Genomic DNA, 57297 nt, shown 5'->3' on the forward strand with positions numbered 1-57297 from the left:
CATCCGTCTTAACTGGATCATCTGTCCAATGTCCGATCAGAAAAATGGCAGCGATACCCGCGAACGCATCCTTGACGTGGCCGAACGTCTGTTCATGGAGAACGGCTATGAGGCGACGTCGATGCGGACCATCACGAGTGCAGCAGAGGTCAATCTGGCGGCGGTGAATTACCACTTCGGGTCGAAAGAGGCTTTACTGCGCGAGGTCTTCCGGCGTCGCCTTGCCTGGCTCAACCACGAGCGTTTGCAGGCACTGGACAAGCTTGAAGAGCAGGCGGCCGGGGCGCCGCTCAAGCCGTCGCAAATCCTAGAAGCCTTTTTCGGCACCCTGTTGCGCATGGGTGAGAATCCGGCCCTGGGTGGGATGGTCTTTCTGCGCCTGCTTGGCCGCACCTTGACCGAGCCCGCCGAGTTCATCCGGACCTTTTTCGCCGGCGAGTATGCCGAGGTAATCGATCGTTACAAACTGGCGCTGTTCAGTGCCTTGCCCGACGTACCGAAGGCGGAGATTGTCTGGCGCCTGCATTTCATGCTTGGCGCCATGTCCTACGCCATTGCCGGCACCGATGTGCTGCAGGTCGTCACCGGTTGCGAGGTGGGCGATCTGGCTGGCGAGGAGGTAACCGATGAGACGGACGACACGGTGCTGGCGAGACGGCTGGCGCAGCGGCTGATGCCTTTCCTGCTCGGCGGTCTGCGGGCACCGCTGCCGCAGTTCGATGACGTCCAGAGAACAAAAAAAGAGCCGTTGCCGAAGACGGCCCGAGATACTCGGGAGAAGACCCCCGACCAAGACCCTAGACCCTAGACCCTAGACCAGCAATAGGAGAAGCAGCAATGATCACAACGATCGTATTGATAGTCATCGGTGTCATACTGATGAGTCTCGCCTTGTTGTTCGGCGTTCGTCCCTTGCGACGAGCGCTGGTCAGCCGGCCAGTTTTCCGTACCTATAAGCGGATTCTGCCGCAGATGTCCGAAACCGAGCGCGTCGCGCTCGAAGCAGGGACTGTGTGGTGGGATGGCGAGCTGTTCCGCGGTAATCCCGACTGGAACAAGCTGCTCGCCTATCCGGTGCCGAAACTGACCGCCGAAGAGCAGTCCTTCATGGACAACGAGGTCGAGCAGGCCTGTGCCTTGGTTGATGACTGGCAGGTGACGAGCGAGTTGAATGACCTGCCGGCGGAGGCATGGCAGTACATCAAGGACAAAGGCTTCCTCGGCATGATCATTCCGAAGAAGTATGGTGGTCTGCAGTTCTCGGCCTATGCGCACTCGCAGATTGTCACCAAACTGTCGACGCGCTGCTCGGCATTGTCGGTGTCGGTGATGGTGCCAAACTCACTCGGCCCGGCCGAGCTGCTGTTGCACTACGGCACCGAAGCACAGAAAAACCATTATCTGCCCCGGCTGGCGAAGGGGATCGAGATTCCAGCCTTCGCGCTGACCAGCCCGTGGGCGGGTTCCGACGCCGGGTCGATCCCGGACGTCGGCATCGTCTGCAAGGGCATTTGGCAAGGCAAGGAAGTGCTGGGGATGCGGGTGACCTGGGACAAGCGTTACATCACGCTCGGCCCGGTCTGCACCATCCTGGGCCTGGCTTTCCACTTGTACGACCCGGATGGCCTGCTCGGCGGCAAAAAGCACGTCGGAATCACCTGTGCGTTGGTACCGCGCGATACCCCCGGTGCCGAGATCGGCCGCCGCCATTTTCCGTTGAACGCCATGTTCATGAATGGCCCGACGCGTGGCAAGGATGTCTTTATGCCGCTCGATTACGTGATTGGTGGGCCGGCAATGGTTGGCCAGGGTTGGCGCATGCTGATGGAGTGTCTGGCGGCGGGCCGCTCGATCTCGCTGCCGTCGTCGAACACCGGTATGGCTCAGCTGACGGCGCGCAGCGTCGGTGCCTATGCGCGTGTGCGCAGCCAGTTCAAGATGTCGATCGGGCGTTTCGAGGGTGTCGAGGAACCGCTGACCCGGATCGGTGCCTACACTTACATGATGGACGCCGTGCGCAAGATGACGGCGGGTGCCATTGACCTCGGCGAAAAGCCGTCGGTGGTCTCGGCGATCGCCAAATACCATGTGACCGAGCGTGCCCGCCAGGTGGTCAATGACGGCATGGACATAGTTGGCGGCAAGGGTATCTGTCTTGGCCCCTCGAACTTTATTGGCCGGGCCTATCAGCAGATCCCGATTGGCATCACCGTGGAAGGGGCCAACATCCTGACGCGCAGCATGATTCTCTTTGGCCAGGGTGCCATTCGCTGTCACCCCTATGTGCTGAAGGAGATGAAAGCGGCGTTCAATCCGGATGGCGAGCAGGGGCTGCGCGACTTCGACCAGGCCTTGTTCGGGCACCTCGTATTCACCATCAGGCACGCCTTCGGTGCGCTGGGCAAGGGCCTGACCGGATCGCATTTCGTCTCAGTGCCGGCCAATGTCGCCCCGGAAACCCGACGCTACTACCAGCAGCTGACACGTTTCTCGTCCGCTTTCGCTTTCCTTGCCGATATTTCCATGCTGGTTCTCGGCGGTGAACTGAAGCGTCGCGAGAAACTCTCGGCGCGACTGGGCGACATTCTGTCGATGCTTTACCTTTGCTCGGCCACGCTCAAGCGCTACGAGTCGGAAGGTCGCCAGCAGGCCGATGCGCCGTTGATGCACTGGGCAATGTGGGACGCAATGTACAAGGCGCAGATGGCTTTCGACGGGGCCATTGCCAATTTCCCGGTACGCTGGATTGGGCGCATGCTCTACCGGCTCGTTTTTCCGCTCGGTCATCCCTACGACGTGCCTTCGGACCGGATTGGTCACCAGGTGGCAAAACTGCTGATCGAGCCGTCGGCAGCCCGCGACCGCCTGACTGCCGAAGCCTATCTGCCCAAGGTCGAGAGCGAAGCGGTCGGCGCCCTGGAACTGGCGCTTGCGGCAACCATCGAAGCCGAACCGATCGAAGCCAAGATTCGCGCCGCCGAAAAGAGCGGTGTACTGGCGGACAATCCCGACGCCAATGTCCGCGATCTGGCACACGCGGCCTTTGCTGCCGGTATCGTGACCCCGGCAGAGTATGCGGTGCTCAAGCGGCGCAACGAACTGCGCGACATCGTCATTCGGGTCGACGATTTCCCGCATGACCTTGGCCGCACGCGGCAGCAGCCCATGCTGCACAAAGCCGCAGCGTAGCTGGCCATTTCCCGCAAACCGGAGGCACGGAGCGACTGGACCGTGCCTCTTCTTGTACCGGGTGCCAGCATGAGAAAAGGAGATCAAGTGGGATTTCAGCCGGTTTACGTCGTGGATGGCGCCCGCACGCCATTCCTCAAGGGACGCAACGCGCCAGGGCCATTTCCGGCGAGTGATCTGGCGGTGCAGGCCGGGCGAGCGCTGCTCATTCGCCAGCCGTTCGCGCCGACCCAGCTAGACGAAGTGATTCTCGGCTGCGCCAGCCCCTCGGCCGACGAGGTAAATATTGCTCGGGTCGTGGCTCTTCGTCTCGGTTGCGGCCACCGGATGCCGGCATGGACGGTGATGCGAAACTGTGCCAGCGGGATGCAGGCGATCGATTCGGCAATCGCCAACATCCAGAACGGACGCTCGCAGCTGGTGCTCGCCGGCGGCGTCGATGCCCTGTCGCATGCCCCACTGCTCTACAACGAAGCGATGGTGCGCTGGTTTGGACAGATGATGCAGGCCAGGACAATGGCGCAGAAGCTGGCCATGTTCGCCCGTCTACGCCCGTCACAGCTGCTGTCGCCGGTGATCGGCATCCTCAAGGGGCTGACTGACCCCGTGATTGGCCTGCTGATGGGGCAGACCGCCGAGAACCTCGCCTGGCGCTTCGGCATCTCACGTCAGCAGATGGACGAATACAGTGTGCGCAGCCACCAGCGCGCGGTGGCAGCCCGCACCGCCGGGCGTCTCGGCGAGATCGTTCCCGTGGTCGATGCCAGGGGCAAGGTCCATGCAGAGGACGACGGCGTCCGTGCCGATTCGAGCCTGGCCGGTCTTGGCAAGCTCAAGCCCTTCTTCGACCGCAAGTACGGCCGGGTGACCCCGGGCAACAGCTCGCAGATCACCGACGGCGCGGCGTGGCTGATCCTGGCCTCCGAGGCCGCGGTCGACCAGTGGCAACTGGAGCCGCTCGGCCGGATCATCGACAGCCAGTGGGCCGGCCTTGACCCAGCGCAGATGGGACTCGGACCGGTGCATGCGGCGACGCCGATCCTGCAGCGGCATCGGCTCAGCCTCGACGACATCGACCTGTGGGAAATCAACGAAGCCTTCGCCGCGCAGGTGCTTGGCTGTCTCGCCGCCTGGGAATCGGACGAGTACTGCCGAGAGCAGCTCGGCTTGCCGGGGGCGCTGGGTGCACTGTCCCACGATCGTCTCAACGTGGACGGCAGCGCGATTGCGGTTGGCCACCCGGTCGGAGCGTCCGGAGCACGCATCGTCCTGCACCTGCTGCAGGCGCTGCGTGCGGCCAAGGCAACGCGCGGCATCGCCGCAATCTGCATTGGCGGTGGTCAGGGCGGCGCCATGCTCGTTGAAACGATGAGCCGAGAACCGGCAAGACGGGGAAATCAATGAACATCAATGGCAACAACGGTGGCCAACAGCACTGGCAGCTCGAGGTCGATGCCCAGGGTGTGGCCTGGGCGACGCTGAACAAGGCTGGCGAGTCGACCAACTCCCTTTCCTCTTTAGTAATGGACGAACTCTCACAGCTGCTCGATCAACTCGACCGCAGCCCGCCGAAGGGGTTGATCTTCCGCTCCGGGAAAGCGGCGGGCTTCATCGCTGGCGCTGATATCCAGGAGTTCACCCGGCTCGATACGCCGCAGAAAGGGATTGAACTCGTGTCGCGCGGCTGGCAGCTGTTCAATCGTCTGGCCGGGGTTTCGTATCCGACGCTGGCGCTGGTGCGTGGTCACTGCCTTGGTGGCGGGCTCGAGCTGGCGCTCGCCTGCCGTTACCTGCTGGCCGTTGACGAGCCGTCAACCCGGATGGGCCTGCCGGAGGTCATGCTGGGCATCGTCCCCGGCTGGGGTGGCATGTTGCGCTTGCCCGAGCGCATCGGTCCGCAGGCCGCGCTGGACATGATGCTGACCGGCAAGACGATCGATGCCAGCAAGGCCAGACGCCTCGGCCTCGCCGACGACTGCGTGCCGCCGCGGGTGATGGACAGCGCCGCGGCATTGCTGGTGCTTGCCAATCAGCCGCGCCGGCGTCTCCCCTTGCTGCAGCGCCTGCTCAACGGTCACCTCAAGGCTCTGGTGGCCAGCGGCGCCAGGAAGCAGGTCGCCCGGCGCGCGCGTCGCGAGCACTATCCGGCGCCCTACGCGATCATCGACATCTGGGCTCGCCACCAGGGCAATGCGCTGGCCGCTCCCGAACTGATCGACAGCATCGTCCGGTCGCCGACCGCGCGCAATCTGGTCCGCGTGTTTTTTCTGCAGGAGCGCCTCAAGAGTTTCGGCAAGGCGAGTACCTTCGAAGCCAAACGCGTGCATGTCGTTGGCGCCGGCGTCATGGGCGGCGACATCGCCGCCTGGTGTGCACTGCGCGGGCTGACCGTCACCCTGCAGGATCAGGGGATGGAGCGAATCGCGCCCGCCCTCCAGAGAGCGTACGCCGCCTGGCGTCGGCGGGTCAGGGATGATCGCGAACTACGCAACATCATGGATCGCCTGATTCCCGATCCCGAAGGGCACGGTGCACGCCAGGCCGACGTGGTGATCGAGGCCATCTTCGAGGACACCGGGGCCAAGCAGGCCCTGCTCCAGGAGCTTGAAGCGCGCATCCGGCCGGACGCAGTGCTGGCGACCAATACCTCGAGCCTGCGCATCGAGGACTTGCGGACCGTGCTGACGAGGCCGGAACGGCTGATCGGAATCCATTTCTTTAACCCGGTGGCTAAGATGCCGCTGGTCGAAGTCGTTGCCGCCGAAGGTGCCGACCCCGAAGTGCTTCAGCGCGGCACCGCTTTTGTCAGGCAGATCGACCGCCTGCCGTTGCCAGTCAAGAGCGCGCCCGGCTTCCTGGTTAACGCCGTTCTTGGGCCCTATATGCTCGAAGCGATGCGTGCGGTCGACGAGGGCCTGGAGCCGGAGACCGTGGACGAAGCGATGCTTGCCTTCGGAATGCCGATGGGCCCGATCGAACTGGTCGACATGGTCGGGCTTGACGTCGCGATGGCCGCCGGCAGGAGCCTCGCCGGGGCCGGTGCCGAGCCACCCAAGTGCCTGCTTGAGCGTTTCAAGGCGGGTCACCTCGGCAAGAAGACCGGCCGGGGCTTTTACGAGTACCGCAGTGGCCGGCCGGCCAAGGACGCAGCGGGGTCGGTGCCGGCGGGTCTGGCCGCGCGCCTGGTCAAGCCGCTGCTCGATCGCACGCAGCAGCTGGTCACTGACGGGATCGTTGCCGACGCCGACCTGGCCGACGCCGGAGTCATTTTCGGTACCGGCTTCGCGCCGTTTACCGGCGGACCGCTCAATTTCCTGCGGAGTCAGCATGGTTGACATCGTCAGCACTTTGCCGAGCAGACAACCGACCCTGCGCGTCATGCCGATGCCCTCCGAAGTCAACCCGCAGGGTGACGTCTTCGGCGGCTGGATCATGGCGCAGGCGGACGTGGCCGGAGCGATTCCCGCGATGCACCGGGCACGTGGCCGGGTGACCACCGTGGCCGTGAATTCCTTCCTCTTCAAGCAGCCGGTGTCGGTCGGCGACGTCGTCAGTTTTTTTGCCGAAGTGGTCAGCATCGGCCGCACTTCGATCACCGTCAGGGTTGAGGTCTATGCCGAACGTCACCCGGCGCAGCCGATCGTCGTCAAGGTCACCGAAGCGGTACTCACTTATGTCGCAATCAACCAACACGGTGAGAAGCGGGAACTGCCAGACGCTCGTTAAGCCGGCATCACCTGCGGTGCGAACCGTGCCCCGCCTGCCATGGCAAGGGCTGTGTGAAGTCGGCGTGCAGCGTTTGCCACGACATCCTGTGCGAGGCGCGCCAGTTCAACGTTGAGGAATTCCGCATCATCGCGTCGGCCACCGTGGTGGACATGCTGCTCGACGCAGAGGGCCAGCACCTTGCCGACGTATCGGAGTCCATCGGCAACCCGATCTCGCTGCAGGCCAACCCGGTAGGGTCGCCGGAGCAGCACGACATTGTCCTGATGTGAGGTTTGCCGAGGCGCTGGCATTGAAAGAATTGGGTGCAAATGGGTCTCAGATTGGGTCGCTGCACTCAAAAGCGATTTTCCCTCACGAGTCCCTTGATGCATTAACATATTGGTGTCAAAGCACCAATGTGAGGCTGGCATGAGCCGCCTGACCATCACCCTGTCCGAAGCCCGCTACCGCGCGCTCAAAGAAGCATCCGTGCAGCGGGACAAGACCATCGGGCAACTGATCGACGAGAGCCTGGACTTCTACGGTATCAAGTCGCGTGCGGACGCGCGCGACCTTGTGCGGCGCGCGCGAGAACACAGCACGCTTACCGAAGACCAGGCGGTGGCGGTGGCCGAGGAGCAAGTTCGGGCCGTGCGCCGCAAGTCGTGAGCCGCCAGGCAGTCATCGTCGACACGAACGTCGTCGTGGCCGGCCTGCTGACGGCGCACGCAGCGTGGCCCGTCGCCCGCATCCTCGACGGCATGCTCGCCGCTGCGTTTCCCTTTGTCGTGTCCGAGGCCCTGCTGGCCGAGTACCGCATGGTGCTTCTGCGGCCGGATCTGCGCCAGCTGCATGGGCTGGCGGTTGCCGAAGTGGAAACCATCTTGACCGACATGGCTCAGCACGCGATCGAGCTGGCCCCCGTCGCCGCCCCGCCTGCTCCCGATCCTGGTGATCAATTGCTGTGGGATCTGCTCACCGCGAGGGCTGACTTAGCTCTTGTTACGGGCGACAAGCTGCTGCGCAAGGATCCGGGCATGCACCGGCGGGTGATTTCGCCGCGCGAGTTGGTGGCTGTCGTGTGGCCAACCCTGAGGCAGAACCTACCATGATCGTCGACGCTCAGCGCTCGCCGGCAGCGCGCAACGTCGTGCGGGTCTTCTTCATGCGCTTCAGGCAGCCGGTGTCGGTCGGCGACGTCGTCAGTTTTTTTGCCGAAGTGGTCAGCATCGGCCGCACTTTGATCACCGTCAGGGTCGAGGTCTATGCCGAACGTCACCCGGCGCAGCCGATCGTCGCCAATGTCACCGAAGCAGTGCTCATCGATGTTGCAGTAAACCAACATGGGGACAAGAGAGAGCTGCCACGTGCCGAATAAGTGAGGATTTTTCTGGACAATCGTCTTAGCATGAAGCTTCAGATTGCTATTGGCGCGTGGCGAAAAAACCACGCCCAGATCACATCCAGAGGGGAGTTCAACATGTCGCACAAGATATCGATGAAGATGATTCCGGCACTTTTGCTGGCGGCCTTGTCAGGTACAGCGGGTGCCTCCGGTTTTCAGCTGCTTGAGCAGGGCAGCGGCCTGGGCAATGCCTACGCCGGTTCCGCGGCGAAGGCAAACGATGCCAGTACGATTTTCTGGAACCCGGCGGGAATGACTCAATTGCAGGCGCGTGAAGTCTCCGGTGGTTTGACGGCGGTGAGGCCCAGCTTCAAGTTCGACAACAACGGTTCACAGGTTGGTGGTTTCAATACGGCCGGTGATGGCGGTGACGCCGGTAGCTGGGCTTTTGTTCCGAATGCCTATATCTCGTGGGCTCTCAACAAGGATCTCTACGTTGGCTTGGGAATTGGCGCACCTTTTGGCAACGCAACCAAGTACGACAAGCCGTGGATCGGCAGTGCGCAGTCCGACGAGTTCGACATCAAGACGATGAATATCAACCCGTCGATGGCCTATCGGGTCAACGATATGGTTTCGCTCGGCGCCGGCGTGAGCTGGCAGAAGATCGAGGCAGACTATTATCGCCAAGTGGGAATATTGGGTAACCTGCCTCGTGTGGAGTCGCATATGAGCATCAGTGACGACGCCTGGGGCTGGAACCTTGGCGCGTTATTCACGCTCTCGCCGACGACCAAGGTGGGGGTATCCTATCGCTCGACCATCCAGTATCACACTGACGGCAAGGTCAAGCTGAGCGGTGATGGCACCGCGGCGGGCAATGCAACCGCAAATGCCCTGCGCGCTGCCGGTGGCCAGAGCGACGTGAAAGCGGATCTCGAGGTGCCGGATACCTTCATCGTCAGCGTGACGCAGAAGCTCAGCGATCGCTGGGAGATGCTGGGAGACATTTCGTGGACCGGTTGGAGTTCGATCAAGAACGTCGACATCATCCGCACTTCTGGGCCGCTCACTGGCGGGACGGCACAGGTCCTGGAGGCAGATTTTCAGGATACCTACCGCGTGGCCCTGGGGGCGAACTACGCTTATTCGGACGCACTCAAGTTCATGTTCGGCTTGGCCTACGATCAGACGCCAGTCAAGAAGGCGTCCACCCGTCTGACTTCCTTGCCTGATAACGATCGGACCTGGTTTACCTTCGGTGCCCAATGGAAGCCGGCCAGGGAACAGACACTTGAGCTCGGTGCCGCTTACCTGTACATCCCCAAGACCAAGATCAACCAGGACGAGACCAGCTTGAATCCGCTCACGAATCGTGGGTGGGTAATTGGCGACTACAACTCCAGCGTCTGGATTCTCGGCGCCCAGTACTCGCTGGCTTTCTAGTCGCGCCAGGCAGATCGGCAAAAAGGCCCCGGATTCCGGGGCTTTTTTTTGGCCAGCACCGGTGAAGTCTCCCTGTCCTTCCCGCCCTGTCGGAGTTGACGTCGTGGGCAGATCGCGTATAATTCAAACGTTCGTTTGAGCGGCTTTGTGCAGAGCCGCTGTGGGGTGTTCCCGGCGAGCGTAGACGACCCAGACAAGGAGGACAGCTTGAGCAACTTCATCGTACGCAAGGCCGCAGTACTCGGAGCGGGCGTGATGGGCGCGCAGATTGCCGCGCACCTCGCGAATGCCGAAGTGCCGGTGGTGCTTTTCGACCTGCCGGCCAAGGAAGGCGATCCCAACGGGATCGTCAGGAAAGCCATTGACGCGCTCAAGAAGCTGGAGCCGTCGCCGCTGGCCACGAAAGACCGCGTCGCCTACATCGACGCCGCCAATTACTCGCAACACCTCGATCAGCTCAAGGATTGCGACCTGATCATCGAAGCCATCGCCGAGAAGACCGAGTGGAAAGACGATCTCTATCGCAAGATCGCTCCCTTCATCTCGCCCGATGCGATCGTCGCTTCGAACACCTCAGGCCTGTCGATCAACCGCCTGTCGGAGGGTCTGCCGGAAACACTGCGTTCGCGCTTCTGCGGCATCCATTTCTTCAACCCGCCGCGCTACATGCACCTGGTTGAACTGATTGCGACCCGGACCACCGACCCGGCGCTGCTCGACAACCTCGAGTCCTGGCTGGTCTCGCGTCTTGGCAAAGGCGTCGTTCGGGCGCTGGATACGCCCAACTTCGTTGCCAATCGCGTCGGTGTTTTCTCGATTCTCGCAGTGATGCATCACACCCAGCGTCTCGGTCTTGGCTTCGACGTCGTCGATTCGCTCACCGGTCCGATCATCGGTCGCCCGAAGAGCGCCACCTACCGCACCGCCGATGTCGTCGGGCTCGATACGCTGGCGCACGTCATCAAGACCATGCAGGACACGCTGCCCGGCGACCCCTGGCACGGCTACTACGGCGTGCCAGCATGGCTGGCGGCGCTGATCGGCAAGGGCGCGCTGGGGCAGAAGACGCGCGGCGGCATCTTCCGCAAGGACGGCCGGGCAATCAAGGTCCTCGACCTCGCGCTTCAGGACTACCGTGACAGCGCTGGCGACATCGACCCGACGGTGCTGGCGATCCTCAAGAACCGTAATCCCGCCGAGAAGTTCGGCCAGTTGCGGGCCAGCGAGCATCCGCAGGCGCAATTCCTGTGGGCGATCTTCCGCGACATTTTCCACTACGCCGCCTTCCACCTCGCCGACATCGCCGACAACGCGCGCGACCTCGACTTCGCCATGCGCTGGGGTTTCGGCTGGGCGCAGGGTCCATTCGAAAGCTGGCAGGCCGCCGGCTGGCAGGCGATTGCCGAAGCGGTCAAGGCCGACATCGACGCCGGCCTGGCAATGAGCCCGGTACCGCTGCCGGCGTGGGTTTTCGGCCAGGTCGCCCAGCAAGGTGTGCATACCGCACAAGGCTCGTATTCGGCGAGCGCCGACGCCTACCGGCCGCGCTCGACGCTGCCCGTCTATCAGCGGCAGATCTTCCCCGAGCGGGTGCTGGGCGAGAAGACGGTTGCCGGTGAAACGGTCTGGGAAAACGAGGGGGTGCGCCTGTGGACGCTGCCGCAGGTCGACGCCGGCATCGCCATCGTCAGCATCAAGTCGCGCAATCATACGCTTGGCCGCGACGTCATCATCGGTTTGCAGGAAGCCGTGGCGCGTGCCGAGGCCGATTATCAGGGCTTGGTGCTGTGGCATGAGGCGCCGTTTGCCTTTGGCGCCAACCTCAAGGAGGTCGCCGAAGCAATCGCCGCCGGCGAGTTCGAACTGCTTGCAACGTACGTCGCCGAGTTCCAGAACGCGTCGATGTGCCTCAAGTATGCCAAGGTCCCGGTGATCGCTGCCGTGCAGGGCATGGCGCTGGGTGGTGGTTGCGAGTTCGTCATGCACGCCGCCAAGCGGGTGATCGCCCTCGAAAGCTACATCGGCCTGGTCGAAGCCGGCGTCGGCCTGATCCCGGCGGGTGGCGGCTGCAAGGAGTTTGCCATCCGCGCCGCGCAGCATGCGGCCAGGACCGGCGGCAACGACCCCTTCGAGTTCCTCCAGCCGGTATTCATGACCATCGCCATGGCGACGGTGTCGAAGAGCGGCGCGCAGGCCAAGGAACTCGGTTTTGCCGTCGAGTCGGACAAGATCGTCTTCAACGCCAACGAACTGCTCTACGTCGCGCTGCGCGAGGCGCGCGGCCTCGCCGAGGCGGGCTACCATCCGCGCCTGCCGCCACGGGGCATCAAGGTTGCCGGGCGCACAGGCATCGCCAACTGCGTGATGATGCTGGCCAACATGAAGGAAGGCGGCATGATTTCGGCGCACGACTATACGGTGGCGAAGGCGGCAGCGACGGCGCTCTGTGGTGGCGATATCGAGACCGGATCACTGGTCGATGAGCAGTGGCTGCTGACCGTCGAGCGCAAGCTATTCGTCGAGCTGCTGCAGAACCCGAAAACCCAGCAGCGTATCCAGCACATGCTGGAAACCGGCAAGCCGCTGCGTAATTGAGCGAGCAAGGAGAACAGAACATGAGCAAACAGATTCAGGAAGCCTACATCGTCGCCGCGACGCGTCTGCCGGTGGGCCGGCGCAAGGGCCTGTTGGGTCACGTCCGGCCGGACGACATGCTGGCGCATGCCATTCGATCGGTCATGGCGCAGGCGCCGGGGCTTGACCCGGCACTGGTCGAGGACGTGATCGTCGGCTGTGCGATGCCGGAAGCGGAGCAGGGGATGAACGTCGCCCGTATCGGCCTGCTGCTCGCCGGCATGCCGGACACCGTCCCCGGCGTCACCATCAATCGCTTCTGCGCTTCCGGAGTGCAGACCGTGGCCATGGCGGCCGATCGCATTCGTCTGGGTGAAGCCGACGTGATGATCGCCGGTGGCACTGAAACGATGTCCTTGATGAACCAGATGATGGGCAACAAGATTGCGATGAACCCGGCAATTTTCGAGCTGGAAGAGAACTACGCAATTGGCTTCGGCATGGGCATCACGGCCGAAAAGGTTGCCGCGCAGTGGAAGGTTTCGCGCGAAGAGCAGGATGCCTTTGCCGTTGCCTCACACCAGAAGGCCTGTGCAGCGATCGCAGCCGGCCACTTCAAGGCCGAGATTTCGCCTTACCCGGTCACGGCGCGGCTGCCGAATCTGCGTACCGGCGAAGTGACCGTCAAGGAGTATCTGGCCGAGAACGATGAAGGACCGCGCTCCGACAGCAGTCTCGAGGGGCTCGCCAGGTTGCGGCCGGTGTTTGCCGCGCGCGGCACGGTAACGGCTGGCAACAGCTCGCAGATGTCGGATGGCGCAGCCGCCGTGCTGGTCGTTTCGGAAAAGATCCTCAAGCAGTTCAATCTCAAGCCGCTGGCGCGCTTTGCCGGTTACTCGGTTGCCGGTGTGCCGCCCGAGATCATGGGCATCGGCCCGATCAAGGCGATTCCCCAGGTGCTCAAGCAGGCCGGAATCGGTTTGGCCGAGGTGGACTGGATCGAACTCAACGAGGCTTTTGCCGCGCAGGCACTGGCGGTGATCCGTGAGCTGGATCTCGATCCGGCCAAGGTGAACCCGCTCGGGGGCGCCATCGCCCTCGGCCATCCGCTGGGCGCGACCGGTACCATTCGGACGGCGACGGTGGTGCATGGCCTGCAGCGCACCCGGCAGCGTTACGGTCTGGTGACCATGTGCATCGGTACCGGCATGGGCGCAGCGGGGTTGTTCGAATCGATCCAGTAGATCGCTGGTGAGGCGTTGTCGAGGCCTCGCCGGGTTTCCCGGCGAGGCATCTTGCGTTTTGTCGAACGAAGTTCAGAGCAACTGCGCGACATGGTCCTTGAGGCAGGCGAAGTGTCTGGCATAATGTCTGCCGGACACCGTCACGAAGGCGCGCAATGGATCTCGAGCTACTGGGCAGTCTGGGTTGGCGCGAAGGCTTGATGGCGGTCATCGCGCTGTTGTTGCTTTATATCATCGTCCTTTTTTTCCGCCTGCGTCGCCTGCAGCACGGTGCCCCAGCCCTGTTACCGATGGCTGCGCAATCGGCGGTGGCGGCCTATGCAGCGATCCAGGAGCCCGATTCCGCCAAGTTGGCAGCGGTAGAGCCCGTCGGCCCGGTCGATGCCGCCGGGGCGAGTGGACCACAAGCCTTGGTCGCCGCGTCGGAGTCGCCGGAGACAGCCGATTCCGGCAAGCCGGAATTCCCCTGGAACGAGCCTCCACCCGAGATTCCCGGGCAGGCGATGATCGATGCCCTGCAGCGCGAGGTTTACCAGCTGCGCTGCGAGGTGGACGAGCTGCGCGCCGAAGTGCTGGCTGCCCGCGAGGATTTCCGGCGCCAGTCTGGACAATCGACGGCGTCGGCGCAGAGCGCTTCGCCGCTGTACAACGATGCCATGCAGATGGCGATTCAGGGCCATGACGCGACCACCATTGCACATCGCTGTGGGATAGCACGGGCTGAGGCCGACCTGGTGGTGGCGCTGGCGCGCAACCGCCACGAGGGGCTCTAGAGGCGGAACAGGCCGATGGTGATTCGACAGCAAGACAGTACCCCGGCGACGGGCCCCGCGCCAGCTGCCGCCGTGCTTGGCACGGCCCTGGCAGTGGCGGACCAGCAAGCGGCTCTCAGGCGCCAGCTGCACTGGCGGATGGGTGCTGCCGGCTTGCTGACCCTGCTGTTGCTGGCTGCGTGGCCGGTACTTGATTACCTGAGTCCGCCCGATGATCCAATGGCCAGTGGTCCGCAGTTTACCGAACCGGTACCGGTCAAGAAAGCACAGCCAGCCTTGAAAATCGCCGAACCGCTGGTCGAGGCGCCCGTCGTCGTGCCGGTGTTCGCCGGGCCGCAGGCCAGTGGTGCCGCGATCGAGCAATTGCTGCCACCGGTTGAAGCGTCGTCACCTGCCACCAACCCCAGCCAGGCAGCAGCCGGCAGCGAGGCGGCCCCGGCGGTCGCGCCACTGGCCGTTGTCCCGCCGCGCCCGCTGTCCGGCCATGCCCTGCAGTCCAGCCCGCTGCCCGATCAGCAGCGGGCCGCAGAACTCCAGGCCAGGCTGGCACAGGAAGGCCTCCCCTCAAGCATCGAGACGCGCCTGCAGGTCGGCCCGTTCAGGAGCCGTGCTGAAGCCGAGTCGGCTCGGCGCAAACTGCAGACCCTCGGGATCGCGGCGGATCCGGTGTTGCTCAAGGGCGGCAGGCCGTAGGCGCTCAGCGTTCTGCCGCCGGCAGTTGGCGGCGCAGCCGCCGGACAAAAACCGTCATTTCCCGGGCTGCCTGAAGGTCGCCCCGGGCTTCGGCGACGACAATTCCCTGTTCATACGCGGCGAGCGCCTCGCCCGGCTGTCCCGCCTCGCTCAGCGCCTTTCCGAGCAGCTTCCACGCGGCGGAGTAGGCGGGGTCATGTGCCAGCGCTGCACGCAGGTGGATCGCTGCTTGTTCAGGGTGGTCGGCCTTGAGATACTCGTTGCCGAGTGAATAACGCAGCAAGGCACCATCACGCGGCCCGCCGAGCAGTTTTTCGAGATTGGCGATGAGCGTCGTCGTCATATGGGTTTCCCGGTTCAGTATCCCCGGTTTAAACTCCCCGGTTTCAACCGCACACATTGTAGAGGACAGCACCATGGCCAGAACGATCATTTCAACGCCGCATGCGCCGGCCGCAATCGGTACCTACTCGCAGGCGGTCAAGGTTGGCGATACGGTCTATCTGTCGGGCCAGATCGGCCTCGACCCGGTCAGCATGAAGCTGGTTGAAGGGATCGACGCACAGATCGTGCGGGTCTTCGACAACCTGAAGGCGGTGGCGGAGGCGGCCGGCGGTTCGCTGGCCGATGTCGTCAAACTCAACGTCTACCTCACGGATCTGGTCAACTTCACGACCGTGAACGAAGTGATGGCCTGTTATTTCGCCGAGCCCTTTCCGGCCCGCGCTGCCGTCGGGGTGGCTTCGTTGCCGCGCGGGGCACTGGTTGAAGCCGACGCGGTGATGGTGCTTGGCGGCTGATGCCGGCAGGCGCGACGATCGATGCCCCGCCAGCCATCAGGAACCGGCTGCGAAAGCTCGGTCTGGAGCGGCAACAGGATCTGGTCCTGCATCTTCCCTTGCGCTACGAGGACGAGACGCGGATCACCGGCATTGCGGAGGCACCCTTTGACGTTCCGGTACAGGTCGAAGGTGAACTCCTCGACATCTCGGTCAGGCGGGCGCCGCGTCGCCAACTGGTAGCCCGGGTCAGCGATGCGAGCGGTGAGCGCAGCATTCTTGACCTGCGCTTCCTGAGCTTCTACGGCAGCCAGCAGCGGGCGCTGGAAGTGGCGCGCGACCAGGGGCGCCGGCTGCGCATTTTTGGCGAGATCCGCCACGGTCTGCACGGCCGCGAAATGGTGCATCCCCGCTACCGTATCCTGGCCGAAGCCGAAGCGCTGCCGCAATCGCTGACGCCGGTTTATCCGACCACCGCCGGGCTGACACAGAGCGCTTTGCGCAAGCTGATCGGAGGCGCGCTGCGTGATGCCGATCTCGCGGAGGTGCTCGATGCCGCCTGGTGTGAACGCCATTTGCTGCCACCGTTGGCGACCGCGGTCACGCTGCTGCATGCACCCCCGCCCGAATTGCCGGCGGCCGCGCTGCAGACCCGCAGCCATCCCGCCTGGCGGCGAATCAAGTTCGACGAGTTGCTGGCGCAGCAGCTTTCTCTGCGCCGCGCCTACCTGGATCGCCGGACCAGGGGCGCGCCGGTGTTGCTGGCCACCGGCGAACTCGCCAGCCGTCTCAAGGCATCGCTTCCTTTCGCCCTGACCGGCGCGCAGCAGCGCGTCACCGCTGAGATCGCCGCCGACCTCGAGCATCCCTACCCGATGCAGCGTCTGCTGCAGGGCGACGTCGGCTGCGGCAAGACGATCGTCGCTGCGCTGGCGGCTTGTCAGACGATCGAGGCGGGCCATCAGACGGCGTTCATGGCACCGACCGAAATCCTGGCCGAGCAGCACTTCCTGAAGCTGAGCGCCTGGCTTGAACCGCTCGGCATCGAGGTGGTGTGCGTGGCCGGGAGTCTGGGCAGGAAGCTCAAGCGGGCGAAACAGTTGCAGGCCGCAACGACGGCGCAACTGGTGGTCGGTACGCACGCGCTGATCCAGGAAGGCATCGACTTCGCCCGTCTCGGGCTGGCCATCGTCGACGAACAGCATCGCTTCGGCGTCGTGCAGCGGCTGGAACTGCGGCGCAAGGGTGCCAATCCGCACCAGTTGATGATGTCGGCGACGCCGATTCCGCGCACGCTGGCGATGAGCTACTACGCCGACCTTGATGTTTCGGTGATCGACGAAATGCCGGCGGGCCGATCGCCGGTGAGGACCCGGCTGTTTTCCGACAGCCGGCGGCAGGAAGTGGTGGCGGCAGTGCGTACCGTGGTCGCCGAGGGGCGACAGGCCTACTGGGTCTGTCCCCTGATCGAGGAGTCAGTCAAGCTCGACCTGCAGGCGGCACTCGATACCCACGCCGCGCTCAGCGCCGAACTCCCGGATCTACGTATCGGTCTGGTACACGGCCGCCTGCGGGGCAATGACAAGGCCACGGTGATGGCCGCCTTTGCTGCCGGCGAGATTGACGTACTGGTGGCGACAACCGTCATCGAAGTCGGTGTCGACGTCCCGAATGCCAGTCTGATGGTGATCGAACACGCCGAGCGTTTCGGCCTTTCGCAGATTCACCAGCTGCGCGGACGCGTAGGACGGGGCAGCCACCACTCGGTTTGCGTGCTGCTCTACCAGCCGCCACTGTCGGCGATGGCGCGTGCGCGACTGAAGATCATCTTCGAGCAGACGGATGGTTTCGAGATCGCACGCCAGGACCTGCACCTGCGTGGTCCCGGCGAGTTCGTCGGCAGCCGTCAGTCGGGGGTCCCGCTGCTGCGCTACGCAGACCTGGAAGCCGATGCCGATCTGGTCGAACTGGCGCAGGCCTTGGCGGTGCAATTGCTGCGTGACGATCCCGGGCGCGCCGAGCGCCACCTGTTGCGCTGGCTCGGGAATCGCGAGGAACTGCTGAAAGCCTGATCGGCGAGATTTCGCTTGACTTCAATGTCGACATGCCTAAACTCGTCGATATGTTTTCTTGGTGTTCACTGGTTCATCGTTGGCGAGGGAGACCATGAGGGGCGATTACGGTCGGACGATGCCGCAGGAGTGGCGGTCGATGTCCCGGGTTTTTTCAGCGCTTGGCGACGAGCATCGGCAACGCATCCTTTTGCTCTTTGAGCCGCACGAGCGTCTGAATGTCAGCCAGATTGCCGATGTCTCGACCCTGGCGCGCTCGACGGTGTCGCATCATCTCAAGACCCTGCGCGATGCCGAGGTGCTGCTGTCGGAAAAGCTCGGCAAGGAGGTCTATTTCTGGGTCAACAAGCCGTTTCTCGAGGAGTCCTTGCGCAATGTCCTGTCCTATCTCAAGGAATCCGCCTGATGGCACCCCTGGCGTTGCGCATTTGCTGATGAGCCCGCGTCGGCGCTGCTTCCTGCATGCGGGTCTGCCGACTGGTGGTGTCGCGCGGACGGGTCTGGACGCGCGCCGATTGCGTCGAGCAATTCAGGCGCACCGCTGTGCCCCGGCGATCTTCGCGACCCGCGCCTTCTTTGAAAGGAAGACTGCATGAGTTCCCAGTTTGGTCTGCTCAAGGCCCGTCGCTTTGCCCCGTTCTTCGCGACCCAGTTCCTGGGTGCGTTCAACGACAACCTGTTCAAGAATGCCCTGATCGTGCTGCTCACCTTTCAGGCGGCGAGCTGGACCGCGTTGGCGCCCGAGGTGTTGACCAATCTGGCAGCGGGAATCTTCATCCTGCCGTTCTTTCTTTTCTCCGCCACCGCCGGGCAACTGGCCGACAAGTACGACAAGGCGAAGCTGGCGCGGCTGGTCAAGCTGCTCGAAATCGTCATCATGGGTGTCGCCTTGCTCGGCTTCTCGATGCACAGCCTGGCGGTTCTGCTCACGGCGCTGTTTCTGCTGGGCCTGCATTCGACGCTGTTCGGGCCGGTCAAGTACGCCATCCTGCCGCAACATCTGCGTGAGAAGGAACTGGTTGGCGGCAACGCGCTGGTCGAGGCCGGCACCTTCGTCGCCATCCTGATCGGTACGCTGGCCGGTGGCCTGCTCGCCGGCACGGCCGGACACCCGACCTGGGTTGCTTATGCCGGCCTGGTGATCGCGGTGTTCGGCTATCTCTTCAGTCGTGGCATCCCGGCGGCGCCGGCGCCGGCGCCGGAACTGGTCGTCAGCCTTAATCCGCTGTCCGAAACCTGGCGCAACATCGGTTTTGCACGCCAGAACCGGACGGTCTTTCTGTCGATCCTCGGCATTTCCTGGTTCTGGCTCTACGGCGCCCTGTTCCTGGCGCAGTTCCCGGCCTACGCAAAAAACGTTCTCGGGGGCAGTGAGGGCTCGGTGACGCTGTTGTTGGCCGTGTTCACGATCGGTATCGGTCTCGGATCACTCCTCTGTGAGCGCCTGTCGGCCGGGCACGTCGAAATCGGCCTGGTGCCCTTTGGTTCGATCGGTCTGACGCTGTTCGGCATCGATCTCGCCTTTGCTTCTCCGGCGCTGCTCCCCGCGGGGGCGCCGCTGCCGCTGACCAGCCTGCTCGCCCTGCACGAGACCTGGCGCGTACTCTTCGATCTGTTCGCGCTCGGCCTGTTTGGCGGTTTTTTCATCGTGCCGCTGTACGCCCTGATCCAGTTGCGCAGCGCACCCGAACAGCGGGCGCGAATCATCGCCGCCAACAATATCCTCAACTCGCTGTTCATGGTCGTCGGCTCGCTGGCGGCGGCCGGACTGCTCGCCGATGGTCTCACGATTCCGGCGCTGTTTGGTGTCGCCGCGGTGTGCAATGCGGCGGTGGCGGTCTACATCTACAGTCTGGTGCCGGAGTTCCTGCTGCGCTTCATTGCCTGGCTGCTGATCCACTCGGTCTATCGTTTGCGGCAGAACGGCCTGGAGAACATTCCGGAAGAGGGGGCAGCGGTACTGGTCTGCAATCACGTCAGCTTTGTCGATCCGCTGGTGATTGCCGCCGCCAGCCGGCGGCCGATCCGTTTTGTCATGGATTACCGCATCTATCGCACGCCGCTGATCAGCTTCGTCTTCCGCCACATGCACGCGATTCCGATCGCGCCGGCCAGGGATGATGCGGCAATGATGGAGGCCGCCTTCGAGGAGGTGGCCAAGGCGCTCGAGGCGGGCGAACTGGTGGCGATCTTTCCCGAAGGGCGGATCACCGACACCGGCGAGATCTATCCCTTCCGGCCGGGCGTGCAGCGGATCGTCAAGCGCACGCCGGTGCCGGTGATTCCGATGGCGTTGCAGGGCCTGTGGGGCAGTTTCTTCAGCCGCAAGGACGGGCCGGCGATGAGCAAGCCGCTGCGGCGCGGCCTGTTCTCGGCGATTGCGCTGACGGTCGGCTTGCCGGTGGTGCCGGCGGCAGCCACTCCCGAGCATTTGCAGGCGATCGTCGCCGGCATGCGCGGCGACTGGAAGTGAGCGGCGCCGAGGTGGGCAGCGCCCGCGCGGTCGGCGGGTGCTGCCACGGCCCGGTTGCTCCTGAGAGTCGGCAAGGTGGCCCGGCGCACTGCACCGCGATCAGTGCGCGTCCGGCGGCAGTGACCCGGAAAAGAAACCGCCGCAAGGGTAAAAGAGCTCTACAGTGCGTCCCGGATGCGGCGGATCGCCTCGGCCAGAGAAGACGGTGACTGGCCGATCAATTCGATCAACGATTCGAGGTTCTCGATCACCGATCCGCGTTCGCGCGGACTCGCGCCGCGCTTGATCGCATTGACATAGCGCTCGATGATCGCTTCCTCCAGGGCGGCACACTCCGGGGACATCGCATGGGCAGCAACGCCGCCTTCTCCGGCCTGTGAAGCTGTCGCGCAGCGTGCGATCAGCAGCACCAGATCCAGATCTGCCCGCCCGGCCGCCTTCCAGAAGTCCGGGTCCTTCTCGCTCTCGCGCTCCAGCGCTTCGGTCACGCGCGCGGCTTCGGCTTCGAGGTCGGTCTGCCATTCGCCGGCTGGCAGCGGATCCAGAAGCAGGGCCAGCAATCGTGCGCTTGCCCAGTTGGTGAAGGCGTAGAAGTCATCCCGATTGCCCAGATCGAACGCGCGGCGGTAGTAAGCAGCCATCTTCGCGACCACTTTCTGGCGACGGTCGCGTTGGGTCTCGACAAGTGCCAGCCGCTTGAACGCGCTCCCCAGGAGGTTCAGCCGCTCCCCGGTCTCGCCGCGCTGACAAACGATCTCCAGCTCGGCGATCGCGCGCTCGATCCGGTTGACCCTTTCCAGGCGCCTTTCCTCGCAGTCGGCGGGAGCACTGTTGCGCAAGGCAAGCCATTCCTCGGCCGCCAACCGCACCTTGAAATTGGCGCTCTGCTCCAGCGCTCGCAGAGGGCAGTCGGCCTTCCCTGCCGCAATCGCCTTGTCGAGCCATTCGATCGCCGGCGTCCATTGTCTGGCCTCGCCCCAGGCGAAGCCGAGCGCGGCGGCGACGTCAGCGCGTGCCAGCCAGGCATCGCGCCTGGACTGCGGGATGCGCTGCAGCAAGCGGGCGATCTGGTCTCCCGTCTGAGACTCGGCTTCCGGTTGGCTTTGCCCAGCCTTGAAATCGCTCGCCAGATTGTCGAGGTCGGCGACCAGTTCGCTTGGCGCGTGGTACGGACGTGCGGACACCGAGCGGGCCGGACTGTCTTTGCGTAGGCGGTAGTTGGGATCCCCATAACACTGATAGGCACCCCAGGTGTTCACGCCGGGGTGGCGTTGCCAAGCCTCTTCGCGTGCCGCGCGAACTGCTTCACCAAAGAACTCACCCTGGAGCATGCGGCCGTAGAAAGTCTCGGCGAAGGTCAGGGCGGCCGCGTCGTCCACCGCCCAACCGGCGGCGATTACTGCACGCACGCCCATGCGGATGAACTGCACGCCGAGGTTTGCCGCCAGGGCGCCTCGGTCGAGATCCCCATCGCTGCCAGTCTTGCCCAGATGGCAGCAGTTGATGAACACCAGTTCGGGCACCCAGCGCATCTGCTCTACATCGCCCGGCGTCAGGAAAGCTTCCTTGCCGATCACCATCCCCGAAACCAGCCGGTCTCGCGCCGGCGGGGGTTGGCCGCACGCCTTGCAGGTCTGTTCGGAGGGCTCTTTCAGCGCAAACTCGTGTGCCCCATGCCCGGCCAGATGGAGGATGCGCCACGCATCCCGGTGCAGGGACTCCAGGATGGCAGCGGCATTCTCGTCGATGCAGTCACGGGACTCGTAGCCACCGGCACTGAAAAGCTCATGGACTCTCTGTGCTTCGCGTCGGGCGCCCGGCAGGTCGCTGAACTTGTCTTCCCATTGCCGGATGTCCGGGTTGCCGACCACGAGGGCCTTTGGCCCGATCGCATACGCTGGCCGCGCCCGGAAGTCGCGTGTCTTGAGCTGCCGTAGCAGACCGGCGCCCACCGCCGGTGGGCGGCCGCTGTCGCTCCAGCGGTTTTCCAGCAGCTCCCAGGGATAACGCGCTGACGTCTCGTCTACCAGCAGGACGAGGTCGGTCTGGCGTGGCGCGGTTTCCTTCAGCCGCAGCGGCAACAGCATCTCGAACAGCGTTCGGGCGGCTTCCGGGTTGGCGCTCGCCGATTGCGAAGCCCGGCGGATGAAGGACTCGGCGAGCGCCAGTTGGCCGCTCGCCAGGGTCTCCTCGGCCCGCGCCCGGTCGGTCGCGAAGATGAAACGCAGCACGTCGCGCCGATCCTTTTCCTCGACGATCTCGAGCCGATGCCACCACTGGGGGGCCTCATCGAAGCGCACTCGTCGCTTCGCCCCCTGACCCCGCTCGATGGTCTGGCCCGGCCAGCGCACCGCGCTGGCCAGTTGCCCATCGCGCAGCACGGCCTGCAGATCCTCGCAGGCGGCAATCGCCACATCCTCGTAGATCTCGAGGAACTCGATCTTGTCGATCGTCACCTGCTCGTCCATCTGCGTGTCGACCAGCCGCTGGTTGGCCGCAATCGCACCGCGCAGGATTGACTCGAGCGCGTCGCGCACGGTCATGCCACCGGCGCCAGTGCCCACCAGGAGGCAGGAAATCGCGGCGCAGCGCGCGCTGCCGGCCTTGCCGAAGCGTTGGTCGGGCCACTGGACGACCTGCAGCGCATAGTCGAGCAGCGCTGTCCGCACGCACGATTCCAGCAAGCCTGGGGTCAGCTCGCCAACCTGGCCGAGGCCGACCACGATCGCACCGCCGGGCTTCATGCTCGGCCGCTTGTTGAAAAACAGGGCGTGCTGACCGATCGACCCTGGATAGACGCCCAGGTCGAGGCGGCGCGACAGTGCGCCGTCCAGCTGACGATCGAGCGCCGCCTCGGCACTGACGATGGTGTCGCCGCGATAGTGGCCGACCAGCACGGCGTAGCGCGCGTAACTCAGGTCGCCGTGCGTGATGCTGACCTCGATCGTCGGCGCGGCCGGACGCTGGTCCGACACCGCCGGCGGGAGTCCCCCGCCAAAACCGAGGCTGCGCAGGTCGGCCTCGCCGGGAACGCCATCGGCTGGGGGCAGGGACGGCAGCAGGAAATGCGTTGGCTCCCCCGCCGCCGCGCGCGCACGGGCAGGTGGGGACTCCGGCAGCCGGGTCGTGCTGCCGGTGGTCAGCAGATCCAGATAAGCGGTGAATGCCTGCGTCCGGGCGCACAGCGCATCGTGCGCGGTGTCCTCCACGTACCACGTTCGCACCCCTGGCAGGGCGCCCGAGGCCCAGGTCACCGTCCCGTCGCCTTCGCGGGTGGCGAGAAAGGCGAGGCGCTTGCGGCCGGCCAGCCATGGCTGGTCGTAATCGGCGAACTGGTAGTCGACCACGGTCACTGGCTGGCAGCCCGCGACGTAGCGCATGTAGCGGGGATCGGGCGCGGCATCGCGCAGCAGTTGCCAGGTGCGCCGGGCGCTGCCCAGCTTGTCGTCCGCGGCCGTCTGCCAGTGTGCCCGGGTGGTCTCCTTGATGTTCTTCCAGCGATTCAGATCGGCGAAATCGGGATCCTTCGGCGCGAAGGGGAGCAGTTCCAGCAGTCCGGTATAGTCGCGCACCAGATCGACGATCTGGTCGGTGCTCTGGGTGATGTCCAGCAGCGATAGCTTGGCCTGCGTCGGGTTGAAGCCGGTGAGCCAGCGTACCGCTTCGTAGGAGCCAAGGTTCGGCGTCCCCAGCATCAGCAGGCGGCTGTTGGGCAGTTGGGTGATTCGCGCCCATTGGGCCGCCCCACGTCCGCCGTCGGCGATCATTGAGCGGACCACCAGGCCGCCCATCGAGTGCGCGACCAGATGCACCGGCTGACCGTCACGCTCGGCGGCCGGCAGCCACTCGTCGAGTTTGGCGGCGAGCTTCGCTGCCGCATCGCGAACCGACAGCCGCCAGTCGTAGGCAAAGAACTCGACGCGGTGGGTTCGGGCGAGGAACTCAAGTAGCGGGCCGTAGAAATCGTCGACCAGCTCGGTCGGTTCGATTGCCGGCTGGCCCATGCGCAGCTTCTTGAGCCCGCCGCGCAACAGTGACCAGTAGTTGAGCCACACCTGCTCACCGCCGGCTGTGAGATGGCTGCCCATGGTGCCGGGCAGCACCACCGCCAGCGGCCGCGGGGCGGTGGCCGCCCGGCTGCGGGCAATGGCGTCGCGCCAGCGCGGCTCTTCCTTCTGTGCCAGGGCGATCGGCAGAAAACCCGCCTCGTCGCCATCGGCGCGGCCAAGTCCGGCGACCAGCCAGCGCACACTGCGCGCATTGGCGAAATAGCTGAAGTGATTGACGTCCGGCCCCTGATCCTTGCGGAAGCGGGCGCCCTTCTCGGGTCGGCGCAGGCCGCCGGACATCGAACCCGTATTCACCACCAGGTCATGGTCGGCGCTGTAGAACCAGTCAGTGGCAACGATCTTGATCTTTTGCCACAGCGATTCGCCCTCGATGTCCCCGGCGATGACCGTGAGGTCGGCACGGCTGACGAGCTGCGGCTGCTGCAGCAGCCGCGTCAGCGCCGAGCCTGGCATCATCGCCTCGAGCCCCGGCAGCGTGCGCGGGTCGGTCCGCTCCTTGACCACCGCCAGCAGGAAGTCAACGCCATCGGCGAACAAGCCGTCGCCGGCGGTTTTCTCGGCCAGGAAATCGAGCACCGAAAGCCAGCGGTCGAGGCGGCCCGATGCCAGCGTGGTCCCGCGCGCCGGACACGCGACGCGCACGAAGCGCTTGATGTCAATGGGCCTCATCTTGAACGACTCGATGAGCTTCGCGAGGCGTTTTCTGTCGTCGTCGTAGGCCTGGTCTCGCGCCCGGGCCGCTTCTTCGTCGAGCGGTGAAAGCCCGATCTGTTCGGCGATCGTGTGGTCGGCGGCGAACAGGGCATCCAGACGGCCGGCGGGCAGCATCGTATCGAGCTGCTCACAACTGCCGAGGCACAGCAATTCGCCCACCAGCCCGCCGCGGGAATGGCTGACCAGATGCACCTCCGCCGCGGGCGGCAGGCGCTCGACCAGTGCCAGTACATTGCTGAGCGGGCTTTCGGTCAGGCTGCGGTGCTCGAAAGCGTATACGCGCTCGCCGTAACGCGCCTGGAAGCGCTCGCGGGCCACCTTGCCCTCGCGGTTTTCCGGCGCCCACAGCTTGCCGAAGCTACCGGCGCAACTCGATGCGGTGCCGTGCAGAAAGAGCAGGATCGGCCCGTCGGCAGCCGGAATCTGCTCGTCGTCGGCGAGTGGCGTGAGGGCGAAGGTGTCGTCCAGCGAGCAGCGGTACAAGCCGGGCGGGTGATCCTTGAGCAGCTTCTCCTCGAGCACGGAGCCCAGAGTGCGTGCGGCTTTCGCCTTGAGATCGATGCCGAAGAACTCCAGCACCTTGATCCCGAGGCCGAGCAGGCCACGTTCGTCTCGGGCCGCGTCCGTCGGCTCGCGGCTTGGCGCCAGCGTGCCGAACTCCCATGCGTCGCCGCCGTCCCGCGCCAGGGACTGGTGGCCGTAATCGCGCACGATATCGTCGGCCCGACTCCAGAGGACGAAGCCGTTGTCCAGTTCGACCCGCACCACTTCGTCGGCCGCCACCTCCAGCTCACCGGTCACCCCGTCGCGCGCTCGACCGGGCGTCAGCCGCCTCACCGTTCGAACGCTGACCTGGTCGGTCGTCGACCACTGGCGCTGCTGTACGTCGCTTGCTGAACCGCGGATGCGAAAAGTGCGTGGGGACATGCTTATCTCCTTCCTGCGAGTGGTTGTGGAATCACGCGTCCGGCGCGTGGCAGCCAGCCCTCATGGTACGGCTTTCGGGCCTCGCCGGGCAGCCCCGGCAAAAAAGGCCTGCCGCGGCTGGTCTGTCTCCTGGTTGGACACAGACCAGCGAAGATCCGCCGGGCGGTGCGCGTTCACGTGATCCGGGCTTCCGGACGTGGCATCATCTGGGCGGCCATCTTCTCGAACTGGCCCAGCCAATCGCCAGGGACGGGGAATGGCGGCAAGGCCAACGGCCCCGGCGCCGCAGGTGCCGCCTCGGTCGCAGCCGTGGCCATGGCCTCGGCACCGGTGTTGCCGATCGGCCAGGCCGGGACCGCCAACATGCCGAGCCACGCCCGTGGGTCCGCGAAGTTGGCCGAGCTACGGGCGGCACCGTCGGCCGCCAGCGCCGGGGCGGGCAGCGTCCGCCGCACGTTTCGCCACTGCTGCCGCATGTTGGCATACCACGCCTGCTGCTGGCGCAGCATTTCGTACCACGGCGCATAGAGCGCTGCCGGCGCCCGCAGCGGGCCTTCCGGCTGCTCGTCCCCCCTGGCCTGCATCTGCTCCGGATCGATCAGGGCATTCGCCGAAGCGCCGTAGCACCACTGCACGAGCGAGATCGCGTAATCGACCGGGTCGCGTGCAATCTTCCGGGCATGGCGCTGCCACTGGTCATAGGTGGCACTGTTCATCGCGGCGGTATCGTCCAGCGCCTGTTCGAGAAAACCCGGCAACGACTGGCGGTCAATCCACCAGCGCTTGTACAGACCGAGGTATTCCTGCTGACCGGGCTCGAAGGTCGCCAGGTCATCGACATAGATGGCGATCCGCCGCGCTCCCTGGCGGCCATCGTAAAAGCCCAGTTCCCACGGCATCCACTTGGACTCGGCGGCGTTCGGCCCGGCGTAGAAGATCAGGCAACTGCAGGCGCGCATGACCTCGCGAAAGTGCTCGGCGGTCTCGGGGCTGACCTTCGACCGGTCGAGGTCCGGTCGCTCGATCCAGTCAACGTACACCGAGCGCCCGAGGTCACGCTCGATATGGTCATGCAATTGCTGAACCGCGTCGCGATCGGCAAAGCGGTGAGAGAGGAAAACGTCGTGGTACGGGATCGGTTTCATGGCTATCTCCCTTGTCTTGAACGTCGGTGAGGCGTTGCCGGTCGACAGTGGCGCTCCCGGCGCCGCAGGTGCCGCGTTCCGCCCCCGGCCGCAGGCTTGAAACGCTGTTGTCCATTGGCTTCAGTGTAGTGAATCGACGCGTTATATCAAGCGGAATGCGGTCAATGGGTTGCAACTCGCGACAGGACTGGACGGATGTCTTGTCGCACATGCAGATCGCTCACAATCCCGCCAACCAAGGTTGCGCCTTCGAAGCGTGTGCGTTGATTCTGTCGGCCGGGCATCTCAGTTGCCTGTCGAGTCAGCCTACTCGCGTGGCTCGGCGCGCCGTCGGCGGAATACGAGACAAGGACATCGCCGATCGTTGCCGCCCGTGCCGGCACTTCCTCACCAAGCAGCGAGGCCAGCGCCACCCACAGCAGCAGCGCCGACAAGGAAGTTTCGCCGGCCGTCGCCGCCCCTGACACGGTATGGAGACGCGTCGCGACGACCCCGGAACTGGGCCGACCACGGACAGGCTCTACCCTCGATACCTGATCGCCATTGATGACTATGCGCTTGCGACTCGGCGGCTAGATTCAGGTTAGAGAACACCGGAAATGGCGGAGGCCGAGTGAGTACAGTCGGCTCTGAATAACCGCAGCCAGGCACGAAAGCGAAAAATTCATTCTGAGCTTGATTGCGCCTGAGGGTTGTCTATAGTGGATATGGCTGTAAGGTGTTTTGTCCTTGCGGCCAGGAGGGTGGGGCAAGGGGCTGCCGCAGGACGGGGGTGTCTTTTCTCGGTCAGCCAGCACGCCCCCGTACCGTATGTTCGCGCCCTTCGAGGCGCCGAAAGACCAGCCAATCGTCTCATCAAGAAACACTCACAAATACCTACGGGAGGACTCCATGCACATCACTTCACTAACCGCTGGCGGCCTGAGGAGTGTCATTCGCCTCGCGGTATTCTGGCTTTGCGCGCGCCTGCTCTTTGGCTTGGCCTGGGCGCAGACGCCGCCCGTCGTCGTTGTGGAGCGTGGCGACAACACCTGCGCGACGGCGCAGAACCTGGGGGGTCTTCCTGCGGTGGCCTCTTTCACCTCCGACCTCGCAGCCGGTGACATCGACTTCTATCGGTTCACCGGCACCCCGGGGGACCAGTTCGAGGTCCAGTTGAACACGACTGCCGAACCCTTCCTCTACATCCGCAATCTCGCCTGGTTCGATGGCGCCTGCAACCTGGTTCAGGGCACCGGCCCAGTGTACTACGGGGCGCCCATCATCCGAGTCACCGTGCCTGCCGATGGAATTGTCGTCCTTGCGGTCACCGGGGATCCCGACCCGGCCTATAACGGCACGCACGAAAACTCGGGGACCTACGATCTCACTGGGTTGACGGTCCCGATCCGACCCAACGCCATCTCGGGCCGGATCGTCGACGCGCAGACCGGCGCCGGACTCCCCGGGACGCAGACGCCCTTTGCGTCGGTGATTCTGGAGCAGTGCTTCTGGTACGGGTGCTATGGGCAGGAGTCCACAGCGACCGATGAGCAGGGTGGTTTCCGATTCGACGGCATCTACGCAGGCGAGTTCCGGGTCCGGGTGGCCACGCAAGCCTTGACCTACATCCAGCCCATCTACTTCCCAGCGGACGGAGCCGCCGTCACGGTCCTGAGCGGCCAGAACGTGGACCTCGGGGTCATTCCGCTCGAGCCGTTCGTGGGAGTCGCTTCCATCTCGGGTCTGGTCGTCGATGCGGTGACCAACAAAGCCCTGCCAGGCAACCTCGAGCCCTACACCTACGTCAAGTTGATGATCAAGAACTACTGGGGCGGGTACGACTACGTTGCCGACACGTATCCGGACGAGAACGGCCACTACGCCTTCTTCCACGCCGATTCAGGCCTCTTCTATCCAGGTGATTATCAGGTGTCAGCCCACGCACGCCAGTACCAGACCGTTTCCAACTGGGTCGACGTCCCAGGCGTTATGGCAGGAGAGGTACGGGTCGCTCAACCGGTTCGCATCACCTCCAACCCGGTTCGCTTCTACGATGTTGCTCCGTGCTCGGACCTGTCGGACTCGCAGCGGACGTGCTCCTTCTCGTTCACGATGGTCAACGGAACGGCCGAGGCAATGCACGGTGCGATGTGGACCCTGGTCACGGGATACGACACCGGCGGATTCGAGTTGGAGACCACCTTCCAGGTGTGCAGGGAGGGGGTGGTATTGCCCGCTGCGACCAAGAAGAAGGGCGGCCGCAAGACGGCTGAGTGCCACTTCAGCGTGCCGCCGAACGTGCCGCTCGGCGCGACGTACTGCATCAAGACGCGCTTTGGGACGAGGCCTGGCGACCCCTACCATACCGTCCAGGGCGTCGCCGACCTCTTCTGCATGCAAATGGTGCCCGAGCGCGGCATCATCCTGCCGGCGCGCCAGTCGGTCGAGATCGAGCGGGCGCGCAACGCGCGCGGCTGGCCCCGCGGGCACAGGTAGACCACCGTCGCTCGACGTCTGCGCAACCCTCGCTCGGGCATCCGAGCGAGGGCTGTTCGCCCGGAGTGACTGATCCACCTTGAGCCCATTGACCTGAGCAAAGGCCCGGTCGTTTGTTACCAGCACAGCCCCTGCGTGAAGACCGTGCGATGCGATCAGTAGGTCGAGTGGCCCGCGAGCGTCTCGCGCTGCCGTTCCATCGCCGCACGGGCGGCTCCGTAGCACTCTGCAACTCCACTATCCCATGGCAGCACATCTGCACGGCGCAGGAACTCCCGCACCGCTGTATGCAAGCGTTTCGCTTCAGGCCGTCGCGCCAGTCCGAAGAGCAGCTCACCTTCGGTTATCGAGGAGATGCAGACAGCCGCCACTGGAACAGCCAGCGCACGCCGGACAACAGCCGGATGCTTCCTGATCAGGTGGCTCACCGTGTTGGTGTCCGGCATGTACCGGGTCATTCTTTCCACCCGTCAAACGGGTCACGGTCTTGCGCGTTCTGTTGCCGATTCCCGGCAGCCAGAAAGTCTGCCGGAACGTTGGCGTCCGTGAGCGCAGCAAGAAATCCGTCCCACGTTGTCGGCTTGCGGGAAAGGATGACGTCGCCCGTCTCCGGGTCGCGCCGGATATAGACCTCGGTGCCATCGAAACGGTATTCGGCAGGCAGGCGAACCGCCTGACTGCGGCCATTCTTGAACAGCTTGGCGATATGTGACATGGTGCCTCCTGTATCGAACGAGCGGCAGAGTACTGGCAAGATTGGCAAGGGAGCACATGATGAGCGGCAAATCAAAAGCGCATGAGGATGCGACCATCGAGAATTTTTGCAGAGACCCGGCTCTTGCGGCCGAGTATCTGAACGCGGTTCTGGAAGACGGCGACCAGGCCGAACTGCTGACCGCCCTTCGCTATATGGCCGGGGCTTTTGGCGGGGTCGCCGGACTGGCCGACCAGACGGCGCTGAACGCCACCACGCTTTATCGCACCCTCTCGCCACAAGGCAAGCCTGAATTGCGTAACCTGACCGCCAGCCTGAAGGCGATGGGTATGCGGCTTGCCGTTCAACCGGATGGTGGGCTTAGGCAGCGGCTCTTTGGAGGGGCGTAGCCGACGTGGCTCCTGTCCTTTGTCGTGAAAGAAGCAAACATCACCAAGGATTCCCTTGTTGCCGAGCAACGGCAGCTGCATTCGGCGGCGAGGTCTGCGCATCGCCCGACGCCGGCAACGGTGATCCTGGTGCACGGCTTGTGGACCCCGGCCGCCGTTTTCAGCCTGCATGCCCACTGGCTGCAGCGCCGCGGCTACCGCACGCTGCGTTTCGGCTATCCGAGCGTGCGTGCAACCCTGGCGCAGAACGCCGAGGGCCTGCAGCGCCTGATCGCGGCAACGAGCGCGGCGGACATCCATCTGGTCGGCCACAGTCTCGGCGGTCTCGTCATCCTGGAGATGCTGGCGCAAGCGCCGGATCCGCGCCTGCGCCGGGTGGTGCTCCTTGGCACCCCCTGTCTGGGCAGCCACTGCGCGCGACGACTGGCCACGCTGTCGGGGATGCCGGCACTGCTCGGGCGCTCGATCATGCAATGGCTGTCGCAGACCTCTGGCGCCACGGCCAGCGCGCCACGATCGGCAGTGGCGATCGGGGTACTCGCCGGGACGCGTCGCGTTGGACTGGGTCGCCTGCTGCCCGGCTTGCCGCTGCCCAATGACGGTGTGGTGGCCCTGGCGGAGACGCGGTTGCCGGGCGCAGCCGACTTCATCACCCTGCCGGTGGCGCACTCGGAAATGCTCGCCTCGCGGCGCTGCGCGGCGCAGATCGCCGCGTTCCTCGAAAGCGGCCGTTTCCGCCATGATGAACAGGCTTCGTGATTGGCACCTGCCGCTGCTGCTGGCCGCGCTGCTGACCGGTTGCGGTCACCTCGGCTACTACGCCCAGGCGATCAGCGGACACCTCGAGGTCATGCGAGTTGCCACCCCGATCAGCGACCTCGTTGGCAACCCGGCGAGCGATCCGCGGCTGCGGCAGCAATTGGCGGAGGTGCAGGCCCTACGCGACTTCGCCAGCCGCGAGCTCGGCCTGCCCGACAACGACAGCTATCGCGCCTACGCCGACCTTGGGCGGCCTTACGTGGTCTGGAACGTGTTCGCTGCGCCCGAGTTTTCTCTGCACGCCAGGCGCTGGTGCCTGCTGGTGGTCGGCTGCGTCAGCTACCGGGGCTACTACGACCGGTGGGACGCCGAACAGTTGGCCGCGGAACTCCGCCAGCAGGGTTACGAAACCTTCGTCGGCGGCGTGCCCGCCTATTCGACGCTCGGCTATTTCGATGACCCGGTGCTAAACACCTTCCTGCGCTTCGGTCCGCTGGAAGTCGCGCGCACGGTGTTTCACGAGCTGGCCCATCAGGTCGTCTTTGTGCAGGGCGATACGCGGTTCAACGAATCGTTCGCCACGGCGGTGGAGAACGAAGGTCTGCGGCGCTGGCTGGCGCGGCACGCGACGCCGGAACAGCGCGCCGCCTTCGCCTTGCAGCGCGCGCGCAAGGCCGCTTTCACGGCGCTGCTGCGCGACTACGGCAAGCGGTTCGAGGCGCTCTACGAAAGCCCACATTCGATCAGCGAGCTGCGTGTCGCCAAGGCCGGGCTGCTCGCCACGCTGCGGCGCGACTACGCCGGGCTGAAGGTCGCCTGGGGCGGCTACGCAGGCTACGACGCGTTCTTGGGCGACGATCCGAACAACGCCACATTCGCCTCGCTCTCGCTTTATAGCGAGCTGGTGCCCGCCTTCGAGGTGCTGCTGGCGAGACAGAATCACGATCTGCCGCAGTTCTATCAGGAGGTCGCCAGCCTGGCGGCGCTTGGCGACGAGGCCCGGCAGGACAGGCTGCAGGCGCTTCTCGCCGCGTCCGGCCAGGCCCGGCAGGAGCCAAGCGACGTCGCCGTCGGCGTGATGGAGGATTCGCTGAGGCTTGCGGATCGGGCATGCAGCGGTTGTCCGCAGTGACCGCCCTGCGCCGCTAGCGCTGACCGTCAGCAGCCTGCCGCCGCCTGCCGTACCGGCACCGCTTCGGCGCCGCGAAGCCGTCGGGTCAGCGCTTCTTGCGCGCCTCGATTTCGCGTCGGATGCGTTCGATCTCGAGCCGTTTTGCCTGCGGCCCTCCCCAACGAATCGGTTTTTGCGCCGCCGCTGCCTGCGCTGCCTCGCGTTGCGCCTGCAGCGCTCGTGCTTCGGCCACGCGTTGTTCCTCGAGTGCCTGCGCACGCGCCACGGCGCGCTCGGCAGCGATCGGCACTCGCCGCCCGGGCAGGCCCGCCTGGAGGAGAAAGCGGTCGATGACCTTCGGAATCGTCTCCGGCCATCCCCAGTCGTTCAGCCGGGAAAACTCGTTGATCAGCGGCAGGTTGAGCGCAGCAGAGGCTGACGTCCAGGTCTCCTCGTCGCCCTGGCGCCGACGGACCGCGAGGTTGGGATTGAGCTGGTACCAGCCCTGGCTGACGCGCTTGAACAGCGCCCGGTTGTACGCGTAGTCGCGGTCGATTTCGTTACGCGCAAGGACGCTGGAAAGATGCTGGCGCCTGTTACGTTCCGGACGGACGATATTGGCCGGCAGATACTGCCAGGCGTCGAGAATGGCCTGAGACTCGAAGGCGCCGTTGGTGCGGCGCTGGCGGTGGGTGAAGCGGGACTTGAAGAGGACCCATAGCGTCTGGAAGAGGAAGTACTCCGACAGATGCCGGTCGAGGCGAACCAGGCGTTCGCCCGTATTGACGTCGATGCTCGCCGGGGCGAGCAGTTCGTAAAGCGCAGCGAGTGGGCCGCGGGCGAACTTCGCATCGCGGAATCCCTCGCGCAAGGCCCAGTGCAGCGCGTTGTAGCCATAGTGGTCAACGGCGTCGCGGTCGGCGCCGCGTTCGAGCAGCGCTTCGACCAGCGGTACGTTGCCGGCCGCCGCCGCAGCCATCAGCGGCGTCAGGTTCATCGGCAGCCGATGCTCCATCCCGTACTGCTCGCACTGTTTCAGGATGTCCTTGAAATGGTTGGCGAAGTAGGGGAGGTAGGTCTTCCGTCCGAAGGTCGCGCGTTGCTGCGCGAAGTTCGCCGCCTGGTCGAACTTCGCCTCCGCAGCCAGCCATTCGGCGAGTTGCGGCTCATCATGACAGGTCGCGTATTCGTAGAGCTGCTGCTTCATCTTGGCGCCGGGGACCTGCTCGCGGAACACCTTGACCAGCAGCTCGACGACCTTCGCTTCGCCGAAGACCGGCCAGGGAACCGGCGTCTGCTTGAGGATCGTCCGGCGGATCGCTTCGGCCTGTTCCTGCTTGCCCTGCAGTTCGAGCTTGCGCGCTTCCTTCTGCCAGTCTTCGAGGGTCGATTGCCTGGCGTCGACCTTGACCTGCCCGAGGCTCATCCCGAGCAGCCCGAACAGCGGATGGCCGGTATCCGACTCGATCACGTAGACATTCCTGATCGCGCGCGTCAGCGCCACGTAGAGGGCATTGACGAAGAACTTGTAGACCTCGAGCGACTTGTCGCTCTTGTCTTTCGCCCGCCGGTAGTCGAGGGTGTCTGTGGCCAGATCGGCCGGTTCGACCCCGTCGACGATCTCGCTGAACTCGGCGCGGTGGTCGGAGATGAAGCGGTAGAGGACGATGTTGTCGTATTCGAGCCCCTTCGCTTCATGGATCGAGAACAGCAGCGGCGTCGCGAAGTGCTTCCTCGCTTCGGCCTTGTCCTCGTCGCGCATCACCAGCACGGCAAACTGCGTCGATTGGCGAATCTTCTGGTCGAGCTCGCGCTTGCTGGCGTCCTTGTCGGGCATCAGCGCCACCTGTCCGGCTTCGCCGCCGACCGCCTGCACGAGGAAGTTGCTCTCGCGGTCGATCGAGCCGAAGCGACGGTGCTTGATCTTCAGCAACTGGTTGGCGACACGCGTCGCCTCGAGCCCGTTGCGGAAGTTGGCCGTCAGCACGCGCAGTTCCTGCCGCTCGGCCAGCTTCTGGTCTTTCCAGAACAGGCTCTTGACCTGGCTCCAGGAAAAGAAGTTGGGGTGGACGATCTGGTTCGAATCGCCGCAGAGCAGGAAGTGGCCCGGCCTCTTCAAGGTCCTGAGGACCAGCGCCAGTTGCACCGTGGTGATGTCCTGTACTTCGTCGACGACGACGAAGTCGTAGCGCGGCGCCGCCAGCGCCTGCCAGTCCTGGGCGACGAGGTTGAGGTCGTAGAACTTCGCCTCCGCGAGCCAGCCGCGGTACTTCTCGAACAGGTCGTAGAGCCGCTCGCGCAGATCGACCGGAAAGATCGACTGGCGCACGCCGAGCGCCAGATAGTCAGCGCGCGAGAGGACGCCGCCGGCGCCGGCCGCCAGAACGCCGCGGATCTCTTCAAACACCTGATGGCCGTCGAACTCCCGGAACGTCTGCCGCATGCGTCCGAACCAGCCGGCGAAGTCGCGCCAGCTCGCCTCGCGACCCGGTGGCACGCGGATCGATTCGACGAACTCGCGGTAGGAGAGGAAGACGGCCTCCTGGCCGCTGTGCTCGAAGCCGTTGGCGTAATAGAGGTCGCGGGCACTCTGCGCGAGGTAGCTGGAGTGCGTGACGTAAAGCACCTCGCCTTCGGCGTGCTTGAGTTTCTCGAGGGTCAGCGCGGTCTTGCCGCTGCCGGCGCTGCCGACGACGATCAGCGGTGCCGGCTGGCGATAGATCGCCTCCTGCGTATCGTCGAAGGAGATCGGCTTGTCGAGCAGGTGAATCGCCGTCCGTTCCGGGTGCAGGTAGCGCACGGGCAGGGCTTCAGCGATCGCCTCGTCGGCGTCGATGTCCAGGATCCGGCTCTCGTCGATCGCCGCGCCGCGCAGAAAGCGCGACTTGTCGTAGTCGTGATTGGCGATCACTTCCAGCATCAGCGCGCACACCTCGTCGCCATGGCGAACCAGCGAGAACAGCAGCCGATCGGCGTCGTCGAGTCGGGCGCGGTAGAACCTGCCGTGGCTGAGATTGACCAGCTTCTTGACCTGTGCGGCACGAAAGTCGTTGCGGGTGATGGCATCAGCCACCTTGCGGTAGCTGGCCTTGACACGCGAGGTGTCAAGACCGGTGTATTCGAGAATTTTCACGGTGAGTCTTGGCGTGGAGGGTGTGACAACGAAGCCGGATTCTACTTCGCCACGGTTGGCTCTGTCGGCCCTGGCTTTTATCCCATGGCGGCGACTCTTCGGGCGTGGGCGGCGAAGTCGAACATATTCGGGTCAAAATCGTCACCCAGCCACTCCCTCATCTCCTCGTAATCCTCGTGCTCCGGATCCTTCAGGACTTCCAACAGATTCGTGTAGCCATAAACCCCACCACAGTTCTCCGGCGGACAAGCGCCTTGGCCGGCGACCAGGACGGCTCGCGGCGCGGCCGGGTCGGGCGGCAGACGCGTCTCGATGGCGATGCTGTGCCACCAGTCGTCACCAAAGTCGTACCAGTAGCGAAACTTGCGTTGCCTCGCCAGCAACTCGCCGAGCGTCGTGGTGTCTTCGGGAAGCGCCGGCTGCCCACCGAACATGTCGTCTTCGAGGTTGGGCATGCTCACCACCCGGCCGGCCGCCCGAAATTCGTGCAGGTGGTCGTCGTCCCAGCCCATGGCTTCCTGGATGACCCGGTGAAGTTCCTCGAAGGTCAGGTCCTTGTCGACCTCGACGCGCCGCCAGATGGCCGGCTCCCAGTCTTCGAGGCTGATCTTGAGGCGCAAGCGGCCACCGGTTTTCTTCGTTGCTGTGCTCATGGTCTTAAAACCTTGGTCGACTCCTCGCCGAACTGGCTAACGACGCGTACCGCCACGCGCCTGCCCGCCCGGAAAGGAATGGGGTGGGAAACGAACCCGTAGAGGCGGTCGAAGGCTTCCTCGTCGATTTCGATCTTCAGGGTGTTCTCAGGCTGTTCTCACGGTGTTCTCGAGCTTCTTGCGCGTGCGCGTCTTCGCCACGTCGGACAGGCCGCCTCTCCACTGGTCGAATTCATGTTTGCGTAATTGTAATCGTGATCGGCGCGGCTATTCAGCCGGCCGGCAGATTGCAAGCCTGGCCTTCGGCCGGATGGCGCATGCCGCCTTTGTCACGGGTAGACGCTTGCTCGCAGATCGGATCAATCGCCCTGAGGCTGGAGGGGGAGCCAGGAGTGCACGACCTCGTCGAAACGTTCGCCGCCGACGACAAAGCTCGATGGGGAATTGCACGGGCCGGTGATGATGAAACCGCAGGCACTCAGCCGCTCGCCGCTGGCCGTCGTGTTAACGGTCGGCTGCGCGCACAGTCGCAGGCTGCCGATCGCAAAGTCAAGCATCTTCTCGCGGTCAGCGCCCGCGCAGACGTAGCTGACCGGCTGGGGCAGAAAAAGGTTGCCGAAGAAGCCGCCCTCGTGAAGCGGATAGGCCGCTTTCTCCTCGAGCGTATCGGTCTGTTCGTCGATCTTCGGGTGGGCAGCCCGCAGATTCACGCGCACGCTCCTGCCGAGCTTGTTGCTGAGCGCGTAGACACACGCCGAGACCCAACGCCGCTCGGCAAGCGAGAGCGCCCTGTTGGCCCACTCCGGCGCAAGGCCGACACCGCCGGTAAAGGTCAGCGTTTCGCCCGGCAAATGGAGAAAAGCCTCGGTGTCGGCATCGAGCGCGCAGCGCACGAGATACTTGAGGAAGCTCCGGCCTTCCGCACCGGCAAAGTAGCTGTCCGCTGGGATATCGAGCTCGACGCGCCGCGCCGGGGTTCCGGGGCCCTCTCCCGGCGACGCGTGCTCGCGTTCGGACGCCGGTACCGGGTACGAGCCGCCACCGACGGCGTCGGCTGCGGCCTGGCCGGCAGCCGCCAGGGCCAAGGCAAGCCCCCAGCGGCTCAGGCGCCAGCGCCGTTTCAGCGGTTGCCGCAAGGGGTGCCATTCCGGTGTGGATTACGGATCAACACAAGAGCTGCAGACCGGCCCGCCCGACCGGCCGAGCGGGCGCGATGCCAGGTTCGTCAAGGCCAGCACGCGAGTCCCGTCACTGGCGATGACGACACCATAGGGCAATGCGGCACCATTGTTGAGAATGGCACCATTTTGCAAAACGCCGCCATTGGCAAGCATGGCACCATTGGGGAAAATCGCACCATTGGCCAAAATGGCACCATTGGGCAACAAGGCACCATTCGCAACCAGCCGGCTGCTGGAAGCGCTTGCGCCGCCGACGGGCACCATATGAACGTCACTTGCGACGGGCGCGGGGTCCATCGGGGCACATCCACCGACAACCGAGGCCATCGCCCACACAATCACTCCGTTGTGAGTCTTCATTCGCTGTTTCCTTTCCCCGGACGAGGAAACCTCGTGTTCGCCGAGACCTCCTGTCGATGAGCGTGTCACGTTGTCATCTCAGTGCAGTGAGACCGGCACCACGGTCAACTGATAAGTGACGTCCACGGAGAACGGCTCAAGGTGAAACTGCGTTGGCGGATAGTCGCAGCCAGGACTGGCCCCGGTGAAGCGCAGCGTATGCGTGCCGACTGGCAAGGGATTAAGCATCACATAATAGCCGTCATCGACTGCTGGCGAATAGATGCCGGGGGGAGTCGGCGGATCTGTCGGCACGCCGTCCGGCGGAAGCACGACAGCAAACGGAACCGAACGAACGCGCGAACGCTTCAATAGCTTGGGCGGCATGGGTTGCCCATCGACCACCAGCGAAAGGTCGGTGGCCGCATCGAGGCAGCCGGCGATTTCGGCACGCAGCTCACTGACTGGTTGGCTGGCCACGTTGACATCGACGAGATTCAGCAGCGGAAAGAACAGTGCCTTGCCCTCGGGGATGGAACACTGTCGTATGATGTTCCCGGCGCCGCGAATCGCACCTTCCAGGAACCACACCGGCCCGTGCTGGACGATGGTGCAGTAGCCCCCGGTCGTATCGAACAGCGGGTTGGGATTCTGTGGGGTCGACAGGATGTATTGCCACCATTCGGCGCTCCATTCGCTCATTTTCTTCCCGTAGACCTGCGCATTCGAATTGTCGAACAGGTGGTCATTGCGATCGTCAGGCTTTCCCTTCGGGTCGCCGAGAGCAGGCGCAGAAATCAACGCCACCAAGAGACAGAAAACAGTCTTTTTCATGCCAACTTCCTTTCCGAATAGACGCTTGTTCGTGCTGCGATGTGCAGAGATTCGCAGACTCTGCGTGGCGGTGTTTCAGGCGACGCGCGCAGTCTTTTCAGTGTCTTGTTCATGAGTCAACGGCGTTACCGCCCGCTGCACCACTTCCTCGCGCTGGCGTCATCGTCGGCTGCGAGACAACCTCCCCGGCTGGCTCGCCGACGCGCAAACCTGGCATGGAAAATGGCGGCAACAAACGACTGCCGGATGCCTCGGTGCAGTCCTCCCCAATGTCCGACAAAAATATCAAGTACCCCTGTTCGCTTTAAGGGTAGGCGGCCCTGAAGCCTTTTTCAAGGTTTTTCCTGAGATTATTTCTTGGTGGGCCGGTTGCTTGCCTCCGTTTCCCCAGTGCCTGTTGCGGACAAACTGACGACCGCGCGGCAACGCCGATCAGCCGAAATCGGCACCGATCGAGCAGGCTTTGACGCAGAATAGCGGCTGGCAAGATCGCAACCCGTTCAAACGACCCCACGTTCCCCCCATCCGATGATCGACACCATTCTTCTCACCGCCGCGCGCATCTGTACTTTCGAGGAGCGGCGGGCGCTGACCAACGCCAGCGGCTTTTTCTTTGCGCGCGGCGAGCGGCTGTTCCTGGTGACCAGCCGGCACGTGCTGCGCGACAAGCCGAGCCTGCATTTCCCCAACCGTATCGAGATCGAGCTGCACACCGACCCCGACAACCTGGCCGAATCGACCGGGTTTTCGATCCCACTCTATGGCGACGGCAAGAGCCTCTGGCGCCAGGGTCAGGACAAGTCCGGCGACATCGACGTGGCGGTGATCGAGATCGAGCGCGCGGCGCTGCCGCCACGCACGCTCTATCGCGCCTTCACGCCAGAACATCTGCCCGGTCGCCTGGACCTGGTCGAGGTCGGCAGCTCGCTGCTGGTGGTGGGGTTCCCGCTCGGCTTTCACGATACCCTGCACCACATGCCGGTGGTACGGCAGGCGGTGCTGGCATCGTCATTCGGCCTGCGCTTCAAGGGCGAGGGCTATTTCCTGACCGATGCGCGCACGCATCGCGGAACCAGCGGCGCGCCGGTGGTCATGCGGGTTTACAGCCAGGACCAGGCGCGTGGCGATCTGCCGTGGCTACTGCTCGGCGTCCATTCGGCCCGGCTCGACGTCGGCAGCCGGGACCTGGAGCTCGATGAAGCCCTGGGCCTGAATTGCGCCTGGTACGCCGACATCCTGATGACCTTGACCGAGTACTGATTTCCGGTTCCCTCTTGCTGTCTTTGACTGCTCACCGCCTACACGAATCGACGCCATGCACGACTATCCTGGCCCCGCACTGGTCACCCTCGCCACCTCGCTGTTGCTCTTTGCCTGCGCTGCCTACGTCGGCCGCTGCCGGGTCAGGTTCGCCATCAAGGCGCCGGCGACCAGCGGTCATCCGCAGTTCGAGATCGCCTATCGCATCCAGATGAACACGCTTGAAAATGTGGTGCTCTTCCTGCCGGTGCTGTGGGTGTTTGCAGTCCACCTGTCGAGCCATTGGGCGACAGCGCTCGGTGCCTTGTGGCTGGCGGGCAGGATCTGGTACGCCCTTGCCTACGCGCGCGATCCGAAGACGCGGGGCGGCGGCTTCCTGCTCTCGATGCTCGCTTTCGGCGCCCTCGGGCTCGGTGGCGCCTGGGGAGTTCTGCGTGGACTGATCGCTTGAACGCCGGCCCTGCCGGCGAGCAGGCGGCGATCGCACCGGTTCAGCCGGACGGCGGCAGCGTTCCCCGCCAGGCGCCGGCGCGCAAGCTGCGGCCGCTGCGTGCGCTGCTGCCCTACGTCGCGCGCTACCGCGGGCAGGTCGCGCTGGCGCTGCTGTTCCTGCTCCTTGCCGCGGGGGCGACGCTGGCGCTGCCGCAAGCGGTGAAACTGCTGGTCGATGGTGGGCTGGTGCGCCCGGCCGGGGGCGAACTGGCTGAGCGACTGGTCTCCATCCGCGCCTACTTCGGCCTCCTGTTCGGCGTCGCGGTGGTGTTGGGCCTGGCCACGGCGGCGCGCTTCTACATGGTGAGCTGGATCGGCGAAAGGGTGACCAGCGACCTGCGGCAGGCGGTCTACGCGCACGTGCTGCGGCAGAGCCCGCAGTTCTTCGAGACCCTGAAGACCGGCGAGGTGCTGTCACGGCTGACGACCGACACGACGGTGATCCACAACGCCGTCGGCTCCAGCGTCAGCATGGGCCTGCGCAACATCGTCCTGCTCACCGGCGGGCTGACCATGCTGCTCACCACCACCCCGCGGTTGATGCTGATCGTCGCCGGCATCGTCGTCCTGGTCGTGCTGCCGGCGGCGATCATCGGTCGCCGCGTGCGCAAGCTCTCGCGCGCCAGCCAGGATCGACTGGCCGACACCAGCGGTATCGCCGGCGAGATCCTCAACGCCATCCCGGTGGTCCAGAGCTACACCCAGGAGAGCGCCGAAGCGTCGCGTTTTTCCGCCGCCAACGAACAGGCCTTCGCCGCCTCGGTCCGGCGCAGCGGGACGCGTTCCGCGCTCACCGCCTTCGTCATCATCGGTGTCTTCGGCTCGCTGCTCTACGGCATGTACGGCGGCGTCCTGGCCGTGCTTGCCGGCGAGATCAGCGCCGGCGAGCTGAGCCAGACGGCGCTCTACGTGATGATCGTCGCCGGCAGCGTGGCGGTGCTGGCCGAGGTGTGGGGCGATCTGCTGCGCGCGTCGGGGGCCACCGAGAGACTGATGGAGTTGCTCGATGCGCGCTCACCGATTGCCGAACCGGCACTGCCGATCGCCCTGCCGGTGCCGGCCGGTGGCCTGCAGGTCTGTTTCAAGGCGGTGAGTTTTGCCTATCCGTCCCGCCCGGCCCAGACCGTGCTGCAAGGACTCGATTTCACCATCGAGGCCGGGCAGACGGTGGCTCTGGTCGGGCCATCGGGTGCCGGCAAGACGACCGTCTTCCAGCTGCTGCAGCGCTTCTACGACGTCGGCGACGGCGCCATCCTGATCGATGGCATCGACTTGCGGCGCTCGCGCCTGACAGATCTGCGCGCGCGCGTCGCGGTGGTGGCGCAGGAGGCCGTGATCTTCTCGGGCAGCATCGCCGACAACATCGGCTACGGCAAGCCCGGCGCCTCGGCCGAGGAAATCCGCGCAGCCGCCGGTGCGGCCTTCGTCGATGAATTCGTTCGGCGTTTGCCCGAGGGCTACGCCACCTTCGTCGGCGAGCGCGGGGTTCGCCTGTCGGGTGGCCAGCGCCAGCGCATCGCCATTGCCCGTGCGATCCTCAAGGACGCGCCGCTGCTGCTGCTCGACGAAGCGACCAGCAGCCTCGACGCCGAGAGCGAGCGCGTCGTGCAGGCGGCACTGGAAGCCGCAATGGCCGGCCGGACGACGATCGTCATCGCCCATCGGCTGGCCACCGTGCAACGCGCCGACCGGATCATCGTGCTCGACCACGGGCGGCTGATCGACGCTGGCACGCACGCGGCGCTGGTCGGGCGGGGTGGCTTGTACGCGCGGCTGGCGGCGCTGCAGTTCACCGCCTGAAGGGGGGCTGTCTCTCCCCTAACCCCGGTCGACGCTGGTCGAGGAAATCAGCTCGCGCTCATCGAGCTCGGTTTCGATCACGCGCAGGATCTCGTCGTTGATCGCATCGGCGGCATGCAGCTCGTGCAGGCGTTCGCGCTCGGCGTGGATCGCCGCCAAGCGCAGTTGCCGTCGCAGGGCGATGTGGCTGGCGCGCAGCAAGGCGTGCCGGCTGTCGCCTTCGAGCAGTTCAAGTTTGCCCTCGTAGCGGTGCACCAGCTGTTCGGCAAAGAACCTGTCCTCGGCATCCGACAAATCGCTGGCCCTCAGCTTGACTGCGCCGATAGCCGCACGGGCAATTTCGGCGCGCGCGACGTGTTCCTCGGCGGCGGCTCCCTCATCACTCTCGATGGCCAGCTTGCGGATGATCCACGGCAGTGGAATGCCGTTCAGGGCCAGCGTCAGGATGATCGTTGCCGCGGCCAGGAAGACCACCAGGTCGCGTTCGGGAAAAGGCATGCCGCCGGCGACGACGGCCGGGACTGAAAGCGCGGTCGCCAGCGTGATCGAGCCACGTACCGCTGCCCAGCTCACCAGCAGCATCCGTTTCGGGTCCGGCCCCGAACGGCTGCCGGCCCAGCCCCAGTGCAGACGGAAGCGCACATGGGCAGAGGTCCACACCCAGCCGATACGCAGCAGCATCAGCAGCAGCCAGAGGATAAGCGCATAGAGGGTGAGATCGAGCGGGTCGAAGTGGTCGACACTGGTCAGCATGCGCCGTAATTGCAGGCCGAGCAGGACGAAGACCAGTCCGTTGAGGACATAGGAAAGCATCCGCCAGACCTCCCGTGCGTGCCGCCGCGCGTCGGCGCCCAGACCCTTGACTTCCTGACCGCTGGCCCAGAGCCCGGCGGCGACGACAGCGAGGATTCCTGAAACGTGCAGCGCCTCGGCGGCGAGATAGGCGCCATAGGGGATCAGCACCGTCAGCAGCGTCTGCAGGACCGGGTCACCGGCCTGCATGCGAATGAGGCGCTGCCGTAACTGGCGTCCGACCCATTCGAAGGCGATGCCGACGAGCATGCCACCGCCAGCCAGGATGACGAAGTTGCCGGCGACCTCTGCCGAGGAAAAAAGCCCGGTCGCGGCCGCCGCCACAGCGAGCTTGAAGGCGACCAGCCCCGAGGCATCGTTGAGCAGGCTCTCGGCATTGACGATGTGCACGATGCGCCCGGGCAAGGGCAGCAGCTCGGTGGTGGCGACGGTGGCGACGGCATCGGTCGGCGAGACGATCGCGCCAAGCACGAAGGCGACGGCCAGCGGCATGCTCGGGATCAGCCAGTGCATGACATAGCCGACTGCCACCACGGTCAGCACGACCAGGCCCAGCGCCAGCAACAGCACCGGTTTCAGCACGCGGACGAAGTCGCGACGTGGCAACACCCAGGCGTCGGCAAAGAGGATCGGCGGAATGAACAGCAGCAGGAACAGCTCGGGATCGATCTGGATGGCGTCGAGACCGGGCAGGAAGGAGGCTGCCAGCCCGACCACGACGAGCAGGATCGGCAGGGGCAGGGGGGTCCAGCGGACGAGCGCGCCGCCGACGGCGATTGCCAGCAGAAGGAGCAGGGTGAGTTCGGTAACAGCCATGCCGCATTGTACGCCGGATCTATGACAAATGACCACGGTCAATTGCCTGATCTGCAGCTTCCGTTGGTCTCTGGGGAATGTCGCTTTAAGGTCCCCTTCAGTGCCGCGGCTCACTATCTGCAGCAGACAACGAGACGCACTGCTCCATCTCGGGGCTGCTGGTTACGGCAAGGAGACTTTTTCATGCAGGAAGTTGTGGCTTATCGCGGCAAGATCAAATATGACATTCAGACGGCGCTGGCGTACAAGGATCGCCCGCCCCGACAGCAGGTCGCCGAAATCGCACTGGTCGACAGGGTCTTTCGATGGGTCCCGAAAACCCATCGGATTCTCGACCTGCCGTGTGGTGGCGGCAGGGTCAGCGTGCATCTGGCCAGAAACGGCTATCAGGTGAGCTGCGCCGATCATTCCGAGGCGATGCTGGAGATTGCCCGTCGCTTCCTCCGGGAGAACCGCCTGGAGTGTCCCGTCGAGCGGCAGGATATTGAGGCGTTGACCTACAGCAATCGCCAGTTTGACACGGTCATCTGTTTTCGTCTGTTCCATCATTTCCCCACGCCGGCGATTCGTCAAAGAGCTGCTGCCGAATTGTGTCGCGTGGCTGGCCGCTATGTTGCGCTCTCCTATTTCAGCCCGTTGTCGGTCACCTCACTGAAGCGTCGCCTGCGGGCGGGCCTCGGCGGCAGGGCGTCGCAGAAACTGGCGACGCCGCGCGCTGAAGTCGAGGCTTATTTCCGCAGCCAAGGGTTCAGGCTTGTCAAGGATTTTGCCCGCAGCCCCTTCCTTCATACCCTGCATCTCGCCCTCTTTGAACGGGCCGAATAGGGTAGGGCATCGAGCAAGGCGGAGGTCGATGCTTGCTCACCGTTGCCCGCGCAGCGGGCTCGTCGAGGGCGTTGCGCTTTACCCGGATGGGCAACTACCCGGCGCCGAACCAGGCGACCGGGTGGGTCAGGCGCTGGCAGGTCGGACGGGCCGACTGGGTGGCTCTCGCCAGGTGCGATGCGCCGGCTTTCCTGATGTGCAATCATGCCAGCCTGCTTCGCTGCAGTTGCACGAAGCCTGACCCAAGGAGACTGGAGATGAGCGATACGACAAACGGCCGGGAGCACCAGCTTCTCGGACTCTATGATTCACCCTTCGTGCGCCGGGTGGCGGTCACGATGCAGTTCTACGGCATTCCCTACGCGCATGTCTCGCTTTCGGTGTTCCGGCACATGGACGCCATGCGCCCGCTCAATCCGCTGTTCAAGGTGCCGATGCTGACGCTGCCGAATGGCGAAAAGCTCTACGAGAGCGCCTATCAGCTCGACTACCTTGATGAACTGGCAGTCGAACGCGGCCTTTCGCCGCTGACGCCGCGTAGCGGCGGCGAACGGCGGCAGGTGCAGCAGGCGATGGCGCTGGCCATGGTCGCCACCGAGAAAGCGGTGGCCATCGAGTACGAGCGCAAGCGCCCGGCCGAAAGGCAGTGGCCGGAGTGGAGCAGCCGTCTGCGCGGCCAGATGAATGACGCGTTTGGCATGCTCGAAGAGCGCCTGAGCGGCGATTTCCTGGTCGCTGGGCGTCTGACGCAGGCCGACATCAGTACGGTCGCGGGCATCGGCTTCGTCCGCCACGTGTTGCCGCACGAATGGCCGACCGGCCAGTACCCGGCGCTCGAAGGGCTGCGGCAAGACTCGAGGCGAGCGCCGCGTTCCTGGCGGTGCCGATCGACGCCTGATGGCGGCTGCCGCCAGCAGTCAGGCAGTCATCAACTTGCCGAGGCGCCGCACGGCGTCCTCGATCTCGGGCGTGTGCGGGTTGCCGCAGTTGAGTCGCAGGCAGTTTCGGTACATGCCGCTGGCCGAGAAGAGTTCTCCGGGCACATAGCTGACGCCGGCCGCGATGGCGCGGTCGTGGAGCGCAGTGGTGTCCACTTCCTCGGGCAGTTCGACCCACAGGACGAAGCCGCCCTGCGGTTCGGTGATGCGCGTGGCGCCGGGGAAGTGCCTGGCCACCGCCGCGCGCATGGCAGTCGACCTGCCGTTCGTAGCTTCGCCGCAGGCCGCGCAGGTGGCGATCGACAGGCCCCGATTCGAGGTACTCGGCGAGGACCACCTGGGTGAGCGGATTGGTGCCGCCGCTGGTGATCGTCTTCTGCAGGGCAACCTGCGCCGGTAGCGGCCGGCGGCGACGAAGCCGATGCGCAGGGCGGGCGACAGGCTCTTGGAAAAGGACGCGCAGAGCATGACGTTGCCGGCAGTGTCGAACGCCTTGATCGGCCAGGGGCGCTCGCTGCCGAAGTGGAGATCGCCGTAGATGTCGTCTTCGATCACTGCCACGCCTCGTTCGGCAGTCAGCTTGGCGAGCCGGCGCTTGTTCTCGTCGGGCATGATGCTGCCGAGCGGGTTGCTGGCGTTGGCCACCAGCAGGCAGGCAGCGACCCGGCTTTCGCGGGTGGCCAGATCGAGGGCCTCGATCGACAGGCCGGTGCGCGGATCGGTGGGTATTTCGAGCGCCTTGAGGCCGAGGGTTTCGAGCAGTTGCAGCATCAGGTATAGCCGGGCGATTCGACGGCGACCGTATCGCCGGGCTGGTCACGGCCCGCAGGCAGAGGCTGAGGGCCTCGGTGCAGGAATTGGTGATCACGAGCTCGTCGCCGCCAGCGGTCCGGCCCAGCCGACCGAGCGCAGGACCAGCTGGCGGACCAGCGCCGGTTCGTCCATGTTGATGTGGCTGCTGGCTTCGAGCAGCCGCGGATGGCGCCGCGCGACGCTGCCGTAGAGTCGCTGCAGCGCGGCCAGCGGCATCAGGCTGGACGAGGGCAGGGCCGCCGCCGAGTGGCGCGACCCCCGGCAGAATGCCGGTCTGCAGAACACGCATCAGGCGCTGGCTGACATCGACCGGTACCGGCGCCTCGGGGGTCGAGCGGGCGCTGGGTTGGGCGCGCCGCGCCGCGGCATGGCGAACGAAATACCCGGACTGCGGCCGGCTTCGACGAGACCCCGGTCCTCCAGCTGATGCAGCGCCTGCAGTACGGTCGAAATGGAGAGCCGTCGCTCGCGCGACAGCCGCCGTACCGACGGCAGGCGCTCGCCAGGCCGCAGGTTGCCGGCGACGATGAAGCCGCTCAGATCCTCTGCCAGCCGTTCGTAACGCAAGAGTTCGCTTTCCATGGCTTCCACCAGCACAGTTGTCGCTCAATCGGAAGGGTACAGTATGCAGTAAAGACAACTGTACTCATAACAATTTGATCAGTCTGTGACTGTATCACGAATCTTTCACGCCTTACACTGTGTCCTGTCAATACCGGGAGAACAGTCATGGACCTCGATCTCTACAAAAGCGAACTCTGCCTCACCGACAATGCACCGATTCGGCTGCTCTCGGCCCGCGGTGTGCGCATTACCTGCACTGCTGGCCTGGTCTGGCTGACCGTCGAAGGCGAAGCCGGCGATATTTTCCTGGCGCCGGGGCAGAGTCATCTCGTTCGCGGCCGTGGTCTGGGTTTGCTGGAAGCCATTGGAGGCGGGCGGGTCCGCTTTGATAAAGCCGGCCGACCCATGTGGGTTCCCCTGCTGGTAGGGGTGCGGCGGCTATGGCATGGCTGGCGTCCGTGCTCGCCTCCTGGCGTACCCGTCGCTTGAAGATCGGGCAGCCGGCGTTCATAATTCGCGCCTGTTCACACAAATTGCGACCAAGGCCTGAATGAACCCCCATGACGAAAGCGCACTTCTCGAACGGGCCGCGCAAGCGTTGCGCGCGCATAGCCTGATCGTCTCCGTGGATGCAGAGCGCGTGTCGGCGACCCACGGGCGGTCGAATGCCTTGCTGCGCGTGAGCAAAGGGCCGCTGCCGCATCGATTACGCCGCGGCGGTCAAACGTCGGCTGACGCCGAGCACTCTCGGCGCCGTGGTGACCCAGTTGCGCCACCCGGCCGATGCCGGCGAGCCGCCGCCGCTACTGCTCACCGACTACGTGACACTACCACTGGCGAACCAGCTCCGCGCCCGGGAGCAGCCATTTGCCGACGCGGCGGGCAATGCCTACCTTGAGGGTGGCGGACTTTTCGTCTACGTGACCGGGCGCAAACTGGACCAGAAGCAGATCGCCCTGCGGGCAAGCAAGGGCTTCACCACGACCCGGCTGAAGGTTCTCTTTGCCCTGCTCTGCGATCCGCCGCTGGCCGCCGCGCCGTATCGGGCGATCGCCGCCGCGGCAGACGTCGCTCTGGGGGCGATGTCGACCGTGCTCGCCGACCTGCAGCAGGACGGATCGCTGGTCGTCATCGACCGGCAGCGGCGCCTGAATGCAAGCAAGCGGCTGCTCGACGAGTGGGCACAGGCTTACGCGCTCGGCTTGCGCGGGAAGACACTGATCGGCCGTTTTCTGGCCGAGCATTTCGCCGCCTGGCCGGACTGGCAACTGAACCCGGCGCACGCGCGGTGGGGAGGCGAACCGGCGGCGGCACTGCTCGGTTGCGACCCTCTACCCGGCATGCTGACGATCTACGGCGACAAGTTGCCGGCGCGTCTGATTGCCCACGAGCACCTCGAGGTGGCCGGTCCCGTGGCCTATGAACACCTGGTCGAACTGCGCAAGCCGTTCTGGGGCCAGACCCTGTCCACGGTCGGCCGGCCCGACCTGGTGGCGCCGGTGCTGATCTACGCCGACCTGCTTGCGACCGGTAACACGCGCTGTATCGAGGCCGCGCAGATGATTTACGACGCTCACCTGGCGCGCCTTTTCCCCGCGCCGTTTGAGCTTGGCCGAGGTCGCCTGGCAGAGGCCCTGGCTGTCGTTCGCCGCGCCGGCCAGCGATCACCGCCATACTTGTCAGGACGATGGGATGATCCCCAAGCCGTGCTCCCGCAAGCTGTCGCGTTCGTTGGGGCCTGCGAGACGCTTGGACCTCAACCATCGGTCCTTATTTTTCTCGTTTTAATCAAGGCAGGGCATACCAGGTCGCTTTGCCGGTGCCGTGGCGGACAAGGTGGCCCTGTTCCCCCAATCGCTTGAAATGCTCTTTGAGTGTGTTGCGGCTTGCGCCGGTGGCGCGGATCGTCTCGCCCATTGTGATGCGGCCGCGCTTGCGGGCCTCGTCGATGATCTGCGCGGCCAGCTCTGGCAGAGCGGCCATCATCAGCTTTTCGCGCTCCACCTTTTCGGCCAGGCGACGTTTCTGCTGCCCCAAGGCGCGCATCAGGAACATAAGCCAGGGCTGCCAATTCGGGGCCTCGGTTTGGATGGTGCCTTGCGTCTGCCGCAAGGCCAGGTAGTAGCCTTCTTTGCTGTTCTCGATCACGGATTCAAGCGACGAATATGGCACATAGGCATAGCCGGCCTGCAACAGGAGCAGGGTGGTCAGGACGCGGCTCAAGCGGCCATTGCCGTCCTGGAAGGGGTGGATTTCCAGGAAAGTGACGATGAAGACGGCGGTGATCAGCAGCGGGTGAAGGCGCTTCAGCTCGCGCGCGTCCTTCAGCCAGGTGACAAGCTCTTGCATCCGGCGCGGCGTGTCGAACGGTGTGGCGGTCTCGAACACGACGCCGATCATTTTTCCGTCCGTGTCAAAGGCTCCGACGTCGTTGCGCAAGGTCTTGTATTCACCGCGGTGCCGCTCGTCCTTGTCGCTGTAGCGCAGAAGGTCGCGGTGAAGCTGTTTGATATGGTTTTCCGTGATGGGAATCTCGGCCCAGGCCTGGAAGATGGTTTCCATTACCTCGGCATAGCCGGCGACTTCCTGCTCATCGCGGGTCGAGAATTTCTTGATTTCCAGATTGGCAAGCAGGCGCTCAACCTCGCGGTCGGTCAGCCTGCTGCCCTCGATGCGGGTTGAAGAGCCGATGCTTTCGATGGCGGCGACGTGGCGCAGCGCCCGTAAGCGCTCAGGCGCAAGGGTGCCAAGGGCGCGCCACGCGCCTTTGAACTCGTCAACCTCGGCAATCAGCACCAGCAGCTCCGGCGTGATCTGAATGGTGTCGGTTTTCAGCATAAAGTCATCCTCGTCACCCGTATTTACACCCATATTCGTCCAAAAGTCCAGCCAGAAATACACCCATATTCGTCCATATGTTATCTTCCATCCGTGGCCCCGTGGTTCCCTGCGATGACCTCCAAGCCCTGAGCAGGGAGCTTAAACACTCGTGCGGCTAAGCGTACAAGATGCTAAGTTGTTAAGAGGATAGATGTTTATGCACTGAGGTGAAAAGATGTCCAACGAAGAGACCACCCGTTTGACCGTTACGCTTTCGCGGGAGACCGATCTTGCCTTGCGGGCCTTTCTCGGTGCCCAGGGTATGCGCAAGGGCGACCTCTCGAAGTTCATCGAGGACGCCGTCCGCTGGCGGATGTTCGACCAGGCGGTTCAAGGCGTCAAAGCGCGTAATGCTGACATGAGCGCTGATGAGCTCCAGGCAGCGATCGACGAGGCCTGCGCCACCGTTCGCAGCGAGATGTGGCCGATTTCTTCGAAGGCGTTGTAGTTGGGATGCGCCTGATTCTTGACACCAACATCCTGGTTGCGGCCCTGATCACTCGCGGAACGCCACCCGACAAGCGCTATGAGGCGTGGCGCGACGGACGCTTCACGCTGCTCACTTCCGACCTGCAGATTGAAGAAATTCGCCGGGTCACGCGCCGGGAAGGTATCCGTTTCCGCATTCACCAGGCCGAGGCCGGACGCCTCGTCAATGACCTCCGCCGCCTGGCAACCCGCATCGAAAATTTGCCGACGCTCGATGTTTCGCCTGACCCTTACGACAATTTTCTCTTGGCGATGGCCCAGGCCGGCCAGACCGACCTTCTCGTGGCCGGTGACAAGGACTTGCTTAGCCTCTCAAGTCATCAGGGCTCCCGCATCTTGACGGCGCGTGAAGCGCTCGGCTTACTGGGAGGTTGATCGCATGGCCCGAGCGTTAGCACCGCACCGAATGCCACAGTCTCTCTTCCGGCGAGCCTGTCCGCGTTGCTGCCGACGAACGCGCTTGCCGCTCGCGCGGGAATGGCCATTTTTTCCGGCCACACTTCTGCTTCACGGTCTCCGAGCCAGTGTCACCGGCGAGAAATGCGTCGCCGCCAGTCCCGACAGGACGATCAGCGCGACCGCCAGCCAAGACCAGAGATCGTGCGTTTCGTGCCAGATCAGCATGCCGAAGAGGCTGGCAAAGATGACGGTACTGTAGGCCAGAGCCGCCGCCATCAAGGTCCTGCTGCCAGCGTAGGCGCGGGTCATTGCCAACTGGGCGGCGGTGGCGAAAGTCGCGACGCCGAGCAACAACGCCCCGCTGTGCAGGTCGACCGGATGGATCTCGGAAATCAGCAGCCAGACGCTGCCGCATACCGACGACACGAGCGAAAAATAGAAGACCGTGCGCGTCTCCGGTTCGCCGCGTGAGCCCAGTTCGCGAACGCTGAAATACGCGATGCCGGCGAGTACCCCGGAACCCAGGCCAATCAGGCCTCCGACCAGTTGGTCGGCGTGCAGCGCTGGCTTGAGGAGCAGGCCGACCCCCGCCAGGCCGAGTGCCAGGGCGCCGAGAATCCCGCCAGTCAGGCGCTGGCCGGACAGTGCCAGGCAGATTGCCAGGAAGATGGCCGAGGTGTAGTTGAGCGTCACCGCGGTGGCCAGCGGCAGCAGCGTGAGTGCCCAGAAATAGGCAAACAGCGCCGAGAAACCGACCACGCCGCGGCTGACCTGCCAGCGCCAGTGCGGCGTCCTGAGCGATACGCCGCGCAGGCGAACCAGGGCATACATCAGGATCAGCGAGAGGAAGCTGCGGTAGAAGACGATCTCCACCGCCGAATGGGTGGCGGCTGCCAACTTGACGCAGACGCCCATGCAGGCGAACAGCAGACTGGCCAGGACCATCCACAGGGATTGCATTGCAGGGCTTCAGCAGAGGAGAAGGCGCCGATTCTACTCCGAAGCCGCTGCCGCCGGCCGGCATCGGCGCCGCTGGAGCGCGCTCCAGCGCAGGCAGAGCGTGGTTGATCGCGCTAGACTAGCGCTTTTCAACCGTTGCCGGGTCGCCATTCGGGCGTTCTGGAGGCCATGGATTTCCCGATCAAACCGCTGATCACGCTGCTCGCGATCGTCAACCCGATCGGCGTCATCCCGTTCTTCATCCATTTCACGCGCAATTTCAGTCTCGCGCAGCGCGCGAAAACGATTCGCGTCGCCGCGTTCACGGCTTTTGTCGTCATCGCCACCAGTGCTCTGGCGGGCCTCAAGGTGCTGCAGTTCTTCGGCATCTCGCTGGCCTCGTTCGAGGTTGGCGGTGGTTTGCTGCTGCTGATCAGCGCCATGCACATGCTCAATGCGCAGCCGGCTGAATCAAGCGGACAGGACGTCGACGACGGCGCCAGCCGTGCCGATTCCGGGGCCAGCATCGCCGTTGTGCCACTGACCATCCCCCTGTTGACCGGTCCGGCCTCGATCTCGACGGTGGTGATCTATGCCGAAAAGGCGCGACATTTCTGGGAACTCGGGGTACTCGTCATCTATGGGCTGGTTATCGGCCTGGCAACCTGGGTGGCGCTGTCGGCGGCTGGTCGCATCGGCCGGTTCATGGGCCAGACCGGCATCAATGTGATGACCCGCCTGATGGGCCTGATCCTCGCAGCGATCGCCGTCGAGGTGATGGCCGATGGTTTGATCAAGCTCTTTCCCGCGCTCGGACATTGAGCAGGAGCGCGCGTCCAATGAACCATCCGTGATGTCTGGTAAATCGATGTCCTGGGCGAAGCCCCTTCGGCCATGGCTGGCGCTGCGCTTCCTGCTGGCAGGCATGCTGCCGTTGCTGCTGGTTGCCGCGCTGCTCCTGTGGGTGCTGCTGCCGCAGGTGCTGGCGGAGATCGAAACCCGTCACCAGGCGCTGGCTCGCGCCATCTCCGGCCAGGTCGAGGTGCACCTGCGCAGTTCCGGGCGCGAGTTGTCCGCTATCGCCGAGTATCTCCAGCAGCGAGGTTTTCAGCCGGCGTCGTTCTGGTTTGAACCGATTCTCGATGCGCATGTGGGAACCGGGGAGGTCTTCGCGGCGATCTATATCGCGGACGCGGATGACTCCGTGTACGCGGTTGGCCTGCCGCCGGGACAGCGGCGCCAGCGGGAAGACCTGCTGGCGGTCGACCTCTCGCGCTGGGCGGTACTGCGCGAAGCTCGCCAGCGGCAGGCGCCGGTGTGGTCGGACGTTTTTCTGTCGGCTGTCAGCGGCCGGCTGACAGTCAGTCTGGCGATTCCGGTGGCCAATCAGGTCCTGATCGGCGAAGTCGCGATTGACCGGCTCTCCGAGTTCATCGGTCGCCTGCCGGCCGAAGCGGGGATGTTGACCCTGATCCTCGATCGCCAGGGCCAGATCATCGCCAATTCGCAAAGCCTCCTTGGCGGCCAGCAACTCAACCTCGGTCATCTGCCGATCGTCGGCGATGCCTTGCGCGGGCGCTTTGTGAGCCATGAGCTCGAACTGGACGGTGAGACGTTCATCGCCACGCTGGTCAGCGTGCCGCAGCTCGGCTGGACGGTGCTCGTCGCGCAGCCGCGCAGCGACGCCCTGCAGCCGTTTCAGTCCATCTTTTGGGTTCTCGCTGCTGGCGCGCTGGTGGCGCTGCTCCTGGCGACCAGCGCCACCCTGCTGCTGGCGCGTGGATTCGCACGGCGAATTGGCCGCTATGCGGCGCAAGCACATGCCATTGCCGAGGGCAACTATGATCAATCCTGGCCGCTTTCGCAGATCAGGGAGTTCGATAGTCTGGCCAACGATCTTGATCGCATGTCGCTGGCCATTCGTCAGCGCGAGCGCGACCTGGCGACCAGCGAGGCGCGCTACCGGTCGTTGATCAGCAACGCGCCAGTGGTAATTTTTCAGTTCGATCAGGAGGGCGTGTTCGAACTCAGCGAAGGCAAAGGGCTGGCAAGTGCCGGTCTGGCGCCCGGCGAGGCGGTTGGTCAGTCCCTGTTCACGCTTTATCACGGTCACCCGGAGATCGCTGCGCAGGCGAGGCGCGCGCTCGCCGGCGAGGCGCTGCAATTCGTCTCCCGCTTCGGTCACACCTTCTTCGACACCTATTTCAATCCGATGCGGGCAGCTGACGATTCGCTCAAGGTGATCGGTGTCGCCGTAGACATCACCGAGCGCATGTGGGCCGAGGAGGCGCTTCGCCGGGCCAACCGGCAGCTGCGAATGATCAGCGAGTGTAACCAGGCGCTGATTCGGGCGACCGATGAAGCAGAGTTGCTGAGCACCATCTGCCGCATCGTCGTCGAGGTCGGCGGCTATCGGATGGCCTGGGTGGGTTATGCCGAGCACGACGCCTCCCGCAGCGTGCGGCCGATGGCACACGCCGGTCATGAAGCAGGCTATCTCGAGGGCCTGAATAGCACCTGGGCGGAGGCCGAGCGTGGGCGTGGCGCCAATGGGACGGCGATTCGTACCGGCCGCCCCTGCGTGATCCCGGATGTTGCCGCCGATCCCTGTTTCGCGCCCTGGCGGGCCGAGGCCGTCGAACGTGGCTATGCCGCCTTGTGCGCCTTGCCGCTGGTCCTCGGGGAGCAGACACTGGGCGCCCTGAGCATCTACGCCTCGGCAGCGGATGCCTTCGACGGTGACGAGGTTGCCCTGTTGAGCGAACTCGCCGGCGATCTCGCCTTCGGCATCTCTGTGCTGCGGATGCGGATCGAGCGCGACCGGACGGATCGGGCGTTGCAGGAAAGCGAGGCACGCTACCGACTGCTGTTTGAGAGCAATCCGCATTCGATGTGGGTACTGGACGTGGCAACCCGGGCGTTCCTGACGGTCAATGATGCCGCCGTGGCGAGCTACGGGTTTTCCCGCAGTGAGTTCCAGGACATGACCATCATGGACCTCAGCCCGGACGAAGACAGCCCGCTCCTGAGCGAGGATATCGTCGCCGTGGAGGAGAGAGGCGATTACGCTGGCTTCTGGCGACATCGCCGGAAAGATGGCGCCCTGGTTGACGTGGAGATCATCTCGCACCCCCTCTCCTTCGAGGGGCGGCCGGCGGAACTCGTGCTGGTCAACGACATTACCGAACGCAAGCGCGCCGAGCAGGCATTGCTCGAAAGCGAACTCAAGTACCGCGAACTCGTCGAGAACGCCAACAGCATCATCCTGCGCTGGACCCCGGCGGGCGTGATCACCTTCATCAACGAGTTCGGCCTCAAGTTTTTCGGCTATTCGGAGGAAGAGCTGCTGGGCCAGCAGGTGGTTGGCACCATCGTGCCACCGACGGCAAGCGAGGGCAGCAATCTGCTTCCGCTGAGGGAGGCGATCAGCCTGCATCCCGAAGAGTTTGAACACAAGGTGAACCTGAACATGCGTCGCGGTGGCGAACGGGTGTGGGTTTCGTGGACCAACAAGGCGGTTTTCGATGACTGGGGCCGGGTGGTGGAGGTCTTCAGCGTCGGCGCGGACATCACCGAGCGCAAGCGCGCCGAGGAGGAGCTCGAGCGCCACCGCGAACGCCTGGAGGAGATGGTGAGCGAGCGGACTGCCGAGTTGCGGCAGGCGATGATGCAGCTCGTCCAGGTGGAAAAGCTGGCCGCACTGGGTAATCTGGTCGCCGGCGTGGCACACGAGCTGAACACGCCGCTGGGCAACACGCGCATTGTTGCCAGCCTCCTCAGCGAGCAGTTCCGCGAGTTCGCCGGTGCGGTCGAGGCGGGCAAACTGCGACGTTCGCAGCTGGACGGATTTCTCAGCCGGGGTCGCGAGGCGGTCGAACTGCTGGAGCGCAACAGCGCCCGCGCCGCCGATCTGCTCGGCCACTTCAAACAGGTGGCGGTGGACCAGAGCAGCGCTCGCCGTCGCTCGTTTGACCTGCGCCAGACGGTCGAGGAGATGCTCGTCACGCTGCGCCTGACCTTCAAACGAACGCAGCACCGGATCGAACTCGATATCCCCGCCGGGCTGGAAATGGACAGTTACCCCGGGCCGCTCGAACAGGTCATCACCAATCTGGTCGGCAACTCTCTGACGCACGGCTTCGTTGGTATCGAGCAGGGTTGCATCGAGCTGCAGGCGCAGGCAGTTGGCGAAACACAGGTGATCCTGCGCTGTGTGGACAACGGGGTGGGCATCCCGACGGCGACGCTCCATCGCCTTTTCGAACCGTTTTTCACCAGCCGTCTGGGGCAGGGCGGCAGCGGGCTGGGGCTTTACATTGCGTACAATCTGGTCACTGGCGTGCTGGGCGGGACCATCGGCGTCGAGAGTTCGCCCGGGCAGGGAGCCATCTTCACCCTGACCTTGCCGCGTACGGCGCCCGATCGCACAGCGCCTGTCTGAACGGCAAAGGCCGAAGGGGCAGCCGCTCAGCCCTGCATTTCGCTGACTGTCTTGCGAAATCGCAGCAGGGCTGCGGTGAAGAACACGATGCCAATTACCGCCGTAGCCAGGAGTTCCTTCCAGACCGCAGCCAGGCCGGCATCCCTGAATAGGATCGCCTGGGCAAGAGCGACGAAATGCGTCGACGGCGAAAACATCATGATTCTCTGTACCGGGACGGGCATGCTGTCAAACGGCGTGTTGCTGCCCGAGAGCAGGTTCATGACGATGAACACCGGCATCGCCAGCAGCGCAAACTGCGGCATGGAGCGGGCCAGGGTGGCGAGAAAAATCCCCAGTGAGGTCGCCGCGAAGAGGTAGATGACTTCGCCGAGGGCGAAGAGCGGCATCGAGCCGGTGATCGGCACTTGCAACACGCCCTGCACCATCAGGCGCAGTGACAGGCTTGCAGCGACGACAACGACCAGCCCATTGGCCCAGATCTTGGCGAGCATGATCTCGGCGGGGCCGAGAGGCATGACCAGCAGGTGTTCGATCGTGCCATGTTCGCGTTCGCGGATCAGCGCGGCACCCGTCAGAAAGATCGCCAGCAAGGTGATGTTGTTGATCACCTGCATGACGGCGACGAACCAGGGAGACTCCCGGTTGGGGTTGAATTTCGAGCGGCTAACGACCCGCACGGCCGGCACGTTCGACGAGTGCAGGAAGCCTGCGAGTTCCTGCTGGATGACGTTATGGAGGTGATTGGCGCCGCTCCCGGCCTGGATCATGGCGGTCGCGTCGACGTTGATCTGGATCGTCGGACTTCGACCGCCCACCAGGTCGGCCTGAAAGCGTGGCGGGATGTCGATGACGAAGGTGTAGCTTCCGCCATCCATTGCGGCGTCGATCTGCTGCACCGTTATGGCGACCGGTGGCAGGAAATAAGGGGGCAGCAGTGCATCCTGGATGCGCCGCGAGAGCGGCGAGCCGTCCTCGTCGACCACCGCTATCGAGGCGTTGATCAGATCCATCTGCGTTCCCCTGGCCGGGGCATAGACCGCGTAGGTAAAGAAGTAGACGATCAGGACGACCAGCACCACGT

General features: G+C 64.5%; 48 protein-coding genes and 3 pseudogenes (1 of these 51 only partly in view). 33 read left to right on the forward strand and 18 right to left on the reverse strand.

The genetic code is table 11. From position 1 onward, the window contains the following. Window positions 1–28 precede the first annotated feature (28 nt). The 14 genes and pseudogenes from V5B44_RS03705 (at window position 29) to V5B44_RS03770 (ending at window position 14972) form a co-directional block, all read left to right on the forward strand. The gene (locus V5B44_RS03705) at window positions 29–808 is read left to right on the forward strand and encodes a TetR/AcrR family transcriptional regulator (protein ID WP_332357762.1); all 780 of its coding nucleotides are present in this window, start codon (window positions 29–31) and stop codon (window positions 806–808) included. Window positions 809–837: 29 nt separating this feature from the next. Beyond that, window positions 838–3189, forward strand: a complete 2352-nt coding sequence (locus tag V5B44_RS03710) for an acyl-CoA dehydrogenase (RefSeq protein WP_332357763.1) — start codon at window positions 838–840, stop codon at window positions 3187–3189. Window positions 3190–3276: 87 nt separating this feature from the next. Next, a complete protein-coding gene (locus V5B44_RS03715) occupies window positions 3277–4593 on the forward strand; it encodes an acetyl-CoA C-acetyltransferase (protein WP_332357764.1) in 1317 nt (438 codons plus the stop codon). Further along, on the forward strand, window positions 4590–6524 hold the full coding sequence (locus V5B44_RS03720) for a 3-hydroxyacyl-CoA dehydrogenase NAD-binding domain-containing protein (RefSeq protein WP_332357765.1): 1935 nt from the start codon (window positions 4590–4592) through the stop codon (window positions 6522–6524). The genes V5B44_RS03715 and V5B44_RS03720 overlap by 4 nt, the downstream gene beginning before the upstream one ends. Next, window positions 6517–6915, forward strand: a complete 399-nt coding sequence (locus tag V5B44_RS03725; protein ID WP_332357766.1) for an acyl-CoA thioesterase — start codon at window positions 6517–6519, stop codon at window positions 6913–6915. Before V5B44_RS03720 ends, V5B44_RS03725 begins: the two co-directional genes overlap by 8 nt. After that, a pseudogene (locus V5B44_RS03730) lies at window positions 6903–7187 on the forward strand (ribonuclease E/G); the annotation flags it as partial. The gene V5B44_RS03725 and the pseudogene V5B44_RS03730, both read left to right, overlap by 13 nt. Window positions 7188–7326: 139 nt before the next feature. After that, window positions 7327–7566 (forward strand): CopG family transcriptional regulator, encoded by a 240-nt coding sequence (locus tag V5B44_RS03735; RefSeq protein WP_332357767.1) that lies wholly within the window; start codon window positions 7327–7329, stop codon window positions 7564–7566. Further along, window positions 7563–8009, forward strand: a complete 447-nt coding sequence (locus V5B44_RS03740; protein ID WP_332357768.1) for a PIN domain-containing protein — start codon at window positions 7563–7565, stop codon at window positions 8007–8009. Before V5B44_RS03735 ends, V5B44_RS03740 begins: the two co-directional genes overlap by 4 nt. Then, window positions 8006–8275 (forward strand): hotdog domain-containing protein, encoded by a 270-nt coding sequence (locus V5B44_RS03745; RefSeq protein WP_332357769.1) that lies wholly within the window; start codon window positions 8006–8008, stop codon window positions 8273–8275. The genes V5B44_RS03740 and V5B44_RS03745 overlap by 4 nt, the downstream gene beginning before the upstream one ends. 102 nt (window positions 8276–8377) lie before the next feature. Continuing rightward, a complete protein-coding gene (locus tag V5B44_RS03750) occupies window positions 8378–9688 on the forward strand; it encodes an OmpP1/FadL family transporter (RefSeq protein WP_332357770.1) in 1311 nt (436 codons plus the stop codon). 207 nt (window positions 9689–9895) lie between these two features. Continuing rightward, window positions 9896–12283, forward strand: a complete 2388-nt coding sequence (locus tag V5B44_RS03755) for a 3-hydroxyacyl-CoA dehydrogenase/enoyl-CoA hydratase family protein (RefSeq protein ID WP_332357771.1) — start codon at window positions 9896–9898, stop codon at window positions 12281–12283. 20 nt (window positions 12284–12303) lie between these two features. Further along, the gene (locus V5B44_RS03760; protein WP_332357772.1) at window positions 12304–13506 is read left to right on the forward strand and encodes an acetyl-CoA C-acyltransferase; all 1203 of its coding nucleotides are present in this window, start codon (window positions 12304–12306) and stop codon (window positions 13504–13506) included. A gap of 155 nt (window positions 13507–13661) precedes the next feature. Beyond that, on the forward strand, window positions 13662–14279 hold the full coding sequence (locus V5B44_RS03765) for a DUF2802 domain-containing protein (protein ID WP_332357773.1): 618 nt from the start codon (window positions 13662–13664) through the stop codon (window positions 14277–14279). Window positions 14280–14294: 15 nt separating this feature from the next. Continuing rightward, window positions 14295–14972: an SPOR domain-containing protein gene (locus V5B44_RS03770; protein ID WP_332357774.1), complete on the forward strand. Its 678-nt coding sequence runs from the start codon at window positions 14295–14297 to the stop codon at window positions 14970–14972. Between the two features lie 4 nt (window positions 14973–14976). Here V5B44_RS03770 and V5B44_RS03775 read toward each other — a convergent pair whose 3' ends face one another. Next, on the reverse strand, window positions 14977–15315 hold the full coding sequence (locus V5B44_RS03775) for a tetratricopeptide repeat protein (protein ID WP_332357890.1): 339 nt from the start codon (window positions 15313–15315) through the stop codon (window positions 14977–14979). A 73-nt stretch (window positions 15316–15388) separates the two neighbouring features. Here V5B44_RS03775 and V5B44_RS03780 point away from each other — a divergent pair, with 73 nt between their 5' ends. The 4 genes from V5B44_RS03780 (at window position 15389) to V5B44_RS03795 (ending at window position 20296) form a co-directional block, all read left to right on the forward strand. After that, window positions 15389–15772, forward strand: a complete 384-nt coding sequence (locus V5B44_RS03780; protein WP_332357775.1) for a RidA family protein — start codon at window positions 15389–15391, stop codon at window positions 15770–15772. Further along, the gene (gene recG, locus V5B44_RS03785; protein WP_332357776.1) at window positions 15772–17823 is read left to right on the forward strand and encodes an ATP-dependent DNA helicase RecG; all 2052 of its coding nucleotides are present in this window, start codon (window positions 15772–15774) and stop codon (window positions 17821–17823) included. The genes V5B44_RS03780 and recG overlap by 1 nt, the downstream gene beginning before the upstream one ends. Before the next feature lie 94 nt (window positions 17824–17917). Beyond that, entirely contained in the window at window positions 17918–18229 is a 312-nt protein-coding gene (locus V5B44_RS03790) for an ArsR/SmtB family transcription factor (RefSeq protein ID WP_332357777.1), read from the forward strand. Between the two features lie 186 nt (window positions 18230–18415). Beyond that, complete coding sequence (locus tag V5B44_RS03795; protein WP_332357778.1) at window positions 18416–20296, forward strand: MFS transporter; 1881 nt, start codon at window positions 18416–18418, stop codon at window positions 20294–20296. A gap of 158 nt (window positions 20297–20454) precedes the next feature. Here the strand turns inward: V5B44_RS03795 and V5B44_RS03800 are convergent, their stop codons facing one another. The 3 genes from V5B44_RS03800 to V5B44_RS03810 all read right to left on the reverse strand — a co-directional run bounded on the left by V5B44_RS03800 (window position 20455) and on the right by V5B44_RS03810 (window position 27586). Continuing rightward, the gene (locus V5B44_RS03800) at window positions 20455–26007 is read right to left on the reverse strand and encodes a DUF7379 domain-containing protein (RefSeq protein WP_332357779.1); all 5553 of its coding nucleotides are present in this window, start codon (window positions 26005–26007) and stop codon (window positions 20455–20457) included. Window positions 26008–26180: 173 nt separating this feature from the next. Next, window positions 26181–27152, reverse strand: a complete 972-nt coding sequence (locus V5B44_RS03805) for a TIR domain-containing protein (RefSeq protein ID WP_332357780.1) — start codon at window positions 27150–27152, stop codon at window positions 26181–26183. A 161-nt stretch (window positions 27153–27313) separates the two neighbouring features. After that, entirely contained in the window at window positions 27314–27586 is a 273-nt protein-coding gene (locus V5B44_RS03810) for a hypothetical protein (RefSeq protein WP_332357781.1), read from the reverse strand. A gap of 457 nt (window positions 27587–28043) precedes the next feature. On the opposite strand from V5B44_RS03810, the gene V5B44_RS03815 reads away from it, so the two are divergent. Then, window positions 28044–29630, forward strand: a complete 1587-nt coding sequence (locus V5B44_RS03815) for an MSCRAMM family protein (protein WP_332357782.1) — start codon at window positions 28044–28046, stop codon at window positions 29628–29630. Between the two features lie 72 nt (window positions 29631–29702). On the opposite strand, the pseudogene V5B44_RS03820 reads toward V5B44_RS03815, so the two are convergent. Both V5B44_RS03820 and V5B44_RS03825 read right to left on the reverse strand, forming a co-directional pair. Continuing rightward, window positions 29703–30088: pseudogene (locus V5B44_RS03820) on the reverse strand (type II toxin-antitoxin system VapC family toxin); the annotation flags it as partial. Beyond that, window positions 30085–30345 carry an antitoxin gene (locus V5B44_RS03825; RefSeq protein WP_332357783.1) on the reverse strand — a complete coding sequence of 87 codons (261 nt, stop codon included), beginning with the start codon at window positions 30343–30345 and terminating at the stop codon, window positions 30085–30087. The gene V5B44_RS03825 and the pseudogene V5B44_RS03820, both read right to left, overlap by 4 nt. Before the next feature lie 56 nt (window positions 30346–30401). Here V5B44_RS03825 and V5B44_RS03830 point away from each other — a divergent pair, with 56 nt between their 5' ends. The 3 genes from V5B44_RS03830 to V5B44_RS03840 all read left to right on the forward strand — a co-directional run bounded on the left by V5B44_RS03830 (window position 30402) and on the right by V5B44_RS03840 (window position 32625). Then, entirely contained in the window at window positions 30402–30734 is a 333-nt protein-coding gene (locus V5B44_RS03830; RefSeq protein ID WP_332357784.1) for a DNA-binding protein, read from the forward strand. Between the two features lie 24 nt (window positions 30735–30758). Next, a complete protein-coding gene (locus V5B44_RS03835; protein WP_332357785.1) occupies window positions 30759–31493 on the forward strand; it encodes a lipase family alpha/beta hydrolase in 735 nt (244 codons plus the stop codon). Between the two features lie 91 nt (window positions 31494–31584). Beyond that, complete coding sequence (locus V5B44_RS03840; RefSeq protein ID WP_434735395.1) at window positions 31585–32625, forward strand: aminopeptidase; 1041 nt, start codon at window positions 31585–31587, stop codon at window positions 32623–32625. Between the two features lie 85 nt (window positions 32626–32710). Here V5B44_RS03840 and V5B44_RS03845 read toward each other — a convergent pair whose 3' ends face one another. The 5 genes from V5B44_RS03845 to V5B44_RS03865 form a co-directional block, all read right to left on the reverse strand. Beyond that, complete coding sequence (locus V5B44_RS03845; protein ID WP_332357786.1) at window positions 32711–35737, reverse strand: ankyrin repeat domain-containing protein; 3027 nt, start codon at window positions 35735–35737, stop codon at window positions 32711–32713. A gap of 77 nt (window positions 35738–35814) precedes the next feature. Continuing rightward, window positions 35815–36390 carry a plasmid pRiA4b ORF-3 family protein gene (locus V5B44_RS03850; protein WP_332357787.1) on the reverse strand — a complete coding sequence of 192 codons (576 nt, stop codon included), beginning with the start codon at window positions 36388–36390 and terminating at the stop codon, window positions 35815–35817. Window positions 36391–36749: 359 nt separating this feature from the next. Next, on the reverse strand, window positions 36750–37526 hold the full coding sequence (locus V5B44_RS03855; protein ID WP_332357788.1) for a hypothetical protein: 777 nt from the start codon (window positions 37524–37526) through the stop codon (window positions 36750–36752). A 21-nt stretch (window positions 37527–37547) separates the two neighbouring features. Further along, window positions 37548–37931 carry a hypothetical protein gene (locus tag V5B44_RS03860; protein ID WP_332357789.1) on the reverse strand — a complete coding sequence of 128 codons (384 nt, stop codon included), beginning with the start codon at window positions 37929–37931 and terminating at the stop codon, window positions 37548–37550. A gap of 78 nt (window positions 37932–38009) precedes the next feature. After that, window positions 38010–38744, reverse strand: coding sequence for a hypothetical protein (locus V5B44_RS03865; RefSeq protein WP_332357790.1), 735 nt, complete (start codon window positions 38742–38744; stop codon window positions 38010–38012). A gap of 528 nt (window positions 38745–39272) precedes the next feature. On the opposite strand from V5B44_RS03865, the gene V5B44_RS03870 reads away from it, so the two are divergent. From V5B44_RS03870 to V5B44_RS03880, 3 genes are read left to right on the forward strand one after another with little or no spacing between them, the layout of a single operon-like run. Continuing rightward, window positions 39273–40004 carry a S1 family peptidase gene (locus tag V5B44_RS03870; RefSeq protein WP_332357791.1) on the forward strand — a complete coding sequence of 244 codons (732 nt, stop codon included), beginning with the start codon at window positions 39273–39275 and terminating at the stop codon, window positions 40002–40004. A 55-nt stretch (window positions 40005–40059) separates the two neighbouring features. Then, window positions 40060–40455 (forward strand): MAPEG family protein, encoded by a 396-nt coding sequence (locus V5B44_RS03875; RefSeq protein WP_332357792.1) that lies wholly within the window; start codon window positions 40060–40062, stop codon window positions 40453–40455. A 29-nt stretch (window positions 40456–40484) separates the two neighbouring features. Beyond that, entirely contained in the window at window positions 40485–42296 is a 1812-nt protein-coding gene (locus tag V5B44_RS03880) for an ABC transporter transmembrane domain-containing protein (protein WP_434735402.1), read from the forward strand. 18 nt (window positions 42297–42314) lie between these two features. Here the strand turns inward: V5B44_RS03880 and V5B44_RS03885 are convergent, their stop codons facing one another. Further along, window positions 42315–43925, reverse strand: a complete 1611-nt coding sequence (locus tag V5B44_RS03885) for a Na+/H+ antiporter (protein WP_332357793.1) — start codon at window positions 43923–43925, stop codon at window positions 42315–42317. A 183-nt stretch (window positions 43926–44108) separates the two neighbouring features. Between V5B44_RS03885 and V5B44_RS03890 the strand changes: the two genes are divergently transcribed. Beyond that, the gene (locus V5B44_RS03890; RefSeq protein WP_332357794.1) at window positions 44109–44750 is read left to right on the forward strand and encodes a class I SAM-dependent methyltransferase; all 642 of its coding nucleotides are present in this window, start codon (window positions 44109–44111) and stop codon (window positions 44748–44750) included. Window positions 44751–45088: 338 nt separating this feature from the next. Continuing rightward, window positions 45089–45202: pseudogene (locus V5B44_RS26545) on the forward strand (glutathione S-transferase N-terminal domain-containing protein); the annotation flags it as partial. A 465-nt stretch (window positions 45203–45667) separates the two neighbouring features. Here the strand turns inward: V5B44_RS26545 and V5B44_RS03900 are convergent. The 3 genes from V5B44_RS03900 to V5B44_RS03910 all read right to left on the reverse strand — a co-directional run bounded on the left by V5B44_RS03900 (window position 45668) and on the right by V5B44_RS03910 (window position 47098). Further along, window positions 45668–46459, reverse strand: a complete 792-nt coding sequence (locus tag V5B44_RS03900) for a PLP-dependent aminotransferase family protein (RefSeq protein WP_332357796.1) — start codon at window positions 46457–46459, stop codon at window positions 45668–45670. Window positions 46460–46552: 93 nt separating this feature from the next. Next, entirely contained in the window at window positions 46553–46786 is a 234-nt protein-coding gene (locus tag V5B44_RS03905) for a hypothetical protein (RefSeq protein ID WP_332357797.1), read from the reverse strand. 3 nt (window positions 46787–46789) lie between these two features. Further along, on the reverse strand, window positions 46790–47098 hold the full coding sequence (locus V5B44_RS03910) for a GntR family transcriptional regulator (RefSeq protein ID WP_332357798.1): 309 nt from the start codon (window positions 47096–47098) through the stop codon (window positions 46790–46792). A 132-nt stretch (window positions 47099–47230) separates the two neighbouring features. On the opposite strand from V5B44_RS03910, the gene V5B44_RS03915 reads away from it, so the two are divergent. Continuing rightward, on the forward strand, window positions 47231–47554 hold the full coding sequence (locus tag V5B44_RS03915; RefSeq protein ID WP_332357799.1) for a DUF2917 domain-containing protein: 324 nt from the start codon (window positions 47231–47233) through the stop codon (window positions 47552–47554). Window positions 47555–47823: 269 nt separating this feature from the next. Beyond that, complete coding sequence (locus tag V5B44_RS03920; protein WP_332357800.1) at window positions 47824–48927, forward strand: type IV toxin-antitoxin system AbiEi family antitoxin; 1104 nt, start codon at window positions 47824–47826, stop codon at window positions 48925–48927. Here V5B44_RS03920 and V5B44_RS03925 read toward each other — a convergent pair. Next, entirely contained in the window at window positions 48854–49903 is a 1050-nt protein-coding gene (locus V5B44_RS03925) for a Fic family protein (protein WP_332357801.1), read from the reverse strand. The genes V5B44_RS03920 and V5B44_RS03925 overlap by 74 nt on opposite strands. 217 nt (window positions 49904–50120) lie before the next feature. Here V5B44_RS03925 and V5B44_RS03930 point away from each other — a divergent pair, with 217 nt between their 5' ends. Together V5B44_RS03930 and V5B44_RS03935 are read left to right on the forward strand one after the other, a co-directional pair. After that, window positions 50121–50393 carry a ribbon-helix-helix domain-containing protein gene (locus V5B44_RS03930; protein WP_332357802.1) on the forward strand — a complete coding sequence of 91 codons (273 nt, stop codon included), beginning with the start codon at window positions 50121–50123 and terminating at the stop codon, window positions 50391–50393. After that, window positions 50366–50809, forward strand: a complete 444-nt coding sequence (locus tag V5B44_RS03935; RefSeq protein ID WP_332357803.1) for a putative toxin-antitoxin system toxin component, PIN family — start codon at window positions 50366–50368, stop codon at window positions 50807–50809. Before V5B44_RS03930 ends, V5B44_RS03935 begins: the two co-directional genes overlap by 28 nt. Window positions 50810–50941: 132 nt before the next feature. On the opposite strand, the gene V5B44_RS03940 is transcribed toward V5B44_RS03935, so the two are convergent. Beyond that, complete coding sequence (locus tag V5B44_RS03940; RefSeq protein WP_332357804.1) at window positions 50942–51793, reverse strand: DMT family transporter; 852 nt, start codon at window positions 51791–51793, stop codon at window positions 50942–50944. 168 nt (window positions 51794–51961) lie between these two features. Between V5B44_RS03940 and V5B44_RS03945 the strand changes: the two genes are divergently transcribed. Next, a complete protein-coding gene (locus V5B44_RS03945) occupies window positions 51962–52594 on the forward strand; it encodes a MarC family protein (RefSeq protein ID WP_332357805.1) in 633 nt (210 codons plus the stop codon). Window positions 52595–52640: 46 nt separating this feature from the next. Next, a complete protein-coding gene (locus V5B44_RS03950) occupies window positions 52641–56213 on the forward strand; it encodes a PAS domain S-box protein (protein WP_332357806.1) in 3573 nt (1190 codons plus the stop codon). 26 nt (window positions 56214–56239) lie between these two features. Here the strand turns inward: V5B44_RS03950 and V5B44_RS03955 are convergent, their stop codons facing one another. Next, a protein-coding gene (locus tag V5B44_RS03955; RefSeq protein ID WP_332357807.1) for an ABC transporter permease crosses the window boundary here: on the reverse strand, window positions 56240–57297 show its 3' portion. Its footprint extends 64 nt past the window's final position; the window shows 1058 of its 1122 coding nt (coding positions 65–1122); the start codon falls outside the window, past its right edge; the stop codon is at window positions 56240–56242.

The sequence above is a fragment of the Candidatus Accumulibacter necessarius genome, assembly GCF_036625085.1.

What these genes read in the sequence shown, in the direction of transcription:
- V5B44_RS03945 (WP_332357805.1), top strand. Translation starts at nt 51,962, where the DNA reads ATGGATTTCCCGATCAAACCGCTGATCACGCTGCTCGCGATCGTCAAC.
- V5B44_RS03840 (WP_434735395.1), top strand. Translation starts at nt 31,585, where the DNA reads ATGCGAGTTGCCACCCCGATCAGCGACCTCGTTGGCAACCCGGCGAGC.
- V5B44_RS03940 (WP_332357804.1), bottom strand. Translation starts at nt 51,793, where the DNA reads ATGCAATCCCTGTGGATGGTCCTGGCCAGTCTGCTGTTCGCCTGCATG.
- V5B44_RS03750 (WP_332357770.1), top strand. Translation starts at nt 8,378, where the DNA reads ATGTCGCACAAGATATCGATGAAGATGATTCCGGCACTTTTGCTGGCG.
- V5B44_RS03875 (WP_332357792.1), top strand. Translation starts at nt 40,060, where the DNA reads ATGCACGACTATCCTGGCCCCGCACTGGTCACCCTCGCCACCTCGCTG.
- V5B44_RS03725 (WP_332357766.1), top strand. Translation starts at nt 6,517, where the DNA reads ATGGTTGACATCGTCAGCACTTTGCCGAGCAGACAACCGACCCTGCGC.
- V5B44_RS03860 (WP_332357789.1), bottom strand. Translation starts at nt 37,931, where the DNA reads ATGAAGACTCACAACGGAGTGATTGTGTGGGCGATGGCCTCGGTTGTC.
- V5B44_RS03900 (WP_332357796.1), bottom strand. Translation starts at nt 46,459, where the DNA reads ATGCTGCAACTGCTCGAAACCCTCGGCCTCAAGGCGCTCGAAATACCC.
- V5B44_RS03770 (WP_332357774.1), top strand. Translation starts at nt 14,295, where the DNA reads ATGGTGATTCGACAGCAAGACAGTACCCCGGCGACGGGCCCCGCGCCA.
- V5B44_RS03795 (WP_332357778.1), top strand. Translation starts at nt 18,416, where the DNA reads ATGAGTTCCCAGTTTGGTCTGCTCAAGGCCCGTCGCTTTGCCCCGTTC.
- V5B44_RS03950 (WP_332357806.1), top strand. Translation starts at nt 52,641, where the DNA reads ATGTCCTGGGCGAAGCCCCTTCGGCCATGGCTGGCGCTGCGCTTCCTG.
- V5B44_RS03850 (WP_332357787.1), bottom strand. Translation starts at nt 36,390, where the DNA reads ATGAGCACAGCAACGAAGAAAACCGGTGGCCGCTTGCGCCTCAAGATC.
- V5B44_RS03870 (WP_332357791.1), top strand. Translation starts at nt 39,273, where the DNA reads ATGATCGACACCATTCTTCTCACCGCCGCGCGCATCTGTACTTTCGAG.
- V5B44_RS03925 (WP_332357801.1), bottom strand. Translation starts at nt 49,903, where the DNA reads ATGCTGAAAACCGACACCATTCAGATCACGCCGGAGCTGCTGGTGCTG.
- V5B44_RS03705 (WP_332357762.1), top strand. Translation starts at nt 29, where the DNA reads ATGTCCGATCAGAAAAATGGCAGCGATACCCGCGAACGCATCCTTGAC.
- V5B44_RS03720 (WP_332357765.1), top strand. Translation starts at nt 4,590, where the DNA reads ATGAACATCAATGGCAACAACGGTGGCCAACAGCACTGGCAGCTCGAG.
- V5B44_RS03790 (WP_332357777.1), top strand. Translation starts at nt 17,918, where the DNA reads ATGAGGGGCGATTACGGTCGGACGATGCCGCAGGAGTGGCGGTCGATG.
- V5B44_RS03865 (WP_332357790.1), bottom strand. Translation starts at nt 38,744, where the DNA reads ATGAAAAAGACTGTTTTCTGTCTCTTGGTGGCGTTGATTTCTGCGCCT.
- V5B44_RS03775 (WP_332357890.1), bottom strand. Translation starts at nt 15,315, where the DNA reads ATGACGACGACGCTCATCGCCAATCTCGAAAAACTGCTCGGCGGGCCG.
- V5B44_RS03930 (WP_332357802.1), top strand. Translation starts at nt 50,121, where the DNA reads ATGTCCAACGAAGAGACCACCCGTTTGACCGTTACGCTTTCGCGGGAG.
- V5B44_RS03830 (WP_332357784.1), top strand. Translation starts at nt 30,402, where the DNA reads ATGATGAGCGGCAAATCAAAAGCGCATGAGGATGCGACCATCGAGAAT.
- V5B44_RS03825 (WP_332357783.1), bottom strand. Translation starts at nt 30,345, where the DNA reads ATGTCACATATCGCCAAGCTGTTCAAGAATGGCCGCAGTCAGGCGGTT.
- V5B44_RS03915 (WP_332357799.1), top strand. Translation starts at nt 47,231, where the DNA reads ATGGACCTCGATCTCTACAAAAGCGAACTCTGCCTCACCGACAATGCA.
- V5B44_RS03760 (WP_332357772.1), top strand. Translation starts at nt 12,304, where the DNA reads ATGAGCAAACAGATTCAGGAAGCCTACATCGTCGCCGCGACGCGTCTG.
- V5B44_RS03745 (WP_332357769.1), top strand. Translation starts at nt 8,006, where the DNA reads ATGATCGTCGACGCTCAGCGCTCGCCGGCAGCGCGCAACGTCGTGCGG.
- V5B44_RS03710 (WP_332357763.1), top strand. Translation starts at nt 838, where the DNA reads ATGATCACAACGATCGTATTGATAGTCATCGGTGTCATACTGATGAGT.
- V5B44_RS03890 (WP_332357794.1), top strand. Translation starts at nt 44,109, where the DNA reads ATGCAGGAAGTTGTGGCTTATCGCGGCAAGATCAAATATGACATTCAG.
- V5B44_RS03805 (WP_332357780.1), bottom strand. Translation starts at nt 27,152, where the DNA reads ATGAAACCGATCCCGTACCACGACGTTTTCCTCTCTCACCGCTTTGCC.
- V5B44_RS03800 (WP_332357779.1), bottom strand. Translation starts at nt 26,007, where the DNA reads ATGTCCCCACGCACTTTTCGCATCCGCGGTTCAGCAAGCGACGTACAG.
- V5B44_RS03765 (WP_332357773.1), top strand. Translation starts at nt 13,662, where the DNA reads ATGGATCTCGAGCTACTGGGCAGTCTGGGTTGGCGCGAAGGCTTGATG.
- V5B44_RS03735 (WP_332357767.1), top strand. Translation starts at nt 7,327, where the DNA reads ATGAGCCGCCTGACCATCACCCTGTCCGAAGCCCGCTACCGCGCGCTC.
- V5B44_RS03885 (WP_332357793.1), bottom strand. Translation starts at nt 43,925, where the DNA reads ATGGCTGTTACCGAACTCACCCTGCTCCTTCTGCTGGCAATCGCCGTC.
- V5B44_RS03780 (WP_332357775.1), top strand. Translation starts at nt 15,389, where the DNA reads ATGGCCAGAACGATCATTTCAACGCCGCATGCGCCGGCCGCAATCGGT.
- V5B44_RS03815 (WP_332357782.1), top strand. Translation starts at nt 28,044, where the DNA reads ATGCACATCACTTCACTAACCGCTGGCGGCCTGAGGAGTGTCATTCGC.
- recG (WP_332357776.1), top strand. Translation starts at nt 15,772, where the DNA reads ATGCCGGCAGGCGCGACGATCGATGCCCCGCCAGCCATCAGGAACCGG.